Raw genomic sequence first — 41318 nt, forward strand, 5'->3', positions numbered from 1 at the left:
CGCGGTGTCCCCATCGACCCCCTCCTTTGCAACGTCTCGTTGCAATCGTAGGGACGGCCCGGCCCTCAGGGAAGACGTGGACCCAGGTGTTGCCCAAAAACACGAAATCTGCTTCACTCTTCGCTGTGGAGGGGAGTATCCCCCGCGTCCTCGTCGTCACCACGGCATTGATCCCGCGAGCACGGGACGGACCCGGCGAGGCGGACCCGCACCGTCAGGGGCCGGGTCGGGAGAGACCTCCGAGTGTCGAACGCCGCACCTCGGAGGACAGCACATGGACGTCACGTTCGGGATCTGGCTCGCGGTCATCGCGGGCATCGTCGCCATGCTCGCGGTGGACCTCGTCGCCCACCGCCGGGCCCACGTCATCGGGGTCCGCGAGGCCGCCGCCTGGTCGGCGCTGTGGGTGGCGATCGGGGTCGGCTTCGGGATCGCGGTGTGGTGGATCTGGGGTGCTGAGTTCGGCCACCAGTACTTCGCCGGCTACCTCATCGAGAAATCGCTCGCCGTCGACAACGTCTTCGTCTGGGCGGTGATCTTCAGCTTCTTCGCCGTCCCCCGCGAGTACCAGCACCGGGTGCTGTTCCTGGGGGTGGTCGGCGCCCTCGTGCTCCGCGGCGCGTTCATCGCCGCGGGCGCCGTGCTGATCGCCAACTTCTCCTGGGTGCTCTACCTGTTCGCGGCGTTCCTCGTCGTCACCGGCATCCGGATGGCCGTCCAGCGCGACAGCCACATCGACCCCGAACGCTCCCGCACCCTGCGCTGGTTCCGCCGCCTGGTGCCGATGACCGACGCCTTCCACGGCCAGCGCTTCCTCGTCCGGCGCCACGGGGTCCTGCTCGCCACTCCCCTGCTCGCCGTCCTCGTGCTCGTCGAGGCCACCGACGTCGTCTTCGCGGTCGACTCGATCCCGGCCATCTTCGCCGTCACCGACGAGCCGTTCCTGGTGTTCACCGCCAACGCCTTCGCGCTGCTCGGCCTGCGGGCCATGTACTTCCTGCTCGCCGACCTCGTCCACCGCTTCGTCTACCTCAAGCTCGGGCTCGCCCTGGTCCTCGTGTGGGTGGGCATCAAGATGGCCCTCAAGGTGGACATCACCTACATCCCCACCCCGATCTCGCTCGCGGTCATCACCACGATCCTGACCGTCGCGATCGGCGCCAGCCTCTGGACCACCCGCGGACAGAGCGCCCACGCCGTCGCCGTCCCGGCCGGCGCCCCGCCGTTCCGGCAGGCCACGGCCGAGGAGCTGGCCGAGCTCGAGCCGTTGTGGAGCCGACGCGACCGACCCGGCGTCGCCCAGCCGGCCGCGACCGCCGCCCCCGACACCGCCGCCCCCGACACCGCCGCCCCCGACACGAACGACACCACCTCGGGACGGAAGTCGTGATCCCTCCTGCGCCGGACGCGCACAGGCGAACGCCCTCCGTGGTGGTCGATCTCAGCCGGGTGCCCCGCTGCGCGTGCCTGGCTGCAGGCCGCGCACCTGGCGCCATGAACCCGCCGAGCGCCCGGCCCGGGCAACCCCGAGCCCTCCAGCGTCGGACCTGCCCGGAGTGCGGGCAGGTCATGGCGCCGGTCGACGCCGACGCAGGCCCCACGGACGGCTGGTGGCAGTGCACCGGACGACACCGGTGGCTCATCCGCGACGGTCGACTCGTGCGACGAGGCCCGTGACGGGCCGCGGGTGGTGGGACGCGTCGGCGGGTGCGTTCGAGTCGCGCCTCGACGAACCGTCCGCGCGACGGGAGGCCTGGACGTCCCCGCCGGGCCTGACCGGACGACCTCTCCCTCGGGGCCTCCGGGCCGGCACGGAGGGACGGTTCGGCCCTGCCCCGCCGACCGTCATCGGCACGACCCTCGGGAGGTGCGCAGGGAGACGACGAGCTCGGTGTGGGGGCCGTGGCTGCTGGGCTGGTGCGGGGTGCTCGTGCTGGCGCTGGCCAACGGCACGCTGCGGGCGCTGGTGACGCAGCCCTGGCTGGGCGAAACCGTCGCACGAGCGCTCGCGACGGTGATCCTGCTCGTGGCGCTCACGGGCCTGGTGTGGTGGTTGCACCGGCGGCGTCCGATCCCGACCGCCCGGCAGGCCTGGGCGATCGGGGCGACGTGGACGGCGATGACCCTGGCCTTCGAGTTCGGTTGGGGCGGGCTCGTCGCCGGGCTGACGTGGTCGACGATGCTCGCCGACTACGACCTGACCGCGGGGCGCCTCTGGATCCTCGTCCCGATCTGGACCGCATTGGCCCCGGCCGTCGTGCGCCAGGCACAGCGCCGCGCCCCCGCGGCTGCCCGGTGACCGGCACCCTGGCCACGGCGGGCCCCGACGGGACCGCCGCCGATCTCCGGCCACGGCGGTGGCACCGGGCCGTGATCGTCGTGGCCCTCGTCGCCCTCGCCGGTTCGCTGACGGCCCTCGCGATGCCACGGGGGCCGATCACGCCGGTGGGCGTGGTCGTGGCCATGGCCGTCGGCGCCGCCGTGGGCACCCTCGCCGGCTTCGTGCTGCGGTCGCGCTGGGCGATGCTCCTCGCGCCGGTGGTCTTCGCCGTGGCCGTCGAGCTCGGCCGGGTCGGCGTCGTGGGGCCGACGGTGGACCGCCCTCAGATCTCGACGTTCTTCGGCGTGCTCGTCCTCGTCCTGGGCCGCGGGTTCCACGCGCTGGTCCAGCTGCTGCCGATGGTGCTGGGGGCGGCGGTGGGCGCGGGGCTCGCACGGCGGCGCTCCGGGGCGGCGGTCGCCCACGCGCGGCGCCGGGCGGCGCAGTGGGCCCGCCGCGGGGTCGCGGCGCTGGTCGCGGTCGCCCTCGTCGCCGTGGCCGTCGTGCTGACCCGCCCGGGAACGACCGCGCCGATCGTGGACCCAGCCGGTCGCCCGGTGCCGGGCAGTGTCGCCGAGCTGGCCACCGTCCGTCTCGGCGGCCACGACCAGACGGTGATGATCCGCGGACGCGACGCGAACGCGCCGGTGGTGCTCTACCTCGCCGGCGGGCCCGGGCAGAGCGACCTGGGCTACGCCCGGGCCTACATGACCGAACTCGAGGACGACGTCGTGGTCGCGGTCTGGGACCAGCGCGGCACCGGTACCTCCTACGCCGCCCTCGACCCCACGAGCACCTGGACCCTCGACCGCGCGGTCGAGGACACCGCGGAGCTCGCGACCTACCTGCGCGACCGGTTCGGCCAGCAGAAGGTCTACCTCGTCGGCAACTCGTGGGGCAGCACGCTCGGGGTGCTGGCCGTCCAGCGCCACCCCGAGCTGTTCGCCGCCTACGTCGGCACCGGGCAGATGGCCAGCCAGCTCGAGGCCGACCGGATCATCTACGGGCAGGTGCTCGACCTGGCCGCCCGCACCGGCGACGTGGCGCTCACCGAGCGGATGCGGGCCGCGGGGCCGCCGCCCTACCGCGACGTCTACGTCAACGCGATGCTCATCGACTACTACGACGCCATCGGCCCCTACCCCCGCACCGAGTACTTCCGGACCCAGGGTCCTCCCGGGATCGACGGCACCGGCGCCGACGAGTACGGCCCGCTGGACAAGGTCAACAAGCTCAAGGCCATGATCGACATGGGGTCGGTGATGTACCCCCAGCTCCAGGGGATCGACTTCCGCACCCAGGTGCCGCGACTGGAGGTGCCGGTCTACGTCGTCGCCGGGGCCCACGAGCTCACCGCCCGCTCCGGACCCGCCCGGCAGTGGTTCGACCGGCTGGACGCGCCCGTCAAGCAGTGGATCACCTTCGAGCGCTCGGGGCACGTCCCGCAGTTCGAGGAGTTCGAGCGCTTCCGTCAGGTGCTGCGCGACGTCGTGGCCCGGCACGGGGTGGAGAACCCGTGACGCCCGCAGCCCGGCGCGCGGTGACCGTGCTGACCCTCCTCGTGGGAACTCTCGCAGCCGTGGCCGCGGCCGCGGGGCTGGCCCTGGGCGGAGGCCCGGGGCGCCAGGTGGTCGTCACCCCGCGCGGCGAACCCGTGGTGCTGGACGGCACCGGCCTGTACCGCTGGAGCGGGGTCTTCGCCGCCGCCGGACAACGTGGCACCGACCTGGTCGTCCTCGTGCTGGTGGTGCCCCTGTCGGTGATCGCGCTCGTCGCGGCGCGCCGGGGATCGGTGCGAGCGAGGCTGCTGCTGGCCGGCCTGCTCGTCGTGGTGCTCTACGTCCACGGCAGCGTCGTCGCCGGCACCATCGCCCACACCCCGCTCTACGTCGTGTCCGTGCTCGTCGTGCCCGCGGCCGGCGCCGCCGTCGCCGTGCTCGTCGCCGGGATCGACCCCCACGAGCCGCTGCTCCGATCGGGCACGCCGCGGCGCGGGCCCGGTCTGTTCATGCTCGTCAGCGCGCTGGTGACCGTGCTCGTGTGGGGAGTGCCGCTGATCGCGGCCGCCGCCACCGGCACCGTCCCGGCCCGCACGGACCTCGCCGCGGCCCCGGTCACCCTCGGGCTCGATCTGGCCGTGGTGACGCCGCTGGTCTCGCTGGCCGCGGTCCTGCTGCTGCGGGGTGCGCCGCAGGCGCTCCTGCTCGCGGTCCCCCTGCTGGTGCTGGAGGTCTCGCTCGCGCCCGTGATCGCCGCGCAGACCGCGTCCCAGCTGGCGTCCGGAGTCCGACTCGACGCCGCCGAGATCGCCGGGCCGATCGGGGGCTTCGCGGTCCTCGCCCTCGGCGCCGCGATCACACTCGTCGCGCTCCTGCGCATCCCTGCCCCGTCGCCCTCTTCATCGTCGCCGTCGACCTCACCGCGCCCGGCGTCGGCCGCCTGAACCGACCGTCGCTCGCCGGACTCGTCGTCCGAGGGTCGGGGCCGTGAGGCGCGGCCGCCCTGAGTCGCAGGTCCGGCCGACCGGCGCCGGCTCAGGTGCGGCGCAGGCTGTTCGAGAAGTACACCGCGAGCAGGCCCGCCCAGTCCGACTCATCCGCGCTCGGCGCGCCCCCGGGATGTTCCTCCGCGGCGGCGACCGCGGGGTGCGGCCGCCACCTGGCCAGGTTCTCCGCGAGCTCGCGCACGCGTCGGGCGTCGGTAGCGGCGTCCTCGGCGAACACGCCGTCGATCTGCTCGAGCACGAAGGCGACCCCGCGCAGGATCCCGGCGGCGTCGTGGAGCGCCGCCGCGGACAGGTAGCGGTCATCGGCCGGCCGTGTCTGGTCCACGTCGCACGCTCCTCGAGCCCCGGCCAGGACGGCGCGATGATCGCCGCTCGTCCGGTGACGAGCCAGGGCCGGAGGTCCCGTCGACCCACGACCCGCCCCGGCCTGCACACCACCGAGATCCTGCGGGGCTGGCGGGAGTAGCACCCCGGAGCAGCGGTCGTTCCGACACCGCCGGGGCGACTCCGGAGGACTCACGATCCGGACCGGGGGCCCTGACGCAGGTACAGCCCGAGCGTGATCTCCCATGCGGGGTCGGGCACCGGACCGGCCACGTCGTCGTGTCGAGGGCGGGGCGACCAGCGAGCGAGTGCCTCGGCCAGGAGCCGGATGTGCTGTGCATCCTGCTCCGCGTCCTCGGCCCAGACGCCCTCGACGTGGCCCAGGGCCGTCGCCAGGCCGGCCAGCACGTCCGCGGCCTCGCGGAGTGTGGACGGCGAGAGGTAGCTGTCGTCCGGACAACCGACCCCACCAGGCTTGTTCTCGAACACCACGCCTCACCGCCTCGGTCCCCGACGCCCCGTGTCAGACCGATGCACCCGGGGCCGCACGGGCCTGCTCCCTGTCGATGACCGACAGCGTGGACGGTCTGCGCACCTCGAGCAGGGCCTCTGGTCACCACCCGCCGGACCCGTGGTCCATCCGCAGAGGCACCCGTTCGCCCCCCCGGCGGGCGGTCCGGGTCGACGGCACCGCCGGGACCGTCACCGCACTCCGAGCCGGCCGAGCTCCCGGCTAGTGGGACGACCGGCGTGGGGAGGAGCAGGCGGCGCTCGCGTCGGGGGTCGTTCCGGCGTGGTGAGCTTCCCCGCGGATGAGACGGCACCGGTGCGGATCGTGGTGACCCCCTGCCGGCTCCCACGGAACCTGGCCCTCGGTGCCGTCGGTGAACAGGACGCTGGCGGGGATGACGAATGCCCCGCAGACCTCGCAGCGTCGTGGGTGTCCCATGTGGAGCCGAAGCACGCGTTCGATCTGGTGATTCCGCAGCGTGCTCATCAGTGGTGTCCCCCGACCCCGTGGTTGGATCTCCACCATTGGGCTCACGAGAGGAGCGATGGTTCAAGTCCTCAGGGCTGATGATCTCCTGGCGGTTCGGCTCGGTGGCTAGTCGTTGCGCTCTGCGGACATCGCGCGCGCGACCGGACCGCGTCGAGGGCCAGAGTGGTGATCACCTCCCCTCGAACGACACCGCGAACGACGCGCACCCGCGCAGTGGCGCGATCGAGGCGACCTCGGCCTCCACACCGCTCCGGGTCGTCGCGTGCAGCGGCGCGAAGGGTTCGACGCTGACGACGAGGCGGGCGCCCTTCGTGCGTGCGCACCAGGTGGCGACCAACCGGCCGTCGAGCAACACCACGCCGGGCGCGCCCGTGGACCGCCAGAGGAGGCGGTGCAGCACCCTGGGCGCGAGGGACGCGCGGTCGCGCAGCTGGAGCAGCGGGTCGCGCGGCGGCAGCAGTCGGACGCCGGTGACCTGGGGCGGTGAGCACAACCGGTCGAGGTCCTCACCGAGCAACCACCGCGAGCGCCCGTCGACACGCACCTCGCAGAGCTCGTCCTCGATCTCGGACCACCACGGTCCCGCGTCACGGGCCGCGATGCCCAGCCATCCCGCCATCTCCGCGCGGGTCGACGGGCCGTAGCAGCGCAGGTACCGGCGCGCGACGGCCCCGCGAGCAACCGCTGCGTCGAGGGGTGCCGGCGCAGCGTCGAGCCATTGCTCCACGAGCACGAACGGCAGCGTGCTGCCCTCACGGTGGGCGAAGCACACCACGCGCTCGAGAGCGAGGAGCCGCAGGCAGAAGTGGACGACCGCTTCGCCCCACGACTGGCCCGGGGCGTAGGGGCCTTCCGCTTCCCAGGTCCGACGTGTCTCGACCGCGAGGTCGTCGGCGATCGCGGCGGCCAGCTCCGCTCCGAGTGCGGTGATCCCCAGCCCACGGTCACGCAGGACCTGGTCGATCCGTGATCGGAGGTGCTCGGTGGCCTCGTCGAGACCCATGCCCAACCGCTCGAGGGCGTCCTCCACGCCGACGACGAACCGGCGCCGGGCCGCCTCGTCCGGCGGCCGGACGCCGGTGGTGAACACGGCGAGGTCGGCGGTGGGGAAGAAGAACGGGGCACCGCGCATGGCCCAGGTGTGGAACAGGCTGCGGTCCTCGACGGCGGCGGGGATCGTTCCGGGGCCGACGTCGGCCACGCGGGCGTGCAGAGCGATCGCGGCCGAGCCCGGCGGGCTGTCCTGCAGGCCGCAGGCGCCGGCGGCCGTCAGCACGCCACCGGCGTCGAGGCGGCGGTGGAGGTGATGGGCCCCCAGGCGGTAGGCCATCACCTGGTCGACACCCACCTCCGCTCGGCCCGGAGGCCGGCTCGGATGCACAGAGATCACGGGTCGGTGCCGGGCGGAGCCGCCGGGGGCGGCGCGAGGCGGTGCGGGATCACCAGCACCGGGCACACGGCCTCCCGCACGCAGCGCGCACTCACCGACCCGAGGAGCGCGGTGCTCGCCCGGCCACGGCCCCGGGAGCCGACCACGAGGACGTCGGCCCCGCGGGCGGCGTGGAGGAGGATCCCGGCAGCGTCCGGCCCTTGCGACAGGACCAGGTCGACGTCCGGGACCTCATCCCCCACGAGCTCGGCGACCACCTCGGTGAGCCGGCGCCGGGCGACCGCCTCCATCTCGGCCAGGTGCGGCGAGCCCGTCTCCTGGTCCGCGACGGCGGCGTCCCAGACGTCGCGGAGCTTCCACGCCCACACCACCCGCAGAGCACCACCGGTCAGCCGAGCGAGCGAGGCCGCCCACCGGACGGCTTCGGCGGCTTCGTCCGATCCGTCGAACCCCGCCACCACGAGGGCGACACCCCGGGCCCGGACCAGCTCGATCCGGTCCCGCGGATCCTCGCCACCGCGCGGTGGGGCTGCCTTCTCGTCCACGACGACTCCCTCGGCTGGATACCCGCAGTCGTTCGTCTCCGTACACCACCGTCTCGAGGACCTCCAGTACCCGTGGCAGGCCGGGTGCGGCAGGCTCTCCGGCGTGACCACCGAGATGCCAGATGTGGGGGCGACGGATGCCGGCGGCGAGATGACCGATGGCGCCGCCGATCTCGTCCTCGTGGGGTTCGACGGCTCGCGGGACGCCGCGCGCGCGATCGCGACGGCCGCGCTGCTGTTGCCGCAGATGGCCGCGCGAGTGGTGACCGTGTGGGCGCCCGTGTCCCCGGACCCGGTGCTGCGGCACCGGGTGACCCGACTTGCCCACACCCTCGACCGCCTCGGCGTCCTGATGGAGCAGGAGTCCGCCGCCGACGCGCAGCAGACCGCAGCCGCGGGAGCGGCGCTCGCGCGGGCGGCGGGGTGGTCGTCCGAGCCGGCCACCCACCGTGCCCACGCCGACCCGGGTGCCGTGCTCGCCGGGATCGCCGGAGACCTCCACCCGCGGGCCCTCGTCGTCGGTTCGCGCGGCCTGGGCGGCACGGCGGCGATCATGGGCAGCGTGTCCGACCTCGCGGTGCACCACAGTCCGGTCCCGGTGCTCGTCGTTCCCCCGCTGCTCAGCCACGAGCGCGCGGCAGCAGCGACGGGCCCGGTGGTGGTCGGCCACGACGGCTCGCCGGGCGCCGAGCACGCGCGGACCGTGGCCGCCGCCCTGCTGCCCCACCGCGATCAGGTCCTGGCCCACGTGCACGCCGGCAGCACGACGGAGCCGGCCGGGGACGTCCCGGCGGGAGCCATCGACCTGCGCGCGCACGGGTGGGGAGCACGTGCGGTCGCGAACGCGCTGGACACGGCCGCCGCGGACCGCGACGCGGCGGTGGTCGTGGTCGGCTCGCGGGGACGCTCGGCGCTGCGCGAGATGGTGCTGGGCAGCACGGCGATGGCGGTGCTCCACCACGTCCACCGACCGATCCTGGTGGTGCCGAGCCACCCCTCGGAGGGGTGACGGTCGCCGGCGTCGCGCGTCGAGCTCGGCGAGCAGCTGCCCGTGCAGGCCTCTGACGTGCGTGGGCGCGGCAGGATTCGAACCTGCGACCGACGGCTTGTAAGCACTCACCGCCCTCAGGCTGTGCTGACCAGCGAAGATGCAGGTCGCGGTGGAGCGCTGTGCGCACTGTTATCCAGTGGCTAAACGATCACTGCTGATCATGCTCCCCGCGACGAGCCCTCAGAGCGACGTGACGAGCATGTCGGGGATTGGCCGGGGAGTCTCCGGACCTCAGACTTGCCCGGCGGCCGCCCTGTTGAGCGCGGCACAACGACGCGTGCGGTCGGGTTCCTCCAGCGCTGTGCCGGACGCAGCCGTCCTCGGCCGCCATCACCGGCCGCGCAGGGCTCCAAGCAGGGGCCTACTCCCCACCGGGCCGACCCGCGACGATCTTCGCCCTGGCCACGAGCTGCATGTCAACGGCAACGGGGGGTCGTCGACGCGGGCCGGGCTGGACGCCGACGCCGGCGGTGACGGCGGCCGGGTTGTCGAGGGTGCGGGAGACCGGTCCGGGCGGGGGCACGCCGAGCAGGGTGCACCGCTTCGGTTCGACGACCAGCTGGTCGTGAGACGTCACATCGGCACCGGATAGCCATCAATGGGACGAGCTTAGAAGAGCAGAGACGTCGCGAAGCGAGTCGACCGCAAAATCCCCTGCTGCACCGCCAACGCCGACAACCACCGCACCCGCGGATCGACCAGCAGCCACCCCAACGGCACTGTCTTCAACGACAAGGCATTCACGAGGCGACACACCAAGTAGACTGGCCGCCAGCAAGAAACCATCGGGCATGGGCTTCCCCCGAGTTACGTCGTCCGAACAGACAAGGACGGAGGGGTGAGGAAGACCCGCAGCGTTTATGCGAAGTCGGGCAAGTTCGCTGTAAGCGCCAGTGACAACACCCCACCTCCGGCCCAGACCGTGCAGGCTGCTGACGAGCTCGTGAGCACCCGGCATGGCGAAGACGTCGTCCAACTCGCCGCACTGAATGACGATCTGCCGTTGCACCGCCTGCTCAAGGTTCAAGTTCGTAGTATGAGCCTGCAGAATGGACACGGTGTCCATCACGGTGCGCCCCACGGAGAATTTGCGGACCAGGAGTGGGTCGAGTCCATACTCGTTCGCCCAAGTCATCCAGCTACGATCGATCGCGGCCGCGGAATCGACGAGGGTGCCGTCAAGGTCGAATAGTATTGCGCGCGCCGGAACAGTACCAACCGTGGGCGCCATGGCAAAGTCTCCTCATAAGTCTGGTCAGGGATCGGCATGCCTGACCTTCCAACAGCCGTACGTCAACAACTCCAATTAGACCTCGTCGAAAAGTGCACGCACATCGGTAGGCCCAATTTCGCGATCGTACAGCCTTCCTACGAACGACTTACTCTCCGCGTGGAGCGATAAGGATGATTGAAGGATTACTCGATCCGCGGGTTGGACCAGACGCGTACTCCACCGGTCCGCGAGCAGCGTCCTTGCGGCAAGCGCGAAGTCCTCGTACGTCACCGAAGCGTTGACGAAGCAGCGCCGCCATGCCTCAAGGAAGCGCACTTGTCCTTCCTCGTTTGAAAATCCTCGCGGATAGTGATCGGTGTTGAGCGGATCACGGATATCGCGGAGATCTTCAAGGAGTGCCGACAGATCATTCAAAGCGAGCGCACTTCTTCGTGACGTCATAAGGAGCTGCGCCCAGCGTCCAACCACCAACCTCGAGGCGTGAAGTGCGCGCCGAACCAGAACGTGCGCTAGGTTGCGCCACTCGGGATCCTGCATCAGCACCTTCAAGCGCGACACATCGCTAGGTGTCTCGATCTCCCCGCGACCGACGGCGCTCTCATCGACATAAGCGAGATTGTGGCGAGCCAGAATTTCTCGGACAGTCTGACGTTCGTGCTCGGATATACCGAAGTCGCTATCGTCCCGCATATTCCCTGCATGTAGAAGAAACCACAGTGTCCTACGAATCGCTAGAGGGCAGCGTGCCACAGCTCCAAACGCTGTCGCCTCGATCACCAAGTATCTTGCATCTTCCTGCCTCGCTAACCATCGCTCCACGAAGGTCGCGCCAATCAATAGAAAAAGGGCTGAAGTAAGAAAGTTGGTCAGTATTGGATGACCCAACCAGAAGTCGGCCAAGAGGCCGGTTGGCCAATCAGAGATAAGAATGAACAGGAGCAAAGCGGAGAGAATAGCGCCTGAGACCCGGACCACGTATCGACGCGACATCGCATCTCCTTCGGCAAAGACTGACTATCGTGATCCAGCAAGAGCCGCTGCTGGTGTCGTCTCGTTCCCTCGCCGGCCGAAGCGAACGAGTATACTGAGGGACTTGGAAAAAGGGCCGACGAACTATCTTCTAGCTATAGACGATCTACAACGAGTGGGTCACCGTGCCGGGTCGGGGGTCACCTTCGTGCGATGGGCGCTTCGAGGAGCCCCGCGGTGCGGCCGCCGATAACGATAATCAAGACATCGACCCCGCAAGGCCACCGACATTGCTCGCATGGCGTTGTATTGCGTTGAGCACCAGATCGGTCTCGGCCTTGGTCCACGTGCAGAAGGAGATCGACCAGGAGCCGTCACGGCCCAACTCCGTCTGCAATGCCTGCCAAATCCATTCGAAACAAACATCAGCACGCAGTCCACCGAGACCAGACCCGAACAGCGGCAGAAGTATTGAGCGCAAATCTAAGCCGTACTGGTCGCGCTCCCGCCGGGCGGTCTCGAAGACGTTGTGAACGGCCGTGGCAACCGAAGGTGGGTGCACAGTGAAGCCGTCGGTCCCAGGGATGGGGTCTCCGATCGCAACGTGGTAGATGCGTTGGACCTTCCGCGCAAGAAGCGATCCGGCCGAGGTCGGCGCGACGGTGCCCGCCGTGAAGGGCAGGCCGAAGCGTCCGTTGTCTCGAACCCACTGACGCAACTCGTCGGCGGCAGTGTCGTCGAGAATTTCCCCTGACGGGCTACACCGCGCCGCCGCCCGGCGTAAGCGACCCGAGACCGACGGCTTGAACGTCATCGCCATCTCCATGTAGATATTCTCAGAGGTCGCGACTACGTCGATGTCTCGCACTTGGTCGACTGGCCCTGAGCAAACGTAGAAGGGCACGGCGACGTCACCGAACGATACCGAAACCGGACCACGCACAGAGAGCTCGGTATAGTGCTCGAGGTTTTCCGGACGCTCCTCTCCTAGTGCCAGCGTTGAGGTAATGCTGGGGAACGGCTCGGCCAGCGCCGCGAGAAGATCAGACCGCAACGCCTGGTAATACTGACTGTTTTCCGATTCGGCGCGAAGGATCCCGGAATGATCGCCGGGCAGCACGCCGTAGATCGGGAAAAAGCCGCTCGCAGAGCTCGGCCAAACCACGCTGTCGGTCTCGCCCGCGTAACACGCGATCGGGATAGGACAGCGGCGATCGTCGAGAACAGGCGCGTATACCACGTCCCGGAGGATAGTTCTCTGGGTCTCGACGACCGACTCCGCCACCGGTCGTAGCTCCTGGTCCTGGCGGTGCCATCTCAACAAGAGCTTGCGCATTGAGAGCAGAAACTCGGAACCGTTATTCGGCGTGGCAAACAGCACAACGCGCCGCAACTGCGCCATCGCCATTCCCCGTCCGATGGCGAGTTGACGCGCTATATAGCGGAGGATGACGAGGCCGCCTTGACTGTGACCGACTAGCACAACTCGTTCATACCGTTCTTGCTTCCGTTGCAGGAATGTCGCCAGCTTATCGGCGATCACATTGAGGTCGGGAATCCGCGTGGAGATACTACGCAGGAATCGGGGTGTGGAGTACTCGAACGTTTCCACGTCATACGCACCGAGGTCGGCGTCAGCACGCACGCAGGCCACAGTCGGATGCCACACGCGTGCGCTGGAAAACAAGCCGTGCACGAAAACGACAAGCGCCCTCGGTTCCTGATGATCTCCCCCAGCCGTCGGCATGCCGCGGATCGTACGGGACCGAAATATGCTCGTGGCACACGCCACCAACCCACGGGCTCGCGCTACGAAGGGTACCGGGCCGATTACTCTTCGCATCATGCGACCGCGGGGTGCCCGCCAGCCGGCCACGCGGTCGTGGCATGCTTGCCAGGCTCATTTCGTTGCTATGGTTATGGGCAACGAACGAAAATTTGGGGGAGAATTGCCAGAACCGCAGGACGTGTCGTTCCTCGACCTGAGAACCAAGCTTCGGCAGGATTCGATTTTGGATACGGTGGTCCACGTCGCTGAGGGTGGTCACTCGTCCGCTCCACTCGTGGTCGAGCTCGATCCCACGTCCTTCTGTGACCTCGCCTGTCCCGAGTGCATCTCCTCTGGCCTGCTTAATGCTGGTCGATTCACCGAGGAGGCCTTAATCCAGTTCGCTGACGATGCCGTGCAAGCCGGGGTGCGTGCGGTGATCCTGATCGGCGGCGGAGAGCCCCTGCTGCATCCCGCGACCGGTCGAGTCATTGCAACACTCAGCGCGGGTGGTGTGGCCGTCGGCATCACCACGAACGGCACTCAGCTGCACCGCTACCATCAGCTTGTGGCCCAACAGGTGGCCTGGACCAGAGTCTCGGTCGACGCCGCCACGGCCCAGACCTACGGCCGATTCCGTCCGGCTCGGGGCGGACGCAACAAGTTTGATCAGGTTATCGAGAACATGCGAGCACTGGCGCGGGACAAAAGCGGCCGGCTCGGATTTTCGTTTCTTGCAATGGTGCGGCACGAAACGTCTGTCAAGCAGGCCGAGACCAACATCGGAGAGATATGCGACGCCGTTGAACTGGCTGACCGAGTTGGCTGCGACTATATCGAGATTAAGGCCGAGTACGATCTGTCGCACTTCGTCAAGGGCCACCGATCAAGTGCGTTGCCGATGTTAGAAAAGGAACTAAACCGTATCGAGCGGGCGCGGCCGCACCTCGACATCGAGGTAATCTTGCAGCAGAACCTGCAAAGGATGGTGGACGGAGATGGACCGCAAGTCCAGCCCAAAGATTACTCGCGCTGCCCGGTCGCCGAACTCCGAACGCTAATCACGTCGTCCGGGGCTTACCACTGCCCGTACCACCGCGGAAATCCCCGAGCACGCTACGGCGACCCCACCGTCCACTCCTTGACCGAGATGTGGGCGAGTGCAGACCGCGAGGCGGTCGCCCGCCGAATCCGACCGGACCGCGACTGCGAGTTCAGTTGCATTCGACACCAGTCGAACCTGGATATCCTCGAGCTGGCCGACCCGCGCTCCTTACTACGACGCAACCGCGTGCCCGACTACGACCCCTTCATCTAGCGATGGGTAGACCTTGACCAACCGCAGCCACATCCTCGGATTGCCGGAGATTCACCGGGGTTCCGCGGGCGAGACGATCACAAAGCCCGACGGCACGCGGGTGCGGTACTGCCTGTTCGATGAGTACGAGGTCCACTACAACGAGTTACCTGCCGGGGTACGGCAGGCTTGGCATCACCACGAACAAGTCGAGGAGGCCATCTGTGTGACCGATGGTCAGGTCACCCTGCATTGGATCGACGACGGTGGTGGTCAGCAGGCGACGACACTCGACCGGGGCGACCTCGTCCGCCTCGGGACGGCTCCGCACACTCTGGAGAACCAAAGCACGTCGACGGCACAGTTCGTCGTGGTCAAGACGGTACCGAGCGGCGGGGGGCACCGAGAGACTTTCCTGACGGACAAGTTTCTCGACAACCCTCCGGGCAGTCCGTCGTGAGGGTCGCAGCGGAGGTCACCAACTCCGGCTCGGCACCGGCGCGCGCCTGTCTCGTCGGCGAGGACCTCGACTGGATGGGCGGCGGGGCAATCCAAGTCGCCATTGGGCTGCGAGTCGCGGTGACCTGTACCTGGTCTACGACACCAGGAAATCTCGTAATAGAGACATCAGGCGTACTCGACGATCGGCTCACCTTCAGTGGGCCGGCCGAGGTGCCGACCGGTTCGTGGGCGTTCCTCGCCTCGCGCTGCCTAGGGCTGGCCACGAGCCATCCCGCCTCCCTGGTGCCCCGCCGCGTGTCAGTGACTTCGACAACACCGCAGTCGGCTGGCTTAGCAAGCAGCGCGGCCCTCGTCGTGGCCGGGGTGGGCGCCGTCGCGCCCGATCTAGCGTCGGCTGAAGCGGAGGCCGCGAGCTGGCGCATCGAGGCGGACGACGCGGGACGCGACGTCGGCCCTATGGATTACGTTCCATGTGTGCGCGGCGGTGTTTCCGACGTGACGTGTGGACCTCGTGGAATCGAACGGGTCGACGCTCTTAATTGGCCGGGCGAGGCCACTCTCGTTGTGGTCGACACTGGCCTGCCGCGCAGCACCAGCGAGGTGATCGCCTGGAAGCGGAGGCGCTGGGAGCACGGTGACCCGTCGATCGAGGCCTATCTCGCAGGAACCCGCGCCGTGCACGCGGATGTACGTAGGATCCTGACGGACCCAGACCCTGACGTCGGCGCCCTTGGCGACGCGGTGTCGCGAGCGCATGATCTGCTACGAGATCAGATGGGAGTCAGTACTCCGCTGGTTGAAGACTGCGTCGAGACGATCATGCGAGGTGGAGCGGTTGGCGCCAAGATCACGGGCACTGGGAAGGGCGGCTGTCTCATCGGGCTCTTCGACGGTCCACCCCCAAAGCAAACATTGAAGTCGCTGCGTGGTTTGGTGCGTCGGGCCGAGGTAGTCACAGTCCCGGCCCCGGGCCTTCAGCGAGGGTGAGGCGCTCGTTTGCTCCGCCGCCGCAAGCTGCTCGGTGCCCCTGCCAGCTACCCAAACGAGGCTCGACACTGTTAGACGCTCGCTCAGCACTGTGCGTCGCGCCTCCAACTACACGAGACCTAAGGGACCACAAGAGCCACCTCAATCTGAGCCCAGAGTTGCTGTCGTTGTAGGTCAACGCTTCGCAGGTGGGCGCGGTAGGAATCGAACCTACGTCCGACGGCTTGTAAGCACAATCGGGCTCGAAGCTGTGCTCACCAGCATGTTCGCAGGACGCGTCTGAGCGCTATGCGCACTGTTATCCTATCGTTAAACGATCACTTTGGATCATTACCCCGCGATAGCGGCTCTCAGGGCCTCCCAGGGAGCCAGTTGGCACCTCGGCAGTAGCCTATAAGGGCCTCGAGGCTCGCCGTCCCCTCCGGCACGACTCCAGGGTCGCCGAGCGGCCGTCCTGGCTCGGACCCTGCGACTTGCCTGAGACGACGTCCGTGTAATCGCTCGCGGAGCTGAGCAGCCAACGGACTTGAGAGCAGCCGCCGCCTGTCATGGAGCTCCGGGGCGAAAGTCCCGCGACAGGCGGCCCGCTGCGCGATCTGAGAGGGGACGAGGTCTTCCGCCTCCAGTGCCAACGGCGAGACCCGCCGCGCCGTTCACCGCAGCGCCTCAGGCCCGCGCCATGGCTGTGCCCTCCCTTAAGATCCCTCCGAGAGTAGGGAGCATCGGTCAGGGAGCGAGGGATGCCGGAACCGTCGTCTGCTTCTGTCGGTGGCGCCGGCGGCGCCGCTGGCGTCGGGTTGCAGGACCGTGTCTTCGCGTGGGCGGCCGCGGCCATGGTGGCCGAGCAGCCCCTGCTCGGTGAGCTCGTTGCCGGGCCTGTTGCTCGGGTTGGCGCGCAGACGGGCCACGAACTCGACGACGTCGTGGTGCAGACAACCCTCGACAATTACGCGTTGGTGCAGGTGAAAGCCCGTCTGAGCCTGGGCACTAGCTCGTCCAGCCCACTGGGGAAGGCCCTGCAGCAGGCCGTCGCTCAGTACCTCGCCGGCCCGCTTCGCTCCGCCGACGGCGCCCAACGAGCGGTCGATCCGTCCCGCGACGCGCTGGTGCTGTGCACCGACAGCAGCGCTCCGGCCACCATCCGCCGCGATCTGCCGGTGGCGTTGCGACGAGTCGTGAGCCACCCGCCGGGCACCCCGCTCGATCAGGAACTCAACGCCGGGGAGGAGAAGGCGCTTGGGGTCGTGCTCGCCCACGTCCGGCGCTTGTGGGTCGAGAACGTGGGCCATATGGCTGGCGACGAGGCGTTGCGGGGGTTCTTGCGCGCGCTGCGAGTCATCACGGTATCGGCCGCAGAAGGCGAGGCAGACCAGCGCGCCGCCATCGCTCAGATGTCCGCGAGCACGTTGTCCGCCGCTGACGCGAGCGAAGCCTGGGGGCACATCGTCAGCGAGGCGCACGCTGCGTCGGAAGAGCGCCGGTGGCTCGACCGTGCGGCCGTGGGCCAGGCACTCGCGAACCACCGGATCTATCTGGTGCCCCCGTCCCGCTACGCCGCGGACATCCAAGCACTCCAGGAGCTCTCGATCGCGAACCTGCGGGCCCTGGAGTCGGAGGCGGGCCTGCCTGTCGGCGACGGCGTGTTCATCGAGCGTTCCGTCGGCGAGGCAGCTCTCGCCGATGACAGCGGCGAGAACCTACTCATCGTCGGCGACGCCGGCACCGGCAAGTCCGCCGTCGCCCAGCAGCTCGCCCGCGCCCGGAGCGTGACGCAGACAGTGGTGATGCTGCGCGCCTCCGACATCGCTGGGGTGAATCGGTTGCGGCTGGGTTCGCCGCTCTCGGCGGTCCTCGCGGCTTGGACGGGCCCGGCCGCTCTGCTCGTCATCGACGGTGTCGATGCGCTTCGCGGGGCCGAGGACCGAGAGGTCTTGAGCGCTCTCGTCCTGGGACTCGTCGGCGCCCGGTGGCAGACGGTCGCGACGGTTCGCCGGTTCGACGCGCGCAATAACGTCCGTCTCAAGCGAGCGTTCCGCGGTGACCCGCTCTCTGGCGAACCGACCCAGGTCGATACGAGTCTGGCCAGGGTTCGCCACCTGCTCGTCGGCGATCTCACCGAGAGTGAGCTCGAGACGGGGCTAGCCTCGTCTGCGGCGCTTGGCTCGGTCGCTGCGGTGGCGCAACCCGAGCTGCGCGTTCTGCTGCGTAACCCGTTCAATCTTCGTCTCGCGGCGGAGTTGGCTCCCGACCTGTCGATCAACGAGCTGCTCGCGATCCGGAGCCGCCTCGAACTGCTGGAAGCCTATTGGGGGTGGCGGGTCGTCGAGACCGATCAGGTCGCCCGCGTTGCCCTCCTCAGGCGTCTGTGCCGAGTAATGATCTCTGCCCGGCGGCTTGAGGTGGCCGAGGCCGAGCCGGTGGTCGCGGCGGTCGACAGCTCCTCGGTCGAGGCGCTGTTGAGCGCGGGCGTCATCTCCGGCGGCAGCCAGTTCGGCGACGCAGCGCCCCGGGTTCTGTCGTTCGCCCACAACATCCTGTTCGACTACGCGACGGCGATTTACGTGCTGCTCGACCCGAGCGAGCCGCAGAAGCTGCTACCGCTGCTGGACGACGACCCGTCACTACCGCTCGTTGCCCGGCCCAGCTTGGAGATCGCGGTCGACCTGCTCTGGAGCCGTGCCGGCGGCGAGGTCTTCTGGCCTTTGCTCCTCGAGCTCGCCGCGTCTCCGCACGAACTGACCTCCCTCGCCTTCGCGGGGAGGCTTCTAGCTCTCGTCCAGGAGCCGCGCGAGCTTGAGCCGCTCACGCCCGAGCGAGGCCGACCTGACCAGGCCGCCGGATTGAGTCCCGAGCAGAAGATCGTCAGCCAGGTTATCGGCGCGCTACGGACGTCGGCTCTACCGCTGGCCCCGGACGGGGCCCTCCGCCCGCTCGCCGCTCTGGCTCGCGGTCTGGCTGAGAATGCGGCGTCCTCTGTCGACCTTGGCCTTTCCTTCGAGCTGCTCAGGGCGCTGCGAGACCGCTTCGGTGACGCCACCGACGAGGACGACCGGGCGCGTGCGGTGGCGGCCCTGCTCGAGGGGTGTCGTGCCGACCCCGCTAACCGGGAGCGGCTTGCGGGCGCGGCGCTTCGGCTGGTTTCGGGCGCGGTGGTCGTGAGCACCGAGGTCCGTGGCGCGGTAGGGCGGCTGCTCGATGACCGGGACGCCCTGGAGCAGTGGGGCGGGACAGTGCTCACGTGGTTGCCCGACGTCGTGGTCGCCTTGGCGGCACACGACCGCGAGCTGTCGCGGCGGGTCGCGTCGGCGATCGTGACATTCCGCGAGACCCGCGACGAGCAGGTCGCCTTCCTCGACAGCCCGTTGCTGCCGATGAGGGAGTCACGGGCTCAGCAGGCACAGCACGGCGTGTGGCGCCTGGGTCAGGTGTTCGGCGAGCTGTGCGCCGCCGACCTCAGCCTCGCGGCACTGATCTTCTGCGATCTCGCTCCGGCCCCTCCTGCGGAACCCGACGCGCGCTGGTCCCTTAGCGTGCCTGGGGCGACCGGCTCACTCGGGTACGGCTCCCGCGCGTTCATGTCACCGCACGACGTCGAGGAGACCGCGGCGCATGCGTTGGCCGGGGCGCTCGCCCGGGCCGGAGCGGGCGACGCTCGAGCCGCCGTCGCGGCTCTAGTGGCGAACCTGAGGAACGTCTTCGCGTGGTCGTCGCTTCTGACCCCTGAGCACGACGACGACGCGGTGGAACTCGGGCAGGCGGTCCTCCCCGCGCTTGCCTCCGGTGCTCTGCTGGCTCATCCCGTCAGCGCCGCGGCGGCCGCTGGACTCGTTGCCGCGTTGGCCGATTCCCAGGCGGGCGTCGACGGCGAACTCGAAACTGCCGTGCTCAACGCGCACTCGCTTCTCGAAGCCGAGGCCGCCGAAGCTACCCACGACGCCGACGACGAGGCGTGGGTTCACGACGTGCTTCAGCGGCAGAAGGACGCGCTCACGGGCTGCCTTCGCCCCGACGCGGTCACCTCGCCTGCTCTCGTCGCGCGCCTCGCCGAGATCGGCCCTCAGGGCACGCCACGGCCCGAGCCACCGGTCACCGTCGGGGCCAGTGTGTCCCCCTGGACAGCGACCGACCGGCTGCGGGAGCAAGGAATCGAACTCAAGGCGGAGACCGACGCGGTTGTTCGCCGGCTCGACGAGGAGCTCCGGCTCGTACAAAGTCACAACGACGAGCGCCCCGACGCGCAGCGACGCCTCCCCGACTTGTTCACAGAAGCGGACAACGTCTTCGAGCAGGACGATGAACTGCCGCAGGCTGCGCTGGAGCTGTTGCTCGACGCAGCGGGGGCCCTCGCCCGTGACGAGCGGGTAGGGCACGACAGTGACCGGGGGCGGCGACTCGTCGAGCTTCTGCTTTGGGCGGCCGACCAGTCCGAGTGCGGCTCCTTCCTCGACAGCGGCCGCGCTTGGAGCCCCGGGTTTCGAGATCGTGGGGTGAGCGGCCTGGTGACGTTGCTCGGGAGAGCGGACTGGCGCGAGAGCGACTCGCGGCCCGAGATCGCACGTGTGGTGGGCGACGCCCTGAGCGACACGAGTCCTCTGGTGCGCATGCTCGCCGCGCACGCCGTGAGCGCGCTGCACGCTGGCGGCACGGCAACCGACACAGCCTCGGCAATCGCTGACCTGATCCGTAATGAGACCGACGAGCCGGTCCGACAGGTCCTCGTCCGCCACCTCGCTCGAGGAGCCGCGCGCACACCCGACATCGCGGACGCGACCATCGACCAAGTCCTCGGGGACCACGGCAACGAGACGGTCGATCCCGCGAGCGAGCTCGGCCGGACGGCGCTCAGCCTGCTCGCCTACCTCGCGCTTGTAGCCCGAACACCATCCGCTGTGCGTCGTGTCGAGATGTGGTGCGCCGATGCCGTAGCGCGCTCCGCCTACGTCGCAGGCTTCGCTCAGCACGCGCGGGACTACCTCAACCGCGCCGACGCTCTCGGCCAGAACGAGGTATTCCGTCTGCTGGCAACAGCCACCGACGTCGCCAGAACACGCTGGGCTCGCGACGCGGCCGACAGCAGGCCCGGCGACACGCGGAGCGACCTTGAGACGTCCGAGCTGCAGGCGGCCGCTCACGTCGCGAACACCATCGCCGAACAGATCTACTTCGCCAGCGGCGCGACAGACGGCGTTGTCGACGACGGGCAACTACGCGAGCGACGCGGTGACCTCGACCAGTTCGCGAGACTCGCCTTCCCCATCCTGAGCGAGTGCGCCAGCCTCGGTCTGCCCGAACCCGTGCACCACGTCGTCCAGACCATGGTGTTCCTGGCACCGTCGAACGAGTCGCGGGCACTCACCGCGATCGCGGAAGCCGTCCCGTCCAACACCCCTTACGCAGGAGACTCCCTGGCCGGAGGACTGGTCATGCCCTACCTGCGGCGACTCCTGACCGAACACCGACACCTCGTCCTCGTCGACGACGCAGGCTCTTCAGCCTTCCGGCGGCTGCTTGAGGTCTTCGCCGGCGCCGGGAACAGCGAGGCGCTCGAGCTCGCGTACACCTTTGCCGACGTTTTTCGCTAGAGTCCTACTATCGAATCCGTCGACCTTCAGCGAACCACTGACCTGTCATGGTGGGCCGCAAGAGTCGGCCTTTAGTCGATCCGCTATGTCCCCGGCGTCGACGGATGCCCACCCGGCGCATCGCCATCGACGCGCTCAGCAAACCGGCTCTTCCGGTTTCAGAGCACAAGAGATCAGGAGTGCAGTAGAGATCTGATGCGGTAGTCGATCACCGCCCACCCACCCGACGGCGCGGGACTGACTCTCTCGCTGCTGCATACGACCTCGTCCTGTGCCGCAGCTCAGGCCACATCCGCGGGGGCAGCGTGATTCCTCACTTCGTCGAGAATCTCGACGATCCGGTCTACCTCGGAGCTCGGGAAGTAGTAATCGATGCCCGCCGAGGAGCGGTCGGTGTAGGGCGACTCGAAGAGCCGCCCTGGTTCCATGACTCCGTTGGCAGTCAGCTCGTCGACGATGAGGTTCACGAAGCGAATCTGGTCGACGCTGAAGGTGCTGCCGTCGAGGTAGCGGGCGAAGGCCTCGGTCGCCGCTTGCCGATCGAGCCCGATGAGCGAGCGAACGAACAGCCCGAGCCCCTCGGCCTGCTGCGCCGCCGACTCGATGTCGTTCTGCTGTCCAGCGCCACTGGCCAAGAGCATCTCCTCGAGCGACGACAGATCCTCGGGCGTGAGCTGCCTGTTCCGCCGTAGTTTCTGGAGCGCCACGTGGTCTTCGTGCTGCCGGAGGTAAGCGGCGGCCTTGGCGCGGAACCGTGCGAAGTCAGTGCCCGGAGTGATGCCGGGCAGGACGACGTCGACGGCGTCGCCGAGCTGGTCGGCGAAGTCGGTGTAGACGGGGTTGCGCGAAGTCTTATCGACGAAGCGGACGAGCCCGCGGATGCGGAGACGCGCGAGTTCGAGCATCGGGAGGGTGACGTCGGTCCACCAATGCTCGCCCGCGACCTCGTCGAGCAGTTCCTGTTGCTGGGCCACCGCGGGAATTGCGGTCTTGCCAAGCAAGGCGGCGGCGACGTCCTGGATCTGCTCGCGGAGCCGTTCGGCGGTGACCGCGTCGCCTTCGAGCTGGGCGAGCTGACGACGCAGCACGAGAAGGTCGAAGCGCTTCGCGTCCTCCTCGTCCTTCGCTGCGGCCGACGGAAGGCCGGCGAGGTGGCTAAGGATCTGTTCGGCGTCGTCGTCCGAGACCGTCGTCCAGGCATCACGCTGCGCGAAGCGCTCCACCCATTGGCGGTGCGGGCGGACGAGGACGTTGTCCAGGCTCATGCCGGCGACGAACTCGTGGAGAATCGTCGCGGCGCTTTCGCGCAATTCCGCGTGGGTGTGGGCGGCATCGAGGTGTACGACGAGGCCGAGGCGGGCCTCGAAGAGCCGCTGGGTCAGGGACTTCTGCAGTGAACCCTCAGCGCCTGGCAGGTCTTGGCTGAAGAACTCGAGGTTGCCGCAGAAGTCGAAGACGAAGAAGTCCTCCTTCGGGTGGCCCGGCCCGTAGAGGTCGGGGCGAAGCCGCGTTCCGCGGCCGATCATCTGCCAGAACTTGCTCTTCGACCGCACCGTTTTGAAGAAGACGAGGTTGACCACCTCGGGCACGTCGATGCCGGTATCGAGCATGTCGACCGAGACCGCGATGTGCGGGGGCTTCTCGACGGTGGAGAAGTCGTCGATGAGGTTTTGGGCGTAGTCCGAGCCGGAGGTGATCACACGGGCGAACGATCCGGCCAAGTGCGGCCACTGGAGGTCGAAGCGCTTCGCGATGAACTCGGCGTGGTGCTGGTTCTTGGCGAAGATGATCGTCTTGCCGAGTCGGTCACCACCGGCGACCTTGTGGCCCTTGTTCATGACGTGTGCGAGGACCTGGTCGACAGTGTCCTCGTTGAACAGGAACCGGTTGACCTCTTCGGCGCCGACTGCGTCGGGCGCGCCGTCCTCTCCCCAGTCGAGCAAGTCCCACTGGTCCTTCTCCTCGGGACTTAGATCCGCGTAGCGGATGCCCTGCCGCAGGAACGTCGAGCCGACGGAGATCCCGCGGGCGGGTACGAGGTAACCCTGCTCCACGGCCTCGTCCAGACTGTAAGCGTCAGTAGGCACCCCGTCCTCGAGGTGGAAAAGGCGGTAGGTGTTGTGGTCAACCTCGTCTTTCGGGGTCGCAGTCAGCCCGACGAGCATCGAGTCGAACCAGTCGAAGATCGCACCGTACTTCTGGTAGACCGATCGGTGCGCCTCGTCGATCACGACGAGGTCGAAGTATCCGGGCCCGAACTTCCGCCGCCCGCCGTCGATCTCGTTGATCAGGTTGAGCATCGTCGGGTACGTCGAGATGTACACGCGGCCGTCGACAGCCTTCTCGGTGACCAGGTTGACAGTCGTCGCCGACGGCAGATGAGCCTTGAAGGCACTCAAGGCCTGGTTCACCAGCGCGGTACGGTCGGCGAGAAACAGCACCCGCTTGACCCAGTTCGCCCTCATCAGCTGATCGACGAGCGCGATGACCGTGCGGGTCTTGCCCGATCCAGTGGCCATGACGAGCAGGGCGTCTCGCTGCTTGGCGTCGAACGCGCCGTCCACTGCGCGGATCGCCCGGTGCTGATACGGGCGCTCGACGATTCCGCCGTCAATCGGGGCGTCTGAGAGCGGCGTCCGGGTCTGCCGCCGCTGGATCATCAGCTCCAGCTCGTCGCGGGTGAAGAACCCCTGGACCTCCCGCGGCGGGTAGCCGGCCGCGTCGTCCCACACCCAGTGCTCGTAGCCGTTGGTGAAGAAGATGACCGGGCGGCGGCCGAACTGCTTCTCCAGGCAGTCGGCGTAGAGCCTCGCCTGCTCCTGCCCGTTCGAGGCGCTCTTGGTGGTCCGCTTGGCCTCGACGACGGCGAGCGGAAGACCGTCGGCGCCCCATAGCGCGTAGTCGACGTAGCCGGTCCCGCCGTTGTTCGGCATCCCGGAGACCGCGAACTCACGGTCCCGGACGTCGGCGAGCGGCCAGCCGGCCTCGGCGAGCAGGACGTCGACGAATAGGTCGCGGGTCTCGGCTTCGGTATAGTCGTGGTCGTCGACCCTCGTCTTGGCCGACTGAGCGGCGCGGATCGTCGCCCGGAGCTCGGCGATCTCGGCGTCCTTCGCCTGCGCCAGCTCGTCCTTCTCCGCGAGCGCCTTCGCGTGGGCTTCGTCCTGCGCTTGAAACTTCTCGGCGAGCTTCGCGACCTCCTGCCGCGAGAGGGGCGCTGCTCTCGCGGCGAGCGCGGGGTCGAACTGCGTCTGCGTCGGCACGGTTTGGGGGTTCGCCGAGTACCGGAACGCGGCCCACACCATCACGTGGTGCAGCTCCCGCAGGACGTCCCGCGCGGCTCGTGGAGGGATCGGCTGCGTGTCATGGACCGCGGTGTTGCCAAGCTTCCGTATCAGATTCAGCTTCTGGGCGATGCCCGCTCCGGCGACGGCTTTGAAGGCGGCTTCGTTGATCCGGGCCGAGAGGTCGTCCCTGTAGGGCGCTGGGAGGGCGAGCACGTCGTACAGGTGGCCAACGAGAATCTCCTCCGCGCGACGGGCGTAGAAGCAGGCGGAGCGCGGGTCGCTCGCCAGGTACGACTCGGCCCTCTCACAGTCGGGATAGACCGTCGGCATGGTCTCGCGAACGAAGTCGAAGTTGCCCATCAGAGTTCGCCCCCGAAGGCACGAGACTGCAGAGACCGAAGCATCTCTTCAATTGCCGCCAGAGATCGCTGAGCGTTCGAGCGCTCGATGTCGACCCGCTGCTTTCGCGCTGCGAAATCTCGTTGTACCTCAAGCGGCGGAAGAAGGATGTGGAATCTCTCCGCGACGCGCTGGTAGATAGTTCGATGAATAGAACCGTCACTCGCAGAGAGGAGATGCAGGCGCGAAAAGCGTAGTGCGGCCATCAGGTAGTCCGAGTCGAGTGAGTCGCCGGGGGTCCAATTGTGAAAGTCCTGGGATGTGGCCATGGGCCGCCCTAGCTTAGTCACGAAGCCGACAGATGCGGTCCTGGAGAAGCACACCGTGCCCGCGGGAAGGACCACCGCCGAGGAGTTCGCAATACCCGCTTCAGTAACCTTGGGCTCGACGTCCACGGCCATCCGACCATCAAGCTCCCTGATCTTCGGGAGCGAGACCCAAGGAATATCACCATCCCAGTAGCCTTGCCGCGTCCGATCCGGGGTGTGCCCGGTCGCCATCCGAGCGACGCGATTCAACGGAACCCATTCCCAGCCGGCAGAGTTCTTTCCTCGGCGAGCCGTGGTGACCGAACGCCAGTCGTCGTCTCCGACCAATTCGTGAAAGATTGACCGCTCGAGCAGGTCTAGATGATGGAGGGCCTTAGATCGCCACGAGCGAATCGCATCGACTTTGTCGAGAATCGACGCGATACGATGTTGCTCGACCAGTGGTGGCTTCGGTACCTCGATCCTCTTCAAGAACTTGAAGTGTCGAGAATAGCCTGCACTCGGAAGGTCGTAGGACCGCAAGTAGTGATAGACGAACTTCGGGTAGAATTCGTCGCGACAACGGAGAAGTTTAACACCGTCGGCCCCCATTGCGAATGGAAAGTCCACGTACTTGAACGCTCGCGTGTGGTCGCCGAACACGATGATTGGCCCATTCGTCCTAGCGAGAAGGTCGGCGCTGTCGGTGTAGCCGGCGATGAGCTTCTGTCCCTGATCGACCACGGGGTGGCGGCCATATTCCGAGAACTCTGCCCGAGGAATCTTTCGGTTCCCTGCTGAGACGTCCTCGACGGCGTCGAGAAATGGCACCATTGTGAAATTCACTTGAGCATCGTTCTCAACTCTTCCAGCCCCTCGGCAATCTGCCCTTCGAGGTCCTGGATATCGGCGATTATCTCGAGGGGGGACCGGTGCTCGGTTGCGTCAGTCACGACCTCCTTATATCTACTGAGCGATAGGTCATAGCTCTGAGCGACGATGTCGGCCTTCGTAACGACGAACGACTGCTCGGTGCGTGCGCGACCGTGTTCGGTCGTGGTACGCAAGGTCCAGCGGTTGAGGGCATCGGGCAAGTCGTTGGCCTGGACCGCGTTGCGCTTGTCGTCGAGGGAGAAGCCGTCGGCGCGGACGTCGTAGAACCAGACGTCGTCGGTGCCGCCGGAGTCGGTCTTCGTGAAGACCAGGACCGCCGTCGAGACCCCTGCGTAAGGGCGGAACACGCCCGACGGAAGCTTTACCACGGCGTCGAGTTTCTGGTCCTCGACGAGCGCCTTCCGTATCCCCTTGTGGGCCGTGGACGAGCCGAACAGCACGCCGTCCGGAACGATTACGGCCGCGCGACCGCCCGGCTTGAGCAGCTTGAGGAAGAGCGCGAGGAACAGCAGTTCCGTCTTCTTCGTCTTGACGACCCGCTGGAGGTCCTTCGAGGTCTCCTCGTAGTTGAGCGAGCCGGCGAACGGCGGGTTGGCGAGGATGACGCTGTACTTCGCCGTGTCTTCGCTCGCGCCCTCGGACAGCGAGTCGCGGTAGCGAATGTCGGGCGAGTCGATGCCGTGCATCAGCATGTTCATGCTGCCAATCCGCAGCATGGTCGAGTCGAAGTCGTAGCCATGGAACATGCCGCGGCTGAAGTGCTGCCGCACAGCTGGATCGGTGAGGACCGTGGAGTGGTTCTTCCGGACGTACTCCGAGGCCGCGACGAGGAAACCCGCCGTGCCGCAGGCGGGGTCGCAGATCGAATCCTCGGGGCCGGGCGCCATCATGGCCACCATGAGGTTGATGATGTGACGTGGTGTGCGGAACTGGCCGTTGACTCCGGCGCTGGCGAGCTTTCCGAGTAGGTACTCGTAGAGGTCACCGTTGGTGTCGCGCTCCTCCATCGGGATGTCGTCAAGCATGTCAACGACACGGGAAAGCAGCGATGGGGTGGGGATGGTGAACCGTGCATCCTGCATATGCGCGGTGTAGGTGGACCCGTCGCTACCGAGCTCGCGGAGGAACGGGAAGACCTCTTCGGAGACAACCTGGTACATGGCCTGTGGGCTCCCAAGCCCCTTGAAGCGGCTCCAGCGCAGGTGATCCGTCTCTTGCAGGAAGATCGGGTTCTCGAGACCCTGCTTCGTGACGCGCGCCTTGCGCTCCTTCGTCGTCTGAAGCTCGTCGAGTCGGCGGATGAAGAGCAGGTAGGTGATCTGCTCGATGACCTCGAGGGGGTTCGAGATGCCGCCGGACCAGAAGGCGTCCCACACCCGGTCGACCTTGTTCTTCAACTCGCCCGTGATCACGCGCACAGGGTAGTTGGCCGGTAGATCTCACTCCACGCCACGCGCCGCAAGGACCGGCAGACCGCGGAGCGCGATCGTCACCTCGCCCATCCCGACGGTCCAGCTCTCCCCCTGGCCCGGAAGCACCAGGACGCCGCGCTCGCAGCGGAGGCGCCGGCAGTAGGTGAAGACCTGGAAGAGGTCGTCAGTGCTCGGGCGACCGAAGTGCTTGTACTTGGCGTCGTAGACGGCGACCGGGCGGCCGTCGTCGTCGTACTCCACGACGTCGGCGTGACCGGTTGTGCGGTCCGGCGGCTCAGTGATCGGCACGGGCACCTGCCGAGCGACGCGGTGTTCGGAAGGGGCCTCGTCGGAGATCGCCTTCTCGACGTACGCCTCCCACACCTTCGGCATCGGGAACAGAACGGCGGCCCCCTGTCGGTCGACGCCCTCGGGAAGCAGGCTGGTCCCGCGGACGACGAGCACTGCGAGGTCGAACACGTCTCGGCAGTGGGCGGGCAGCCGGGGTCGCGCGAGGCGGATCGCGCGGTCGACGTCGACGGGCCGGCTGATGGCGGAGAGGGCTGGGACCATCGCCGTCAACCGACTACGAGTGCGTGGGCGCCGCAGCGGTGCTCGCAACAACAGGGCGTGGGCATGGGCCAGTACCTGGTTCACCGCGATGTCCTGGGTGATCCGCTGCGCTCGGGTGACAAGGCGGTCCGCGCGACCGGCGTGTCGGCGCAGGTGGGTGACGACGTCGGGCCGGCCAGCGAACGGCGGCCGGGTGAAGGTGCGCTCGACGTACCCCTTCGGCAGGCCGCGACCGACGAGTCTCTCGAGCTCGTCGACGAACGCGACGGCGATGAGGTCGACGAGGCCCGCGTCGTCCTCACCGGAGGGGACGGGGTCGTCACGGAGGAGGGACGGCGCGCCGACGTAGGTGGCGAGCAGTGCCGTGAGCTCGGCGAGGTCGAAACGGCTGCGAATGTCGAGCACGAGTCCGCTGGGTAGGCGGAGCCGCCCGACGAACGGCCCAGGAACGACGACGTGACGCCCGGTTCCTGTCGGGGTCACCGACTGCAAGACCCGCGCCTCGTCGCCGCGGGTCAGCGCGACGATCGCGCGGAGGTCCTCGGGCGCGAGGTCGGCCTCCTGGGGCGCGTACTCGCGGAGGCGGAGCACCTCAGCTGCCCTCGCCGAGCAGGAGGCCAACCTCCCGATCGAGCTCCTCCAGGCGATTGGGCCGGTCGAACCAGAGCTCTGCGAGGTAGGGGTGCACCTGGAAGGTCCAGGTGCGCTCCAGCGTCGCGGCGTCGTCGCTGTTCATCCAGTAGGAGTGGCCGGGCGCCGCCGGGTCCGCGCCGACCCGTTCTGCGATCAGGTCGAACACCCGGAGGGGCAGGTCGGACGGGTCGTCGTGGGCCTTGAGCCAGTGGGACAGGACCTCCCGGTCCGGGCGCAGACCAAAGGCGTGGAACCGGCGGCGCAAGGCGAAGTCGACAAGCGCGAGGCTGCGATCGGCGGTGTTCATCGTCCCGAGCAGCAGCAGGTTCTCCGGCACCCCGAAGGGCTCCTGCGAGTACGGGAGCCGGGCGGTCTGCCCCCGGTACTCCAGGAGCAGGAGGAGCTCGCCGAACACGGCTGCGAGGTCGGCCCGGTTCATCTCGTCGACGACGAGGACGAACCGCTCGTCCGGGGAAGCGGCGGCCTCGGCGCAAAGTGCGCGGAACAGCCCCGGCCGCACCGTGTACGTCAGCCCGCCGGAGCCGGGATCGACCTCGGGCCGGAGCCCCTCCACGAAGTCCTCGTAGGAAAAGGCGGGATGGAACTGCACGAGGCGGACGTGCTCGGGCGAGCTGGCGAGGTGGGCCGCGAGGTGTCGGGCGACCCACGTCTTCCCCGTGCCCGGTGGGCCGTGGAAGAACGCCTGCCGGAGCCGTCCCTCCATGAGCGCTCCCACCCAGTCGTCCACAGTCTCGACCGGCAGGTGGCAGGCGCGAGCGACGTCCGCACTCGTGGTCGGCGCGGCGGTCGGTGAGGTCCCCAACGGGCCCGGCGGGTCGACGACCGGATCGGGCGCGGTCTCGCCTCCGTCCTCGCGGGACGCGCGAAGAAGGGCCGTCAGGATGGCGTCGTGCTCCTGCGGAGCGACGTCCCAGGTTCGCCGCCAGGCAAGGAGTTCGTCATTGAATCGCGCGTAGCCCTCACCGCTGCGGGCTGAGTAGGGCTTGTCGGCGGCCGTCGCCACCCGTAGGCCGCGCATTGTGGCGTTGATGAGAATGCCGAAACGCTCCGGATCGCGGAGGTACATCATCATCGTCAGCAGCGACGAGCCAGCGCCGTGGAGTTCGCTCCGGGTCTGGAGAACGCTGCCCACCAGCGTCAGAGCATCGGGCTCCGACGGACCCCACAACACGCGCATCGCGTCGTTCAGCTCGTCGATGCGCTCGGCGGCTCGTAAGATCGAGTAGCCCGTGAAGGCCGGTGAGAATCGGTTGAGCTTCACGACCCCCTGGACCTCGTGGCGGTTGAACGCCGACCCTAGTTCCACGAACTCCTCGCGGGTCATGCGGCCAGCCCTAACATCGAGAAGACGCCGAGCCTCGTTCTCGGCCTCCACGCGGGCAAGGACGAAGCGTGGGCCGAACTCGTCGCGCACCCGATCGATGACCTCGCCTACCGACGGGCTCGCCATGAGGGGCAGCGTAGGAGAAGCGTCGGTGTCGTCCTTCGGGCGCCCTTCTGGTCAGCGTCCGTGATCGACCTGGCCCTAGTCGCCTGCTCGTGCCACTGTCAGTGGCGAGCTTGACGGCGCGGAGGAGGCGGAGTGGACGTCACCGAGGCCGACATCGCTGGCATCCCTATCGGCAATGTCCGCGTACCCCGGGAGGAGTTCGTCGCAGTGTGGCGGGCCGCGGCGCGACGGGGCGATGAGCAGGGCGCCAACGGCGTGACGGATTGGTACGCCGGCGGGGTGTCGCTGACCTGCCGGTGGCTGGCCGCGGCGCCGATGCGCAGCACAACGGGTCCTGGGACGTTGGCTCGTTCGCCGGTGATGCGACGGGCGGTGGTGGCGTACGAGGAGCTGATCGAGGCCGAGTACCTGGCCGCCGAGCTGCTCGAGGAGCGCCGGCCCGACCTGATCCGGTCACGGCCGGGTTGGTGCGAGGCAGTGGCCGCGACGCTGCGCTGGGCTTGGCGCCGCCAGGGTCCGTCGCCCATCGACCTCTCGGTTAGGACCGCGACCGGAGCCGCTCCGGCTACGTCGTGACGTCGGCGTTGACCACGTCCGCGAGGTCCTCGGCGCTGTCGTCGGCGTCGTCCATGTGGTGGGCGGCGCGTTCGTCGTCGGCGTGCCAACGGGTGAGCTCCTCGACGCGGTGCTCCTCGGATTCTTTCACGTCGGCGCTCTCGCGGGCGCGCATCTCAGCCAGAGCGCGGTGGGCGCGCTCCGTCGCCGCTGCGGTCTCCTCGGCGCTGGGGACCCGAACGTCATCCTCGGCCACGGGTGCCGGCTCGTTGACGGCCTCTTCTCGGATGTCGAGGTCCGGAGATTCGACGACCGGTACCGATTCGACGACTTCGGGTTCCTCGGCATCGTCAGGACGGGTTCGCTCCCGGCGCTCGGCTTCCGCCGGCCGCTCGCCGGCCTCCTGCGACGCGCGGTCCTCGTCGGTCGTGTGCTCCGTCGGCGCCCGGTCGTGCTCAGCGAGATCGAGGTCGGCCTCGGTGATCTCGCGGTGCGGCTCGTCCTCGTCGAGAGCCTGGCGGTGGGCGGCGAGCCATTCCTCAGCGGTGACGAGGCGTTCGGGCTCGGTGTCGTCGATGTGCCGGGCTGCCAGCTCGGCCTTCGAGCGCTCGGCGGCGGCCCGGGTACCGGAGGTGTGGACGAGCCACCGTGAGCGGGCGTCGTCGAGCTCGTGAAGCTGCTCGGCGCGCTGGTCGAGAGTTCCGGCGAGGGCTGCGGCCTGCTCAGCTTCACGGATGAGACGGGTTCGCTCGGAGTCGTCCGGGACGGCGAGGGCCTCGGCGCGACGAAGCTGCTCGTTCTGGCGAGCATGGTCGGCGGCCTGGCGGGTGCCAGCGAGCTCGTTGCCGACGTAGCGCGGGGCCCAGGCGGCCTCGCGGTCGTAGGCGCGGACCCGGACGCGCAGCTGGCCGTCGGAGAGCTCGAGCTCCTCGCGGTCGATGTCGGGGCGTCCGAGGGCGCGCCACGCGGCGCGGTAGGCCGCGTACGCCTCGGCCTGGCCCGGTGCGGGTGCGGGACCGAGGGCGTCGTCGTCTACGTCGTAGCCGCGGGACTCGCGGTAGGCGGCGACGGCGGCGGCCTTGTCCTGCCAGGCGTCGCGCTCGTCGGGAGTGGCGGGCACGGGCCCGAGGGCGTCGATGAGCCAAGCGGGGGCGTTGTCGGCGAGCTGCTCGCCGAGTTCCTGCGCCCGCAGGTCGGCCGCCGTCGCGAGGGAGGTGAGGTACTGGTTCCACTCGGCGTTGTCGGTGCGCGGGGTCCAGGCGGACCAGGTGTCGCCGACGGGGTCAAAGGTGTGCTCGTCGCGGATGCGGCCGTGGACGACGTTGGTGAGGTTGCGGGCACCGTCGAGGGGACGGTCGGCGATCGCGTCGTGCAGGACCTGGCGCGGGTCGTGGCCGGCGATCTCCGCGCGGCGCAGGATGCGGGTGAGCGAGGCGGTGCCGTCCTCGGCGGCGATACCGGCCCGGTCCTTCGGGCCGAGGACGCCCTCGGCGGTGAGCTGGTCGAGCCAGCCGGCGGTGCGCTCGGCGGCGGCAAGCTGGGCGGCATCGGCGAGCAGTTCGGCCGCGGTTCGGGTGGTGCCGGCTTCTTCGGCGGACTCGGTGGCGGTGGCGACCGCGGAGCGGGGCGCGGCGGTGGCGCTGGTGTCGAGGATGCCGGCGAGGGTGGCGACAGGATCGCGGTGCAGGCGGTGACGCTCGGTGCCGCGGGCGGGGTCGTCGACCTCGGTCACGGTCGCGACGTGGGCGGTGTTGGCGTTGCGGCCGCGGGACATGCCGACGTAGAGCGCGGCCGGGCCGGTCGAGCCGGTGACCACGGAGTGCGTGCTGTCGACGGTGGCGCCCTGGGCGGCGTGGACGGTGGAGGCGTAGGCGAGTGCGACGTGGTCGGCGACGTAATCGGCGGGGAGCACCATCCGCTCCCCCGCGCCGTCGTGCCCGGTGCTGCCGTGGCGGACCTCAAGGGAACCGTCGTCGCGGAGGCCGGTCACGGTGTAGGTCTCGCGGTTGATCGGGGGCCGGCGGTTGCCCTCGTGGCCGATGAGCTCCCAGCCGTTGCGGCGGGCCTGGATCACGTCGCCCACCCCGGCGAAGGTGCCTGTGGCGAGCGCGACGCCGGCCTCGTCGACGCGCCCGAGGCGGACGAGTTCGGCGCGTAGCACTGCGGAGAGGCGATCGGCCTGCTCGTTCATGTCGACCAGCAGCAGGGAGCGGCGCCCGGCGAGGGTGTCGGCGAGCCACGCGGTGGCGGCGGAGGTCTCGGCCTCGTCGCGGGTGCCCGCGTCGAGGATGCGGCCGTGCTGGTGGTACTCGCGCAGCACCGCCTCGTCGCCCGCCCGTAGGCGCAGCGAGGCACCGCGCTCCCACTCAGCCGCGAAGCGGCGCGCGTCGGTGAGCTCGTAGCGGCTGCCGCTGGTGGCGAGCAGGTCCATGCCGCCGCCGGCGCCGACCGCGGCGAGCTGGCGGTGGTCGCCGACGAGCAGGAGCTTGGCGCCGGCTGCGTCGGCGTGGGCGTGGATGGCGGCGAGTGCCGCGGTGTCGGTCATGGCGGACTCGTCGACGACGACGAGGTCGCCGGCCCGTAGCCGCCAGGCCTCGTCCTCGGGCACGGCCAGGCCGTGGTGCCGGCTCGCGAGCCGGTCCTGGCTGCCCAGCCAGCGCGTCACGTTGCACGCGGTGAGACCTTCGGCGGTGAGGACGTTAGTGGCGACCTGGCTGGCCGCCAGACCGAACACGCGGCGTGGCGCCGCGTCGGCGGGGACGCGGCAGGGGTCGGACCAGGCGCGGGCCAGGGTGCCGACGACGAAGGATTTGCCGGTGCCGGCGGGGCCGACGAGAGACTCGACGCGCGCGCCGGAGGTGAGCACTCCGCGCACTGCGGCGGCCTGGTCGACGCCGAGCTCGACCCCGGCCTCGCGGAGCTGTTCGACGAAGCGGTCCGCGACGTGGCCGGGGACCGCGGCTGCGCCGCCAGTGGTGGTCGCGGCGACCATGGCGCGCTCGGTGTGGACGTGCTCGGGGGTGGCGTAGAGCCTCGCGCCGGGAGCGTCGTAGGCGGACTGTCCGTGGCGTAGGCGCAGCGCGTCAGGGAGGGCCGCGTCTCCGGGTCGCGCGGGGTCGAGGGGGACAGCGAGCTCGAGCGCGTGGTCGGTGAGCGAGTCGAGGAACGTCGCGATGTCAGTGGCCTCGAGCAGGCCGAGGTGGTCGGGCAGGGCGTCGTTGATCGAGCGGGTGAGGTCGGCGCGGGTCCAGCCGGCCTTCTTGGACTGGACGTCGGCGAGTGCGGTCTCGATGACGGCGGCCGGGGACCAGGACATGGCTTCGGGAGCCTCCGGTCGGGAGGCGAGTGCCTCCTCGGCGACCCCGCGGAGGCCCCCGGTGACCTCAGCGCGGACGGTGGCGTCGACCCGGTCGAGGAGCTGCTCGCGGGTCTCGCCGTCGTGGGACTTCGCCGCGCGGGTCGCGAGGGTCGCTTGGCGGGCGAGGCGGTCGCGCTCAAGCCCGTTGGGCGCGCGACCGTGGCGCAGCTCGAACGCGTCGATGAGCTCGGCGGCGCGGGCGGACACGGCGTGACGGCGGGTGGAGACGAGGTCCATGGCCTCGGGGTCCACGCCGACGACCTCGCGGGCCTTGCCGTCGGGGCGGGTCGCGAAGCGCACGCCGACCGTCCGGGTCAGGCGTTCCTCGGTGGTGCGCTCGGCAACGGCGGCGGCCGCGGCCCGGAACTTGTGGATCGCGCGGGAGTCGAGGGTGCGCCATTCGCCGTCGGGCCCCTGCACGCGGTTGAGCACGGGGTTGTGGATGTGCAGCTGAGGGTCGTGGTCGCGGGAGTCGTGCTGGAAGAACGAGGTGACGACCCAGTCGTGGGAGTCGACCCATCTCCCCGCAACGCCGCCGTGGTGCCCGACGCGGGCGTAGCCGGCGTGGTCGGACAGGTAGGACAGGGCGGCGTTGTTGCCCGACCAGATCGCGTCCTCGACGGCTTGGCGGTACTGGCCCCACGCCGTGGCGCTGTCCTCGTCGCCGGCAGCGCGGGCCTTGACCTCCTCTGCCTCGAACGCGGTGTGCAGCAGGGTGACCGACTTCTGAACGCTGAACGTGACGTCGAGGAAGGCGACGTTGTGCCGCGCGACCTTGCCTGCCTCCGTACGGAGTTCAGCGCGGCGTTCAGCGTCGGCGCCCGGCTCGCGTTCAAGGGCGGCGGCGTAGAGGTCGTCCTCACTCGTGTAGCGGCGCCCGGAGTGCCCGAGGGTCGGGACCTCGTCCCAGCGGGTGGGGTCGGCGAACCCGTCGGCGCGCGGGTCGAGGAAGCGTTCGTAGAGCGCACGCATGTCCTGGGCCTCGACGAGCCCGGTGAGCCCGAGGGCCTCCGCGCCGCTCCCCCACCAGCGACCCGGCGGTTCGCCGTCGGACACGGCACCGGTGTAGTAGTTCTCGCGGCCGGTGGCTACTTCCTTGAGGAGGTAGTCCGGCGAGTAGCCCGAGGAGACGCTCAGCATCCGGACGACCTCGCGATCGAGGGGAGGGCTGCACGGCGACGAGCCGGGGTGATCGTTTCGCGTGGCGGCCGGCCGGAGGCCGGCCTGGACCCTCGGATCGTGATGCCTAGGTGTGCTCGCGTTGATCTTCTAGGTCTCTTGCTCCTGTTGGGGTAGTGCGCTGATCTGGTGAGTGGGTTCTCTGCTGTCGCTGTTCTTGCTCTTCTTCTCTGGCTCGTTGTCGTGGTCTTGCTCGTTGTGGTGGTGGTCGGCTCGGTCATATCTGGGTCCTCTGCTCGTCGTGGTGCTCGTCGGTGTCGTGTTCCTGGTGCTGCTCGGGTGGCTCGGTGATCAGGTGCACTGCTGGCGGTTGGGCGCGGAGGTCCTTGAGCACGGTGGCGGCGGTACCTCGCGAGACGCGGGCCTCGGTCTCGAGGACCGAGACGGTCGGCCAGGTCCTGGAGCCATGGGCGAGGCGTAGGGCGGCCGATCGCGCGCGATCGCGCGCAGGTGACGGGGCACCTCCCCCGGTGTCGCCGGTGGGGTCGGACGCGGCGCGGTCAGCCGGGTCCGACGCGGCGGGGCGACCCGCGACGGCACCGATCAGCGTTGAACGGTCGTCGGTTGAACGCGGGTGATTGGGGACAGGGTTGTACGCCACCTGTTGAACGGGCCGCTGCTGGTCGACCTCGAGTGATCGTCGGTCCTCGGCACGGCAGGGCTCGGCTGTCGCCTCGGGTCGAGGGAGGGCAGTCGCCGTGGTCAGCAGGTAGAGCAGGTGCGCAACCGTCGCGGCGGCGACGGCCGGCCACGCGCCGACGCCGAATCGGAGGACGGCCGGTGCCTCGACGGTGGCGCCGCTCGCGAGGTAGACAGCCTGGGCGAGTCCCGAGAGCCCGGCGGCGACGATCACCACGGCCCACGAATAGCGGGCAGCGTGCCCGGAGAGGCGCGCGGTCGCGGCGTAGGCGACGAGGGCGAGCCCGTCGGTGATCAACGGGTAGAGCCAGGCGATGCCGCCGGGGACGCGAGCGGCCAGGGCCACCTCGTAGAGGCCGTGCGCCGTCGCAACCGCGGCTCCGAGCGCGACGACGAGTCCCGGCCACCACACTGCCCGGACCGGGGCCGGGGTCGCGGTCACCACGGCCTCGCCCCGTTCGCTGCGGTGGGAGGCGCCGGGCGCTGCTGCGGTCCGGGCTCGGACAGGAGGTCGCGGTGGCGCGCTGAGGGGTCCGGCGGCGGCTCCGGGGCGGGCTGGTCGCGGGCTGCTGCCCACCACGCCGCGATTGACGTACAGGCGTCAACGCCCGGGACCGGTAGCGCGCCCTGCGGAGCGCTCGACCATCCCGCGCGGCTCTGGTGGCGCTCGCGGGAGCAGGACCCGGCGTAGGCCTTGATCCGCCGGACGACCCCGGGCCGCTGTCGGTCGTGCCAGTCCCCTGCCAGCGCCACCGACGCGGCCGCGCCCTGGTAGGCGGTGAGCCAGGCGAACTCCAGCCAGAGCAGTTCCTCGACGACCTCGGGGTGCCAGAGCCAGCACTCCGGAAGGCCGCCGGCGTCGCCGTAGCGCAGGTACACCCGGTGCAGCCAGGTGCACAGCTCGCCGAGCACCCGGGCGACCGCGTCCGGGTCAGTGGGTGCGATCAGCCACGAGGGTGCAGGGGTTGACCGCGGGCGCGCGGCGGCCGAGGCGAGGGCCTCGGCCACGGTGTCGGCGAGGTCGGCGACGGCACGAGCGAGGTCGTCGACCCGCTCGGTGGTGCTGGCGAGCGGGTCGAGGCTCCGCCGTAGCCCGTCGACCTCGCGGGCGACCTCGGCCAGCGCCTCGGCGCGGGCGTACTCGTCCCCGGAGGCACCATCGGGGCCGGTCGGCTTGTGGGTGCGTCCCGTCACCGGTCCCACCCCGCAGTCTGGTCGTCGCAGTAGCCGGCGGTGTCGTCGGTATGCCAGCGCGCGAGCTGCTGGCGGCGTGCTTCGCCGTCGAGATCGTCGTCCTCCTCAGGCGGGAGGCCGCCGGAGAGCTCGATCCAGCCCTGCACGAGCTGGTCGTCGGGAACGGGAACCGAGAGCGGCCTGCGGGGAGGACCCTCGCTACGTGGGTTGGGGTGGCTGTCGGGTGTGGGCACGGTGACCTCCGCCTGATCGGTCGGGTCGTGGTGGAGGCGGGCGAGGAGGGCATCGCGGTCGTCGGCGAACACCTCCAAGTCGTCCGCCGGCGCAGAGTCGCGGGCGACGGCTCGCGAGAGGTCTCGGAGCCGCTGGGTGAGGGCGGCGACCTCGTCTGTGGTGACGTGGGACCGGTCGTCGAGGCTCATCGGGTCCACGGCCGGTCGCTGGAAACGGCGGTGGCGAAGAGCCGGCGCCGGGCACGTCGGGCGAGGAGGTCGAGCCGGCGGAACCGCGGCGCGGTGCGGAGCCGCAGGTTCGCGCGGACGTCGCGGCGTCGCCACGCCATGCGGGCGCGACCGATGACCGGTGCCATGCCGCGGCGGATGACCACGACCTTGCCGCGGGGCAGGTTCGCGATCTGGGCCGGCTCGAGCACCGGGACCTTGCGGACCGTGCGCGAGGCGACCCGGCCGTGCAGGTCGGTCGTCGTGATCCGCTCGTCGCGCTCACCGGCGAGCGTCGACCAGAACTGGAGGTCATCGCGGTCGCGTGTTCCGCCGAAGAGCACCACGGCGCCGGTGTTGTTGAGGATCGTCGCGGTCTTGTGTGGTCCGTAGCGCGCGAGCAGCTGCGCGCGGGACTGGAATGGCGCGATGATCGTGACCCCGCGCCCGCCCATGTCGGCGGTCCAGTTCTCCAGCGGGACCGGCGAGATCAGCGCCGCCTCGTCGAGCGCGAGCGTGAGCGGCGGGTCGAGCCGCCCGGACGGGAACTGCACGGCCAGGCGCCGGGCCTCGCGGGCAACGTGCCCGGTCAGCGCGCACACCAGCGGTCCCGTCTGCGCTTCCTCGGCACCGAGCAGGAAGACCGTCGCCCGCTGCGCCAGGAGCCACGCGACGTCGAACCCCTGTCCCGGCGCGGCGGCCGCGGCAGCCGCGGGATGTGTGAGCCAGCCGAGCGCCGGCATGAGGGTCGAGGTGATCGAGGTCCGGGTGCGGTCGTTGGTCGAGATGAACTGCATCGCGTCCTGCTCGAACGCCTGCACCCCGGAACGACGCAGCAGGGCCGGGACCTCGCGAGCAGCGCGGTCGGCGTCGGCGACCCACGCGAGGACGTCGCTCATCGTCAGGCACCCGAGTGCCGCAGCGTGCAGCAGCGCGGCCAGGACCCGCCGAGCCTGGCCCTCCCAGTAGGAGCGATCTCCGGAGCTGCCCTCGCTGGTCGCGGCGACCATGTCGGTGGCCCGCTCCCCCGCGGTCACCGGGTTCGTGCACCCGGTCAGCGGGTCGAAGGTGATCGAGGAAGCGAGCCCGGCCATGCCGACCGGGTTGAACACGAACACCGGGCCGCGCCGGGTTCGCAGCGACCAGCACAGCTCGAGCAGGTCCGTGCGCGTCGAGGTGACGACCAACGCGCCCGGCGCGTCGAGGATGCGGCCCGCGAGCCATCCGGACTTGCCGGTGCGCGGTCCGCCGAACACGAGGACGACGTCCTCGACCGACGCCCACACCCGCTGTACGCCGACCCGGCACAGCTCGACGGCGGCCTCACCGGTCGGCAGGCGCCACCGCTGCCATCGGGTCAGCCCGGCCAGCGACGGGCGCACCGTCACCGCTCGCCGCCGGTGCACCAAGCTCCCGGCGTGCCGGGCGACATCGAGGGTCGACGCGACACCGGACTTGCGGCGGCTCCGCGCCGACCATCGGGTGACCGTCGCCGACGTCCGCGCCCACCGGTGCCAGACCGCGCCGACCAGCAGGACGCCGACGATCACGAGGACCGGCCAGGCCAGCGACGTGGCGAAGGCCCACCCCGGTAGGACCGCGAGGGCCGCAGACCCGACCGCGTAGGACCGGCTCCCGCGCTGCCATGCGATCGCGGCCGCGCCGATCAATAGCACCAGGAAGATCAGGGCTGAGAGGTTCATGGCCGGCCTCCTTCGCACGGCTCGTGGGTGAGGTGGTCCAGGCCGATGTGGCCGATGGCCGACCAGTAGGAGTTGGCGTGATCCAGCGCGCTCGAGAGCTCGGCGCGTAGCGCGCCCGCCGAGAGGACCGCCCACTCGAGGCGCGTGGCGGGGTCCGAGCCATCGTCGTCTCGGAGGGGCCGCCCGTCGCCGTAGGCCTCGGTCTGACGGGCCAGGACGCCCACGGGGTCATCGAGCGTTCGCAGGGTCGTCACGACCTCGCAGGCCAGCCGGTAGAGGTCGCCGTGGTCGATGGTCTCCCCTTGCCGCGCCCGCTGGGTCCTGGCGGCGAGGTCCCACCACTGCGACCCGTTCTCCGCCGCGGCGACGGCACATCGGATTCGGTCGGGGCCGCTCATCGGGCACCTCCGGACGCCGGCCCCGTCGAGCGGCCGTCACGCACACCTGACCGTCGGAGCTGCTGTCGTTCCTGCTCCGAGACCCCGCCGGCGACGCCGTAGGGCATCCGTTCGAGGGCTTCCGTCAGGCACGGTCGGCGCACAGGGCAGCGCGAGCACACGGCCTTCGCCGTGGCGACCTGGGCGTCGTGGATCGGCCCGTCCTCGGCCGAGGGGAAGAACAGCTCCGGGTCCGCGTCACGGCAGGCGGCCCGCTGGCGCCACGTGGTGTCGGTCATCGCTGCCCCTCCCCCTGCTCGACCCGCTGCGGCGCCTCGAACAGCCTCGGCAACGCGTCCTCGGCCGCCTGACGCTCGGCGGGGTCCGCCACGACTCGCGGCGCCACCACGCCGGGCACGTCTTCCGCCAGGTGCACCAGCCACGCGGGACCCGGCCCCCGCTCCCTGACGCTCCGGGCGAGCGCCCGCGACGGACACACCCGCTGCCCGCCACCGAGCGGCCACCCGCACCCGGGGCACTGCCGTGCCCCGACTGGGGCGTCGTGATCGGCGGCGACCTGCGCCAGCACCGACCGGCCCGCTGGCTCGAGCAACCGCGGGTCCAGGTCACCCACCTGCGGCGCCCGCTGTTCGACGCCAGTCGTTCCGCCGCGGCTCACGACGCCACCGCCGATTGCTCACGCTCAGCGTCCTGCTGCTCGGGCTGGCAGCCCTCGTGGGAGCCGTACTCGTCGCACTCGGCGCACCGCGGCCAGTCGCCGTCCACTGTCACCGTGTGCGCGAGCGCGTCGAACCAGACGTCCCTGCGCGTGTTGTGCATGTCGTGACCTCCGGTGGGGTTGGAGGGGCGAGACCGGACCGGGTCAGCACTCACCGGCCTGGCTCCGCGCCCGTGGACACCCCGAGACCGCTGGTGATCGGCCCCGGGGCAGCAGGTGGAGGCGTCCTCTGCCTCCACCGCGCCTCGGGCGCCGACGGGCTGCAGAGGTCTCCGGGCTCCAGGGCCGGACGGAGTCCGGTCGCGCAGCGACGCCGCAGGCGCCCTTGAACCCGGAGGGGCGGCCCGGACAAGCTCCCGGGACCGACCAGCAGCGCCGCCAACGGCGGCTCCATCAGGGCGCTCGGCCCGCGCGGCCGTGAGCGCATCGGTTCCGCGGTCTTCGAATCCGAAGGGGACGGCGATAGCATCGTGAACTCTCCTGTCACCTGCTGGTGGGTGGGGGAGATCGGCCCGGCAACTGCGCTCCGCCAAGAACCTGTTGCCGGGCCGACTCTGTCGACGGCCATCACGACGCCCGCCGACCTCGTCGAACCTGTGCCGAGCGCAGGGCCATGCGTTGGAAGTGCGCTCGCCGCGCGGCCTCGGCGCGCAGCTGCTGACGACGGCTGAAAGCTGACCCCTTGGCGACGGGTGAATCTGGACCCCCTTGCCGTTAGTGAGGGGTGCTGAGCGTGGAGGACTGGGCGGAGATCCGCCGGTTGCACCGGGCTGAGGGGATGC

31 protein-coding genes (1 of these 31 only partly in view) are annotated in these 41318 nt (G+C 69.6%); 10 read left to right on the plus strand and 21 right to left on the minus strand.

All coding sequences use genetic code 11. The features are described 5' to 3' along the window. On the minus strand, positions 1–14 hold the beginning of the coding sequence (locus PGB27_RS23995) for a cytochrome P450 family protein (protein ID WP_274202948.1). The gene continues 1246 nt to the left of window position 1, outside the view; only the first 14 of its 1260 coding nucleotides appear in the window; it begins with the start codon at positions 12–14; the stop codon falls past the left edge of the window. A 260-nt stretch (positions 15–274) separates the two neighbouring features. On the opposite strand from PGB27_RS23995, the gene PGB27_RS24000 reads away from it, so the two are divergent. The 4 genes from PGB27_RS24000 (at position 275) to PGB27_RS24015 (ending at position 4763) form a co-directional block, all read left to right on the plus strand. After that, on the plus strand, positions 275–1390 hold the full coding sequence (locus PGB27_RS24000) for a TerC family protein (protein ID WP_274202949.1): 1116 nt from the start codon (positions 275–277) through the stop codon (positions 1388–1390). Between the two features lie 477 nt (positions 1391–1867). Next, positions 1868–2299 carry a hypothetical protein gene (locus tag PGB27_RS24005; RefSeq protein ID WP_274202950.1) on the plus strand — a complete coding sequence of 144 codons (432 nt, stop codon included), beginning with the start codon at positions 1868–1870 and terminating at the stop codon, positions 2297–2299. After that, on the plus strand, positions 2296–3840 hold the full coding sequence (locus PGB27_RS24010) for an alpha/beta fold hydrolase (protein WP_274202951.1): 1545 nt from the start codon (positions 2296–2298) through the stop codon (positions 3838–3840). The genes PGB27_RS24005 and PGB27_RS24010 overlap by 4 nt, the downstream gene beginning before the upstream one ends. After that, on the plus strand, positions 3837–4763 hold the full coding sequence (locus PGB27_RS24015; RefSeq protein ID WP_274202952.1) for a hypothetical protein: 927 nt from the start codon (positions 3837–3839) through the stop codon (positions 4761–4763). Before PGB27_RS24010 ends, PGB27_RS24015 begins: the two co-directional genes overlap by 4 nt. A gap of 91 nt (positions 4764–4854) precedes the next feature. Here the strand turns inward: PGB27_RS24015 and PGB27_RS24020 are convergent, their stop codons facing one another. From PGB27_RS24020 to PGB27_RS24035, 4 genes are all read right to left on the minus strand, one after another. Then, a complete protein-coding gene (locus PGB27_RS24020; protein ID WP_274202953.1) occupies positions 4855–5151 on the minus strand; it encodes a hypothetical protein in 297 nt (98 codons plus the stop codon). 191 nt (positions 5152–5342) lie between these two features. Then, positions 5343–5639 carry a hypothetical protein gene (locus PGB27_RS24025; protein WP_274202954.1) on the minus strand — a complete coding sequence of 99 codons (297 nt, stop codon included), beginning with the start codon at positions 5637–5639 and terminating at the stop codon, positions 5343–5345. Positions 5640–6319: 680 nt separating this feature from the next. Then, positions 6320–7498, minus strand: coding sequence for a winged helix DNA-binding domain-containing protein (locus PGB27_RS24030; protein WP_274202955.1), 1179 nt, complete (start codon positions 7496–7498; stop codon positions 6320–6322). A 38-nt stretch (positions 7499–7536) separates the two neighbouring features. Beyond that, positions 7537–8085, minus strand: coding sequence for a universal stress protein (locus tag PGB27_RS24035; protein WP_274202956.1), 549 nt, complete (start codon positions 8083–8085; stop codon positions 7537–7539). A gap of 103 nt (positions 8086–8188) precedes the next feature. Between PGB27_RS24035 and PGB27_RS24040 the strand changes: the two genes are divergently transcribed. Then, entirely contained in the window at positions 8189–9094 is a 906-nt protein-coding gene (locus PGB27_RS24040) for a universal stress protein (RefSeq protein ID WP_274202957.1), read from the plus strand. A gap of 637 nt (positions 9095–9731) precedes the next feature. Here PGB27_RS24040 and PGB27_RS29490 read toward each other — a convergent pair. The 3 genes from PGB27_RS29490 to PGB27_RS24055 all read right to left on the minus strand — a co-directional run bounded on the left by PGB27_RS29490 (position 9732) and on the right by PGB27_RS24055 (position 13086). Then, on the minus strand, positions 9732–10367 hold the full coding sequence (locus tag PGB27_RS29490) for an HAD-IA family hydrolase (protein ID WP_408630114.1): 636 nt from the start codon (positions 10365–10367) through the stop codon (positions 9732–9734). 75 nt (positions 10368–10442) lie between these two features. After that, positions 10443–11360, minus strand: coding sequence for a hypothetical protein (locus PGB27_RS24050; protein ID WP_274202959.1), 918 nt, complete (start codon positions 11358–11360; stop codon positions 10443–10445). A 238-nt stretch (positions 11361–11598) separates the two neighbouring features. Next, entirely contained in the window at positions 11599–13086 is a 1488-nt protein-coding gene (locus PGB27_RS24055; RefSeq protein ID WP_274202960.1) for an alpha/beta fold hydrolase, read from the minus strand. Between the two features lie 220 nt (positions 13087–13306). Here PGB27_RS24055 and PGB27_RS24060 point away from each other — a divergent pair, with 220 nt between their 5' ends. The 4 genes from PGB27_RS24060 to PGB27_RS24070 all read left to right on the plus strand — a co-directional run bounded on the left by PGB27_RS24060 (position 13307) and on the right by PGB27_RS24070 (position 21435). Beyond that, a complete protein-coding gene (locus PGB27_RS24060; protein ID WP_274202961.1) occupies positions 13307–14425 on the plus strand; it encodes a radical SAM protein in 1119 nt (372 codons plus the stop codon). Positions 14426–14438: 13 nt separating this feature from the next. Beyond that, positions 14439–14864, plus strand: coding sequence for a cupin domain-containing protein (locus PGB27_RS24065; protein ID WP_274202962.1), 426 nt, complete (start codon positions 14439–14441; stop codon positions 14862–14864). Between the two features lie 74 nt (positions 14865–14938). Beyond that, the gene (locus PGB27_RS29495) at positions 14939–15853 is read left to right on the plus strand and encodes a mevalonate kinase family protein (protein ID WP_408630115.1); all 915 of its coding nucleotides are present in this window, start codon (positions 14939–14941) and stop codon (positions 15851–15853) included. A 740-nt stretch (positions 15854–16593) separates the two neighbouring features. Continuing rightward, positions 16594–21435 (plus strand): NACHT domain-containing protein, encoded by a 4842-nt coding sequence (locus PGB27_RS24070; protein ID WP_274202963.1) that lies wholly within the window; start codon positions 16594–16596, stop codon positions 21433–21435. 281 nt (positions 21436–21716) lie between these two features. On the opposite strand, the gene PGB27_RS24075 is transcribed toward PGB27_RS24070, so the two are convergent. Genes PGB27_RS24075 through PGB27_RS24095 form a run of 5 tightly spaced genes read right to left on the minus strand, consistent with a single transcriptional unit; the run spans position 21717 to position 30352 of the window. After that, positions 21717–25082, minus strand: coding sequence for a DEAD/DEAH box helicase family protein (locus PGB27_RS24075; RefSeq protein ID WP_274202964.1), 3366 nt, complete (start codon positions 25080–25082; stop codon positions 21717–21719). Further along, on the minus strand, positions 25082–26215 hold the full coding sequence (locus PGB27_RS24080; protein WP_274202965.1) for a restriction endonuclease subunit S: 1134 nt from the start codon (positions 26213–26215) through the stop codon (positions 25082–25084). Before PGB27_RS24080 ends, PGB27_RS24075 begins: the two co-directional genes overlap by 1 nt. Then, the gene (locus PGB27_RS24085; RefSeq protein ID WP_274202966.1) at positions 26212–27675 is read right to left on the minus strand and encodes a type I restriction-modification system subunit M; all 1464 of its coding nucleotides are present in this window, start codon (positions 27673–27675) and stop codon (positions 26212–26214) included. Before PGB27_RS24085 ends, PGB27_RS24080 begins: the two co-directional genes overlap by 4 nt. Before the next feature lie 27 nt (positions 27676–27702). After that, positions 27703–28839 (minus strand): McrC family protein, encoded by a 1137-nt coding sequence (locus PGB27_RS24090; protein ID WP_332843872.1) that lies wholly within the window; start codon positions 28837–28839, stop codon positions 27703–27705. Between the two features lies 1 nt (position 28840). Next, positions 28841–30352 carry an McrB family protein gene (locus tag PGB27_RS24095; RefSeq protein WP_274202967.1) on the minus strand — a complete coding sequence of 504 codons (1512 nt, stop codon included), beginning with the start codon at positions 30350–30352 and terminating at the stop codon, positions 28841–28843. 132 nt (positions 30353–30484) lie between these two features. Here PGB27_RS24095 and PGB27_RS24100 point away from each other — a divergent pair, with 132 nt between their 5' ends. Continuing rightward, positions 30485–30928, plus strand: coding sequence for a hypothetical protein (locus PGB27_RS24100; protein WP_274202968.1), 444 nt, complete (start codon positions 30485–30487; stop codon positions 30926–30928). On the opposite strand, the gene mobF is transcribed toward PGB27_RS24100, so the two are convergent. The 8 genes from mobF to PGB27_RS24140 form a co-directional block, all read right to left on the minus strand. After that, positions 30918–35405 (minus strand): MobF family relaxase, encoded by a 4488-nt coding sequence (mobF, locus tag PGB27_RS24105; RefSeq protein ID WP_274202969.1) that lies wholly within the window; start codon positions 35403–35405, stop codon positions 30918–30920. The two genes, PGB27_RS24100 and mobF, sit on opposite strands and share 11 nt — an antisense overlap. A 256-nt stretch (positions 35406–35661) precedes the next feature. Continuing rightward, on the minus strand, positions 35662–36381 hold the full coding sequence (locus PGB27_RS24110) for a hypothetical protein (protein ID WP_274202970.1): 720 nt from the start codon (positions 36379–36381) through the stop codon (positions 35662–35664). Positions 36382–36521: 140 nt separating this feature from the next. Next, on the minus strand, positions 36522–37277 hold the full coding sequence (locus tag PGB27_RS24115; protein WP_274202971.1) for a hypothetical protein: 756 nt from the start codon (positions 37275–37277) through the stop codon (positions 36522–36524). Continuing rightward, positions 37274–37699, minus strand: a complete 426-nt coding sequence (locus PGB27_RS24120) for a hypothetical protein (protein ID WP_274202972.1) — start codon at positions 37697–37699, stop codon at positions 37274–37276. Before PGB27_RS24120 ends, PGB27_RS24115 begins: the two co-directional genes overlap by 4 nt. Then, positions 37696–39420 carry a type IV secretory system conjugative DNA transfer family protein gene (locus tag PGB27_RS24125; protein WP_274202973.1) on the minus strand — a complete coding sequence of 575 codons (1725 nt, stop codon included), beginning with the start codon at positions 39418–39420 and terminating at the stop codon, positions 37696–37698. Before PGB27_RS24125 ends, PGB27_RS24120 begins: the two co-directional genes overlap by 4 nt. Beyond that, positions 39417–39818: a hypothetical protein gene (locus PGB27_RS24130; RefSeq protein WP_274202974.1), complete on the minus strand. Its 402-nt coding sequence runs from the start codon at positions 39816–39818 to the stop codon at positions 39417–39419. Before PGB27_RS24130 ends, PGB27_RS24125 begins: the two co-directional genes overlap by 4 nt. Next, on the minus strand, positions 39815–40096 hold the full coding sequence (locus PGB27_RS24135) for a WhiB family transcriptional regulator (RefSeq protein ID WP_274202975.1): 282 nt from the start codon (positions 40094–40096) through the stop codon (positions 39815–39817). Before PGB27_RS24135 ends, PGB27_RS24130 begins: the two co-directional genes overlap by 4 nt. Before the next feature lie 376 nt (positions 40097–40472). Further along, a complete protein-coding gene (locus tag PGB27_RS24140; protein WP_274202976.1) occupies positions 40473–40637 on the minus strand; it encodes a hypothetical protein in 165 nt (54 codons plus the stop codon). Positions 40638–41318 lie beyond the last annotated feature (681 nt).

Origin of the sequence: Actinomycetospora lemnae (assembly GCF_028737315.1) — a bacterium.
GTDB classification, from domain to species: domain Bacteria; phylum Actinomycetota; class Actinomycetes; order Mycobacteriales; family Pseudonocardiaceae; genus Actinomycetospora; species Actinomycetospora lemnae.

Bases quoted from the DNA above. Each gene is read 5' to 3' on its own strand.
- PGB27_RS24000 (WP_274202949.1), top strand. From the start codon at position 275: ATGGACGTCACGTTCGGGATCTGGCTCGCGGTCATCGCGGGCATCGTC.
- PGB27_RS29490 (WP_408630114.1), bottom strand. From the start codon at position 10,367: ATGGCGCCCACGGTTGGTACTGTTCCGGCGCGCGCAATACTATTCGAC.
- PGB27_RS24050 (WP_274202959.1), bottom strand. From the start codon at position 11,360: ATGTCGCGTCGATACGTGGTCCGGGTCTCAGGCGCTATTCTCTCCGCT.
- PGB27_RS24055 (WP_274202960.1), bottom strand. From the start codon at position 13,086: ATGCCGACGGCTGGGGGAGATCATCAGGAACCGAGGGCGCTTGTCGTT.
- PGB27_RS29495 (WP_408630115.1), top strand. From the start codon at position 14,939: ATGGGCGGCGGGGCAATCCAAGTCGCCATTGGGCTGCGAGTCGCGGTG.
- PGB27_RS24070 (WP_274202963.1), top strand. From the start codon at position 16,594: ATGCCGGAACCGTCGTCTGCTTCTGTCGGTGGCGCCGGCGGCGCCGCT.
- PGB27_RS24075 (WP_274202964.1), bottom strand. From the start codon at position 25,082: ATGGGCAACTTCGACTTCGTTCGCGAGACCATGCCGACGGTCTATCCC.
- PGB27_RS24095 (WP_274202967.1), bottom strand. From the start codon at position 30,352: ATGGCGAGCCCGTCGGTAGGCGAGGTCATCGATCGGGTGCGCGACGAG.
- mobF (WP_274202969.1), bottom strand. From the start codon at position 35,405: ATGCTGAGCGTCTCCTCGGGCTACTCGCCGGACTACCTCCTCAAGGAA.
- PGB27_RS24120 (WP_274202972.1), bottom strand. From the start codon at position 37,699: ATGAGCCTCGACGACCGGTCCCACGTCACCACAGACGAGGTCGCCGCC.
- PGB27_RS24125 (WP_274202973.1), bottom strand. From the start codon at position 39,420: ATGAACCTCTCAGCCCTGATCTTCCTGGTGCTATTGATCGGCGCGGCC.
- PGB27_RS24130 (WP_274202974.1), bottom strand. From the start codon at position 39,818: ATGAGCGGCCCCGACCGAATCCGATGTGCCGTCGCCGCGGCGGAGAAC.
- PGB27_RS24135 (WP_274202975.1), bottom strand. From the start codon at position 40,096: ATGACCGACACCACGTGGCGCCAGCGGGCCGCCTGCCGTGACGCGGAC.
- PGB27_RS24140 (WP_274202976.1), bottom strand. From the start codon at position 40,637: ATGCACAACACGCGCAGGGACGTCTGGTTCGACGCGCTCGCGCACACG.